Raw genomic sequence first — 57671 nt, 5'->3', positions numbered from 1 at the left:
CTGGGTCAGATAGCATTGCCCCGATAGGGTGCTGGACAAAAGCTCATCCTCGAACCGAAGAACTTGGGCTCAACCGATATCAATGCGCGGGGATCAGATTCCTTTGAACGGCGTTGGCGTGCCAATACGATATAGAGGGATATGCAGGGAAGTTTGTTTCTGGATAGTAATGGCAATAAAACACGTTCGTTCGCGCCCAATATTGACTGTTGTTTGCAGCAGCTTATACTACTCAGTAGTATACATGAGGCATGATATGAGCGTTAAAGCATCAATATCCCTGACTGAGTCACAAGACGCCTACGCGCGGAATCTTGTCGCCCAGGGTCATTACGCTAGCCTGTCTGCCGTGCTTCAGCATGGGCTTGAACTGATGCGTGAGCAATCGCAAAACACTGATGCACTGCGAGAACTGCTGGATCAGCGTCGAAACGGAACCTTCATTACTCTCGAAGAAGGCAAAGAGCGCACCGAAGACATGATCGCACGCAAGCGGGCTGCGCGTGGTCTATAAAGTCGTTCGCGCCGAAGAAGTCACCTCAGATCTCGATCTCATATTTGACTATCTTGTTGAAACCGCTGAGCACTTTGGTGAAGATCTGGAAACCGCTTTTCTGCGCGCTGAGAAGCGCGTCATAGAGATTCAGGAGAGCCTCGAAAGCCTGGCGAACGTTCCACATCAAGGCACCCTTAGACCACATCTCGGCAATAGCATTCGGAACGTAACCAAGAACAAAACGATCATCTATTTCGAAGTCGACGATGACGAACTGATCGTACGCGTACTCGCCATCTTCTATAGTGGTCAAAACCACGATGCGCATATTCTGCTGCGCCTATTGTCCTGAACCCAACGCGTCCATTGGACGTACGATCGGCCGGCAGTTCTCATAAGTCAGCTACCTTTTTTTGATAGTCGAACAGTACTGAATCTCAAATGTTTCTTTACCGATCCGTTGTGTTTTTGAGCGATGCCATCAGGTTGTGGAACTTCTCGCCTTGCACGGCGACGTGGGAACGAAGGGCGTTGGCAGTATCGTCCGCCAAGCCTTCCTCAAGAGCATGAACGATGTCCTGATGTTCGGACATAGACTGCGCCATACGGCCACGAAATCGAAGCTGTTGCCGTCGGAAAGGTTTGAGGCGCCGATGCAGCTTGGAGGCCTCTTGTTCCAGAAACGAATTCCCGGATTGCTTATAGATAATTCGATGAAACCGTTCATTTTCGAGGTAGTACGTATCTGGATCACCGTCATCGACGGCCTGCTGACATCTCGCATTGGCGTCCGTCAGATCTTTCAAGGCCTCTTCGGAAATGCGCATAGCGGCAAGTCGGCCGCATACAGCTTCGAGTTCGGCCATGACCTCGAACATCTCCATCAGTTCTACCGGACCCGGCTGTCGCACAAAAGCACCACGGCGCGGGATAAGGTCGACTAGGCCTGACAGCGCAAGTCGTTGAAATGCTTCCCTAAGCGGCGTTCTTGAGACTCCAAACTGTTCGGCCAGTTTGACCTCATCCAGACGGTCGCCGTTAGAGAATGTACCGTCAAAGATCAACTCTTCCAGTTCCTGGGCGATATTATCGGCAAGTCGTAAGTCCATAGGATTATGTATAGGACTCAATTTGAAAAAAATTCAAGAGCATTGGTCTTGTATACAAAAAAGTTGACTAAAAAACAGAACCGGCTTAAGCATACCCTGACCCCGGTGCGCCGGGTCGAACCAGGGAGGAAATAATGAAAACCATTTTTAAGACAGCCGTTGCTGTCGCAGCGCTTGTATCTGCTGGCACACTTGTATCCGCAAAAGAGCTGCGCCTGTCGCACCAGTGGTCCAACAAGGACATCCGTCACCAGGTCGCCCAGATCGTGGCCGATGAGGTTGCCGCCGCCGATGTTGATCTTGAGATTAAGATTTTCGGCTCAAAATCGCTATTCAAACCGCGCGAGCAATACAAGCCGCTCAGCCGAGGTCAGCTGGACATGACCGTTCTGCCGCTCAGTTATGCCGGTGGTCAGCAGCCCGCCTATAACCTGACTTTGATGCCCGGTCTGGTGAAAAACCACGATCACGCAGCGCGTCTCTCCGAGTCTCCCTTTATGGAGGCGCTGGAAGAGAAGATGGCCGAGGATGATGTGATGGTTTTGGTCCATGGCTATCTGGCCGGCGGTTTTGCCGGAAAGGACAAGTGCATCACCAAGCCCGAAGATATCGCAGGCTTGCAGACCCGCGCAGCAGGTAAATCCTTTGAGCAGATGCTGGCCGGGGCCGATGCCTCGATCGCCTCGATGGCGTCATCGGAGATCTACAACGCAATGCAGACTGGTGTATTGCAGGCCGCCAACACTTCGTCATCGTCGTTCGTCAGCTATCGCATCTACGAACAGGTCAGCTGCTACACGCCAGCGGGCGACGTTGCGTTGTGGTTCATGTACCAGCCACTGCTGATGAACAAATCCACCTTTGAAGGGCTGAATGAAGATCAGCAGGCCGCATTGCTGGCCGCGTCTGAAAAGGCACAGACCTACTATCTTGAAGAAGCCAAGAAACAGGACGCAAACTCAGCCAAAGTCTTCGCCGAAGCGGGCGTCGAGATCGCTGAAATGACCGCGGAAGACTTCGAAGCATGGCGCGCTCTGGCACAGGAAACATCCTATAAGGCGTTCGTAGAAGAAGTGCCGGACGGGCAGGAGTTGCTGGACAAGGCTCTGGCGGTCGACTGACCCTTTCTCGCCCGGGCGGCCCCGCTGCCGCCCGGCACTGATCTCAGTTCTGATTTTCAGACTTAATTGCATCTCAATCATCAGGAGACGCAAATGGCTGGCCATAGCTCTGCCGTTGCTTCCCATACCGGGAACAATCCCTTCCTTCGCCTTGTCGCTGCACTTTCAACTCTGGCCGGATGGTGTTCCGCAGCTATGATCGTTGCCGCCGTCGCCATCACCTGCCAAATGATCGTCGTGCGCTTTGTCCTGAATGGCTCGACCATCTGGCAAACCGAAGCGGTCATCTATCTTGTCATCGCTGCGACACTGGTCGGTCTGCCTTATGTGCAGCGCCTGCGTGGGCATGTGAACGTCGACCTGATCCCGATTTCGCTGGCCCCGCGCCCCCGCTTTTTGATGGCGATCCTCACGTCGGTTCTGTCCATCGCCATCGTCTCGGTCATGCTGTTCTACGGCTACGAGTATTGGCACTTTGCATGGGAGCGTGGCTGGAAATCCGACACCGTATGGGGTGTACGACTTTGGATCCCCTACCTGTCTATCCCGGTCGGCTTTGGACTGCTGCTACTGCAGCTAATCGCCGACCTCGTCGCCGTCCTGCTTGGCATCGATAAACCCTTTGGTCTGGAGTAAAGCCGATGGATCCCCTCCTACTCGGCGCCGTTGTCGCCATTGCCACTATCCTTGTTCTGTTTTCGGGCGTGTCGGTCGCCATCGGTCTGCTGATTGTTTCAGCCGGTTTTCTGATTGTCTTCGACGGCCCGCGTTCGCTGGAACTGATGCCTGAGATTCTGTTTGGAAAGCTGGATAACTTTGCCCTTCTGTCGATCCCGATGTTCATCATCATGGGGGCCTCGATTGCCTCGACCAGGGCAGGGGCCGACCTTTATGAGGCGCTAGAGCGCTGGCTGACCCGTGTTCCGGGCGGTCTGGTTGTCTCGAATCTTGGTGCCTGCGCTTTGTTCGCAGCCATGTCCGGTTCGTCGCCCGCCACCTGTGCCGCCATCGGCAAGATGGGCATCCCCGAGATGCGTAAGCGCGGTTATCCTGATGGCGTTGCTGCTGGTTCGATCGCCGCAGGCGGTACGCTGGGCATCCTGATCCCGCCGTCGGTCACCATGATCGTCTACGGTATCGCCACCGAGACCTCGATTGGCCGTCTGTTCCTGGCCGGTGTGATTCCGGGCCTGATGCTGGTTGGTTTGTTCATGGCCTGGTCGCTCTATTCAACTTGGAAATCCGGCGACGCTACCCTTCTGGGGTCTGGCAGCTACACCTGGCGTGAACGTTTCGAGATTCTGCCGCGCGTGCTGCCCTTCCTCGGCATCATTCTGGGTGTGCTTTACGCTATGTATGGCGGTATTGCCACACCATCGGAAACCGCTGCCGTTGGTGCCCTGCTCTGCCTACTGATCGCAATGATCATTTACAAACTGTGGAACCCCAAGGACATCTGGATCGTTCTGCGCGACAGCACCAAGGAAAGCGTGATGATCCTGTTCATCATCGCTGCTGCCGGTGTGTTCTCGTACATGCTCAGCTCTCTGTTCATCACACAGGCGATTGCCGAATGGATCGGTACGCTGGATGTGAACCGCTGGGTGCTGATGGGTGCGGTCAACGTGTTCTTGCTGATCGCCGGGTTCTTCCTGCCGCCCGTGGCAGTGATCCTGATGGCGGCACCGATCCTGCTGCCGATCATCACTACCGCTGGCTTCGATCCGATCTGGTTTGCGGTTGTACTCACCATCAATATGGAGATTGGCCTGATCTCACCACCTGTCGGTTTGAACCTCTATGTGATCAACGGCATCGCGCCCGACATCTCGCTGAAAACCATCCTGACAGGCTCTCTCCCCTTCGTGGCCTGCATGGTGATTGCGATTGTCCTGCTGTGTCTGTTCCCCGGTCTGGCCACATGGCTGCCTGACTTGGTGATGGGAGCAGCGGTATGACCCTGCTGGCGGATCTTCTGTCCACCGTGTTTGAGCGACGCTATCACCGCTCGGGCGCGGCGGCCCTCGATGGCCGCCCGCTGACCGAACTGGCCGATGCGCTTGTTGGATCAGCGGGCGAGACCTCGGGGTTGGCGCTGGCCGAGGAAATCTTGACCCGGTTCGACGCTTTGGGTGACGAGGAAAAACTGGAGTTCTTCCGCTATATCGCCTCGGCCATGAATATCGACCCCGAGGCGGTGCGGTCGTCGCTGGATGAATACGAACGCGACCCCTCGAAAGCGTCCTATCGCAGCTTTGCGGTTGCGGTGGAACCTGCCCGGCAGGAAATGATCCGCCGGTTGAACCGGGTGCCCGGAGCCACCGGCGCACTGGTACAGATGCGCGCCGATTTGCTGCGACTGGGTGGCAAGGAGCCAGAACTGCAGGCGCTGGATCTGGATTTCCGCCACCTGTTTGCCAGTTGGTTCAACCGCGGCTTTCTGGTCCTGCGCCCGATCAACTGGGAAAGCCCTGCGCATATTCTGGAAAAGATCATCGCTTATGAGGCAGTCCACGCCATCGACAGCTGGGATGACCTGCGCCGCAGGCTGGAGCCCGCCGACCGGCGCTGTTTCGCCTTCTTCCACCCCGCAATGCCCGATGAGCCATTGATCTTTGTCGAAGTGGCGCTGAACCAGGGCATCCCGGGCTCGGTTCAGGCGCTGCTCGCCGAAGACCGCGATCCGCTGCCGCAAGATCAGGCGGATACGGCTGTGTTTTACTCGATCTCGAATTGTCAGGCCGGGTTGGCCAGCATCTCGTTCGGCAACTCGCTGATCAAGCAGGTGGCCTCGGATCTGGCGGTGGAATTGTCGGGGCTGAAGACCTTTGTCACCCTGTCTCCCGTTCCTGGCCTGAGCCAGTGGCTGACGCAGGAAAAAATCGAATGGGACATCGAAAAGCCCGATCAGATGAAGGCACTGGCGGCGCATTACCTGCTAAACGCCAAGGGCCGGGGCAACATGCCGTTCGATCCGGTGGCGCGGTTCCATCTTGGCAACGGTGCGCTGGTTCATGCGGTTCATGCCGATGCAGACACCTCAGACAAGGGTCGGGCACAGTCCGGGGGCACCATGGTCAACTATCTCTATGACCTCAGCCGCGTGGCGCAGAACCACGAACAATTTGCCAATACCCGCGAGGTGATCGCCTCGACCGAGGTCAAATCGCTTGCCGCGTCCGCCTCTCTCACATCGACACAGGAAAGGTAATCCCTATGGCCAATCCTCTCTATGACGGTTTGTTCGGCGCTCATGCCGATAAAGACACGCCTTTTTTACATCTGCTCGACGGTTCGGTGATCACGCATAGGGACTTTTTAAGCACCGCGGCGCAGATTGCGCATCTGACAACGCAACTGGGCTTGAAACCCGGCGACCGGGTTGCGGCGCAGATCGAAAAATCACCCGAAGCGCTGGCCCTCTATGCCGCCTGCGCGCAGGCCGGCCTTGTGTTTCTACCCTTGAACACCGCCTATACCGTCGATGAGTTGACCTACTTTATTGAAAACAGCGGTGCCTCGCTGATTGTCTGTGACGCCAAAAGTGAAGAGAACCTTGTACCCATTGGCGCGCAATTGAGCGCGCGCATAGAGACCCTGAACGCGGATGGCAGCGGCAGCCTGATGGGAAAGGCATCGGGAATGCCTGTCGGTTTCGGCACTGTCGATCGGGACGGTGAAGATTTGGCGGCGTTCCTCTACACATCGGGCACCACGGGTCGGTCCAAAGGCGCGATGCTGACCCAGAACAACCTGTTGTCGAATGCCGAAACGCTCGTCGATGAATGGCGTTTCACATCCGACGATGTGCTGCTGCACGCGCTGCCGATCTTTCACACTCACGGACTGTTTGTGGCAACCAATGTGTCACTGGCTGCGGGCAGCAGCATCATTTTCATGCCCAAGTTTGATCTGGACGAGATTATCCGTCGGATGCCTCAGGCCACGACGATGATGGGCGTGCCCACTTTCTACACACGCCTGTTGGATGACCATCGGTTCACAAAGGAACTGACCGAACACATGCGCCTGTTTGTTTCCGGTTCCGCGCCTTTGCTGGCGGAAACGCATGTGCAGTTTGAACACAGAACTGGTCATCGCATACTCGAACGCTACGGAATGACTGAAACTAACATGAATACGTCAAACCCCTATGAAGGTGAGCGCCGCGCAGGCACCGTTGGCGTCCCACTGCCCGGAGTTGAGCTGAAAATCTGCGACTCTGATGGTAATGCCCTGCCCCATGGCGAGATCGGAGAGATTGAGGTTCGCGGACCAAACGTATTCAAGGGCTATTGGCAAATGCCAGAAAAAACCGCGGCGGAATTGCGCGAGAACGGCTTTTTCATCACCGGCGATCTGGGCCGGATCGATGAAGAGGGCTATGTCCAGATCGTAGGCCGAAACAAGGACCTGATCATCTCAGGCGGCTACAATATCTACCCCAAGGAGATTGAACTGGTGCTGGATGACCAACCCGGCGTGCTTGAAAGCGCCGTCATCGGCGTACCCCACCCAGACTTCGGAGAAACGGTTCTTGGTGTGATTGTCGCGGCACCGGGCGAGACCCCCAACCTTGAACAGGTGCAGGCCGCGGTGTGCAACAGCCTCGCGCGGTTCAAACACCCTCGGAAGTTGATCCTGATGGATGAGCTTCCCCGCAACACCATGGGCAAGGTTCAAAAGAACATCCTGCGCGACCAGTACAAAGATATGTTCGTGGCGGCATGAGATGAAACTCTCCGATCGGGTAGCCGTCTTTTTTGGAGTTTCCTGCAGATTTGAATTGCAAGGTGCTGGCGTCAGACAGGTTGAACCTGCCGCAGGACTACATGGTCAGCTCGGAGTGGTGCTTGCCGCCGCAATTCGAAAACGTTCTCGTGCCAGAGGACCTGCATTGAAATTGGAGATGACGCGCAAGCACTGCGGTTCGAAGTTCGTGATCACGGTGTGGGAATGCCGGAATCTGCAGCGGCAGTGCTAGTGCAACCGTATCAGAAAGCGGTAGCTCGGGACACCGACGGCGGCGGCTCGGGGCTCGGGGCTCGGGTTGGCCATATCGCACTATCTGGTGGAAGCAATGGGCGGCCGCATCGGATACGAAAACCGGCCGCGTGGCACGTCGGTCTGGTTCGAAATTCCACTGGAGCCAGTCGCTGCCGAATCCCAGATTGCCGTGCTAGACGCAAACGATCCAACGCCGCGAGGAGGGCTAGCGCGCCTTTGCCTTCTTGTCGATGACGACCCGGTCGGATCAATCGTAACCACACACCAGCTTGAACACCTTGGCCTCGTTGTCACTCGGGCTGCATCGGTAGAAGAGGCTGTTGCCTTCGCTGCGGCGGCCAAATTCGATGTCTTTGTCGTGGACTACCTGCTGCCGGATGGGGAGGGTCCCTGCCTTGTGAGAGCGCTGAAGCCCGATCAACCGGCGTTGGCAAAGTTCCCGGCGTTGACCGCGAATGTCGAAGCGCTGGCGGATGGGGCGAAGGACTTTGATCAGGTGCTTGCCAAGCCCGCAGGTCAGGTCGGACTGGCGTCGGCGATTTTTGGTTCGGCTAACCCGCTTCAGCCAAAGACCGATAAAACGTGCGCTCATTTCGAAGGGCTATAAGGACTGGCGCCAGAAACTGTCTTGGCGATGATCGCGACATTCGAATCCGCCTGGGACACACTTCGGACCGAATTTCACGATCTACGTGCTGCACCGAAAGAGGCAGAACTGGCCGTAACCGCCCATCGACTTGCGGGCAGTTGCGCTGTTCTGGGGCTGGTCGTATTGGATCGGAGGCTACCTGACAGCGACGGGTTGCTATTGATACAAAGCATCAGAGACAGCAACAACTGCCCCGTAATCATCCTAAGCGCGATGGATGACGTAAGAGACAAGCTATTGGGCATTGGTCTCGGCGCGGCGGAGTATGTGACGAAACCCTTCAATCCACTCGAACTTACCAGCCGGATACGGCAACTGTTACACACCCGCGCAGAGCCCGACGCAGACAACGACGTTTTCGAAATCGCAAACCTTGTTTTTAATCCGCGATCACGACAATTGGACATCGGCGGCCAACCTGCCATTTATTGCACCGGCGGAATCGAGATTGCTTCAGGCCCTCTTGGCAAACGCAGGTGAAGTGCAAACCAGGGACCAACTCTCCCGCGCCGCAAGTGGTCGGGAGTGGACCCCGGGCGACCGCACCGTCGACGTTCTGATAAACCGCTTGCGGCGCCACCTAAGGAAATCACATGTCAAGATCAAGACGGTTCACAGGACCGGATACATGATTTGCTGAAGCGAAGAACGCCGCCCGAACGATAGCCGACAAGTAAAAACAAGCCGCAGACATTGGGGGCCAGTTCGATTCCTCAATCCATGCGCCCCAAAAAAACTGAATCAAGATTAGTGCACGAAGCCGACTATGAACGAAAGATCTGCGTTCATTTATCTTCTCCTGTTGCCACCGAGCCCCTAATTTCCGGTCGCAGATACATTCTGGTGCGTTTACCCTGATCACGTACTCCTAATTCTCGGAAACTCACAGGCCAGCGGCGGCTTTTCTCGAGGGTGCGATCAGCACATCGGAGCAACTCCGCACGGCCCGCTCTTACACCGAGTTGTTAGATTGTTCTTTTCGCCAACGTCAGAAAATCGGGTTGCATTGTGTTGTCAGGTTTTCGCGCCAGAAACCGGGCCTTCTGAGCTTTGCTATCATTTGTTTCGCAGATCGACGAACCGCCTGAAAGGTGAAAGAGCTGATCCAATAAAATTGCGTTACCAAGATATGCCCCGCGTCGTCTATCGCCTGTGGTAGGATCACGACGCATCGCAATAGATACAGCCACTTACGGTAGCGTCATCAATAAATGAACAACAGCGAGTTTAGCATACCGGTCATGGTGAGATTTGGGGCAGTGCCCTCCGTGAGTTTCCGATTCTGCCAAACAGTTGCCTGGCAAGCACTTGTCAAGATGTCCGTTAGGGCCGCAATCGGTATTTGGTACCGACTCGGGCAGAAGGGTTTGTGATACGATCCCGCACCGAACCGGAATCCACACCTGTATCTTCGGTGGACCGTTGCAGCAGTAATTTATTGATGTTCCCACCAAATCACCCAATTCTGATTACAAGGCAGACCTCCGCGGCCAGTGCAGCCGCAAGCCCATCCGGCCCGGACCTCACAAAAAGTACATCGGTGCGTTGAATAATCGGAATTTGCCGTTCCGATTTAGTGACCAGGTCCGTCGTGCTCTCAGAGAAAAGGCAACTCGCAAAGCGTTCCGCCAACCGGTCCAGCGACACGTTTTACCATGACCCTGTCGCCGGGTTCGGCATCGACCGAGACCAGAGCAAAGCCGATATTCTTTTTCATCCGGAAAGACCAGGCGCACGTCGTCAAATCACCAATTTTTACCCCCCCTTTCTCTATGTCGTTCCAAGTGAATTCTGGATTTGCAGGACTGCCAGCGTCCAGCACAACCCCCAACTGATGCCGTTTCGGCCCCTCATCCGCAATACGGCGCAGCGCATCGATCCCAATCGTGTCGTCAGGCACATGCAAGTCCACATATTTGCCCATGCGGACTTCGTAGGGATTGGTCTGTCCATCGGTGTCGCCTCCATAGGAAACGAGACCGCTCTCGACTCGCTCACTCCAGTTGGGGTTCCCTGGACCAATACCGTGTGGCTGGCCGGCCTCTTTGACGATGTTCCAGAGTGCAGTGCCTTTGGCACTATCCATCAGGTAAATCTCGAACCCACCTTGTTTGGACCAGCCCGACCGGGCGACGGCGACCGGAATACCGTCAATTTCGGTTTCCCGGAACCAGAAGTATTTCAGGTCTCGCACCCAATCACCAAAGATCGAGGCAACCACAGTTTCCGCCTTGGGACCCTGCACGGCCAGAGGTGAGACATCAGGCTCACTGACTTCCACATCCAATCCGCGCTCTCGTGCGACGGCTTCGGCCCAGAACCAGATATTGCTGTCCGCGATAGACAGCCAGTAGCGGTCTTGGTCCAGCTTCAGTAGGATTGGATCGTTGATAAGCACGCCATGGTGGTTGCAAAGTGGAACATACTTGCCTTGGCCCATCTTGCATTTTGACAGGTCTCGCGGCGCAAGGATTTGCGCCAGACGCCCGGCATCTGGGCCCTTTAGCTGCACTTGCCGCTCTACCGCAACATCCCACATCGAGACATCGTTGATGATGCGCCAGTACTCCTCCTCTGGGCTGCCATAGGAGGTCGGCATCAACATGTGATTGTAAGTTGTCATGGCACACACACCATCGGCCAAGGTGGCCTCATAGAAGGGTGATGTGCGCAGACGCGTGGACGGAGAAATAGAGAACATGGCTTGATCGCGATTTAAGGGAGACAAGAGAAGGCCGCCGGTCCGGGTGGAACCGGCGACCCAAGGTCAGTTGACTGGTGCCACTGACGGGGAGAAAGCAGCCTTAGGTAAGCCAGATATTACGTAGAGTCTGACCAAACCCACCAAGAGTTCCAACCGGATGGGGTGTGTACCCCATGACGTTTTGTGCTGTTGCCTCAAGTTGGTTCTGGAACACGGCGTTCACAAAGCCGCCATCGTCGTTCATCATATGCAACATGTCGCAATACATCTGCGCGCGTTTTGCCTCATCCAATTCGGCGCGGGCCGCCAGGATCATGGAATCGAATTCGTCAGATCCCCACATGGTCTCGTTCCAACTGCCACCCTTCATGTGAGCGATGGTCAGGAAGGCATCGACAGTAGGTCGAGCGTTCCAGCCCGACATGGTCATTGGTTTCTGCATCCAGGTGTGGGTCCAGTACCCGTCCGATGGGGTTTTTATCACATTTACATCTACCGCTCCCTTTGCAGATTGCTGGAAAGTCAAGGCAATGTCGTTTGCCGAATTCCCAGCAGTCTCGGACGTATGGAGGTCGAAGCCCGAAACCCCTGCCTTGTCGAAGTAGAACTTTGCCTTGTCGGGATCGTATTCGGCAGGCTTTACGTCCGGGCACCAGTACTTGTAGGTCGGGCCAATCGGTGTGTCTGCTGAAATAGTACCTATTCCCTTGAACACCTGGTTCAAAACAAGTTCACGGTCCAACGCGTGTTTGACACCTTTTCGGAAATTCGCGTCATTTGTCGGAGCGCGGTCCACCATCATCACCATGTTGGTAAACGAACCAGTCGGTGTATTGTGAAGCGTCACAGCGTCGTTGGAGTTGAGCTGATCAACAGCGAAGGCCGGAACGTCGTATACGGAGTCTACATCCCCCGCTAACAACGCGCTCAACATTGCGTTTGCGTCCGGAACAGGGATGAAATCCAAGCCATCTAGGTAAGGCTTACCGTCCTCATAGTAGTTTTCGAAACGTTCGAAAACCACTCGCTCGCCGGGAATGAATTCCATCACCTTGAACGGGCCGGAGCCAATTGCATTCGTGAAATCGCTGTGCCCGGCTGGATGGATGGACAGATGGTAGTCTGACATGATCACCGGCAGGTCTGCATTGCCCGAGGACAAGGTGATCTTTACGGTCATAGCATCGGGTGCATCGATTGCAGTGACTGTCGAAAGCAGAGCCTTGGCAGGCGATTCCGAACCCTCGGCAATGTGGCGCGACAGGCTTTCGACTACATCGGCTGAGGTGACGTTCTGACCGTTGTGGAAAACTAGGCCATCGCGCAACTTGAATGTCCATTCGGTAGCTGCATCGTTGACACTCCATTCCTCTGCAGCGTCGCCTTCGACCTCAAGCGAGGGTAGCAAACGAGTCAATCGCTGGTAGACGCAATTGCCGTAGACTGCATCCGAAGTATCCGTCATCCTGACGGGCTCTAGGGTATCATCGGTGTTGCCCTGCGCGATCCGCAGCCAACCACCGCGTGTTGGCGACTGAGCGTATGCGGGACCTGCCTGGGCAAGAATGCCGCTGGCTGTGGGCACCAATAAACCAAAAGCGCCTGCGCGTTTGAAAAAACCGCGACGACTGAGCGATCCCGCCTTATATTGGCGTACCAAGCTATCGATGTCGGACATTTTTTCCTCCCAGATGACCGATGCGGGTTGCACCCGCTGTTCATCGAAGTTTGAGCGGACGGCACCCGGTACACAAACAACCGATTCCATGACATTGCCATAACTGAGGTTATGGAAATGTCAGCAGACTTCGAAAAGCCCGGCTGCACCCATACCACCGCCGACGCACATGGTGACGACAACATACCGAACCCCGCGCCGCTTCGCCTCAATCAACGCGTGGCCAACCAACCGGGAGCCAGTCATTCCATAGGGGTGACCGACGGAAATCGCGCCGCCATTCACGTTTAGCCTTTCGGGGTCAATACCCAGCTGATCCCGGCAGGGAATGGCCTGGGCTGCGAATGCCTCGTTCAATTCCCAAAGACCAACGTCATCCACTTTCAATCCGGCACGCTCCAGTAGCTTCGGAACAGCATAAACTGGTCCCATGCCCATCTCCTCCGGAGCGCAACCTGCCACAGCAAGGCCCCGGTATACGCCTAGTGGAGCGAAGCCGCGCCGTTCGGCCATACGGGCCGACATCAGCACACAGGCCGATGCCCCGTCGGACAATTGGCTCGCGTTTCCTGCGGTCACGACACCGGCTTCAACAACCGGCTTCAGCCCCGCAAGCGTTTCGATTGTCGTTCCCGGCCGGTTGCCTTCGTCTTGCCTAATCGTAACGGTTTCTTCGGTAATTTCGCCAGATTCGCGGTTTTTGACCAGCTTGGTCGCTGTTACAGGTACGATTTCATCGTCGAATGCCCCTGCAGCCTGGGCGGCGACAGTGCGCGTTTGCGACAGTGCCGCGAATTCATCCTGTGCCTCACGAGTTACCCCGTGCAGTCGCGCTACATTTTCGGCGGTTACAAGCATCGGCATATACGCGTGCTCTGAGGCTTGGACTACGGCTGGGTCTTTTTCGTCCATGACCCAGTCGAAATACCTGGCCTGCACCGCGGAAATATTCTCTTGTCCTCCCGCCACGACAATGCCCATTCCGTCGACCGAAATCTGTTTTGCCGCTGTGGCAATGGCCATCAGGCCCGAGGCACATTGACGATCGAGAGTCTGGGCTGCCGCCGTTGCCGGGAGACCACCTGCAAGCGCTGCCAGGCGGGCGATGTTCAGGCCGGCAGTCCCAGCGGTCAGGACCGATCCCAGCACCACATCTTCTACCTCTGCTGGATCGATACCGGCCCGACTGACGGCGGCTCGTATGGCGTATCCAGCGAGTGTCGGCGACTTCGAGTTATTGAAGGCACCCTTGAATGCCGACCCTATGGGTGTTCGAGCGGTTGATACGACAACGACATCTTTCATATCACGAACCTTCCTATTAGATGAACCGGGCCCTAAGGGCCTTCTTGTCCAGCTTGCCAACCGACGTTCTTGGCAAGCTGTCGGTAAACTCAATCCGGTCTGGGATCGCCCATTTCGAAATCGCCCCTTGGTCTACCGCCACATCGAACGCCATACGAAGACGGTCGTAGGTTTTTTCGGTTTCATCACAGCAGGTAACAATCAGCATAGGGCGTTCCCCCCATTTCGTGTCTGGAACGCCAATGGCGGCCGCTTCACTCACACCTTCAACGGTGCTCGCGAGGTTTTCCAATTCAAGCGAAGACACCCATTCGCCTCCGGTCTTGATCACATCTTTAACCCGGTCGGTGATCCGCAACGTGCCCGTTTCGTCGATGAACCCGACATCTCCAGTATGCAGCCAGCCGCCTTGCCAAAGTGCCCCCGTCCCGGCCTCGTTTTTCAGATAACCTTGAGTTAGCCAGGGCGCGCGCGCCACAATTTCTCCCGTCGTCCTTCCATCGCGAGGGGCATCGTTCATATCCCCATCAACCACACGGATTTGCACAAATGGCGCGGGTTTTCCTGTTGCAATCCGAGCACTCAGCGGTGTTTGCGGGTCCCGCGTGGCCATCATGTCCGCCACTGTCAGGAACGGACAGGTCTCTGACATGCCATAGGCAGCGTGCACGTCAACTCCGTGCTCTAATGCCTGCCTTGCCAGACCTTCGGACAGAGCAGAACCGCCTATGATGACCTTCCAGTTGCTGAGATCTGTTTGCGCGACTTCAGGTGCATTCAGAAGCATCGCAAGTATCGTCGGTACACAATGCGAGAACGTAACACCGTGCTTTTCGATTAGCCCCAACAGGCGGGCGGGATCGTAACGACCAGGATAGACTTGTTTAAGGCCCATCAATGTGGCGACATAGGGTATGCCCCAACCATGCACATGAAACAGCGGGGTTATCGGCATGTAGACATCGCTTCGGTTCAGCCCGCCGCCTGGTACCGGGCCTAATCCGGCCGCGACCGCCATTGTGTGCAAAACCAGTTGGCGCTGGGAGTAGCTGACCCCCTTGGGATCACCTGTGGTACCGGTCGTGTAGAAAAGCGTCGCTCGGATATTCTCGTCAAAATCCGGGAATTCTTGCTCCGGTTCGCACTGCTGCAGCAGGGCCTCGTACTCGCCTTCCGAGGACTCCACCTCGGGGAACACCCCATCGTCGCTGAGGATTACCAACCGCCAAGGCCGCTCGATCCGCTCAGAGATCTCGAGTAGAAGTGGCAAAAAGTCGACGTGGCACAGGATTACGTCGTCCTCTGCATGGTTGATCGTGTAGAGGATCTGATCCGGCGACAATCGGATGTTCACGGTATGCAGCGTGGCCCCGATCATCGGAATAGCAAAGAAACACTCGAGATACCGATGGCTGTCCCAATCCAGAACGGCCACAACGCTACCCTCACCCACGCCAAGTGAGCGCAACGCCCCTGCAGCCTGGCCGACGCGCCTGGCAAAAGTGCGGTAGTCATACCGCTTCGTATCGGCGTGTACGATCTCCTGATCTGGCGTGTTTGCCAGCGGCGTGGCGAGGATTTGCTTGATCAACAATGGGTAGGAATAGGCAGTCATGGGCATCTCCGATCGCCCCAGTCTTTGCGTTCTCCAGCCCTGCGGAACAAACAACAAAATCTCGGTCTTTGCCCAAACAAAAGAATACACATGCCTTTGCTATAACCAAAACGACCCCAATCTGGTCGCTATGGTTGTTTGTCTCGCTTCAAGCTTGCGCCGAATATGCCGGAAGCCTTGAAGGGAGGACCAAGGTGTACCGAATTATTCTGACCCGCCTGGCTCAGGGTTTACTAACCTTGCTCCTTGCTTCCATCATTATCTTCGGCGCGACGGAAATCCTTCCGGGCGACGTTGCTGAAGCCATTCTAGGACAAAGCCGCACCGAAGAATCGCTTGCCGCGCTTCGCGAAGAGATGGGACTCAACCGCCCTGCAGTAGTGCGTTATCTCGATTGGCTGGGCGGTATGATTCAAGGGGATCTGGGGACATCATTGGCCACCAAGCGACCTGTGGCTGACATGATAGAAAGCCGTATGTGGAACACTCTGCGGCTTGCGCTTTTGGCAGCGGCAATCTCGGTTCCGATGTCTTTGGCTCTTGGCCTTTGGTCCGCGATGCGCGCCGGTGGCCGGATCGACAAAACTCTTGCCATGACCACACTTGCGTTGATTGCAGTGCCTGAATTCTTCATTGGTCTCATTCTGATGAAAGTTTTTGCAGTCGAACTAAAGTGGCTCTCCGCGTCAGCCAACACGCGGCCCTACTTTGATTTCTGGCAGAATTTCCGGGCCTTGGCTCTCCCCGTAGCCACCCTCAGTTTTGCCGTTCTGGCGCACATGATGCGGATGACACGTTCGTCCGTCATCAACATCTTCACCTCCCCATACTTGGAGATGGCAGCACTCAAGGGCTTGCCCAAGCGTAGGCTGGTTTTGCGCCACGCGCTGCCTAACGCGCTGTCGCCGATCTTCACGGTTATTGCACTTAATCTGAGTTACATGGTGTCCGGTGTCATTATCGTTGAAACCGTGTTTGGCGTACCCGGCTTAACGCGGCTTCTGGTCGACGGTGTCACTCTGAGGGACATTCCACTCATCCAGGCCTGTGCAATGATTTTTGGCACTGTCTATATCCTTCTGAATCTACTGGCCGACGTCCTGTCCATCATGGCGAACCCGCGCTTAAGGTACCCAAAATGAGCGAAGCAACCGATATCCCCACTCCCCGGGCCTCCGTCTTTGCGGGCCTGCGCCTGACCTGGACTGCAGGTATTGCCGGCGCGGTGCTGCTGTTCTGGCTCATCCTTGCGTTTTTTGGGCCATGGATCGCACCCCATGGTGAAGCCGAAATCATCTCAGGCCAGACCTTTGCACCGATAGGCGAAGGCGGTTTGCTGGGTACTGACAAGCTGGGACGAGATGTATTGTCCCGCCTGATCTATGGAGTACGTACAACGCTGTTGCTGGCACTTGTCACCACCATGATCTCTTTTTTATTCGGCGTCGCACTCGGTTTTGCCGCCGCGATTCTGAGAGGCTGGTTCGATATCGTAGTAAGCCGCGTTGTCGAGGCATTCATGGCTTTCCCCTCCACCCTATTGGCTTTGGTTGTCATAGGCGCCTTCGGTACTTCTATCACAGTGCTTGTTCTGACTGTTGGGTTGGTCCTCTCGACCAGCGTATTCCGTGTCTCTCGAGCACTTGGCTATGACATCGGCGTTATGGATTTTGTCGAGGCTGCCCGTGCGCGGGGCGAAGGCACCTGGTGGATTCTGACACGTGAGATCTTACCCAATTCCATGGCCCCCTTGATTGCCGAGTTTGGCCTTCGATTCACCTTTTCGATCCTGTTCCTTTCGGGCCTGTCGTTTCTTGGCCTAGGAGTGCAAGAACCTGCGGCCGACTGGGGGCTCATGGTGCAGGAAAACGTGGGGGGGCTGTTCCTCGGTTCGTCCGCAGCGCTTATACCAGCTGCATGCATTGCCTCCTTGACCGTTTCCATGAACCTGCTTGTTGACTGGTTCCAACAGCGCCAGCAAGGCGAAACTGTTCTGGAGAAGATCGACCAATGACCGACATTCTGACCATCAAGGACCTGCGCGTCGAGGGACGCCCCCCAGGCGGTAACTATGTGCCAATTGTCAAGGGCGTGTCCATGAGCGTCGCCGAGGGCGAAGTGTTGGCACTCATTGGCGAAAGCGGCTCGGGCAAATCTACAATCTCTCTGGCATCAATGGGTTTTGCCCGCCCCGGATGTCGCATCTCAGGGGGTGAAGTCTGGCTGAACGGACGGGACATTATGAAATTGCCCCCACGCGACCGCCACAGCTTGCGCGGGGACGAAGTGTCTTACGTGGCACAATCGGCGGCAGCCAGCTTCAACCCTGCGCTTAGGATCGGCAAGCAAGTTATCGAGGCACCTCTTTGGCATGGCACCGGAGATGCCGAAACTCTGACCGCGAATGCAATAGAGCTTTACCGCAAACTTGACTTGCCCGCCGCGGAAACCGTCGGCGACAAGTTTCCACATCAGGTTTCGGGCGGTCAGTTGCAGCGCTTGATGGCTGCAATGGCCATGTCCTGTGGACCCGACCTTCTGATACTCGACGAACCCACCACTGCGCTTGACGTAACGACCCAGATCGAGGTGCTGAAAGCCTTTAAGGACATTATCCGCGATCAGGGTACCGCCGCGATTTATGTCACACATGATCTCGCCGTAGTCTCGCAGGTGGCTGACCGAATTCTAGTGCTAAAAAACGGCGAGATGGTCGAGGAAGGCACAACGGATCAGATCTTGCATCACCCACAGCACGAGTACACTCGCACACTGATGGAGGCTGTCCGTCCTGCTCCACACTTGGTGGATCACGTGGAGACAGATCTGGCTCAGAGGCCGGTGATTTCGGCACGGAACGTGACTGCGGGTTATGGCGCTCTGACCATTCTCTCTGATGTATCCGTCGATGTACCTGCCGCTTCGGTCGTGGGCGTAATTGGCGAAAGTGGTTGTGGAAAAAGCACACTTGCCCGAGTTGTTGCGGGCCTCACACCGTTAAAGGGCGGAGAAGTCCAACTCGATGGCAATACCGCCGCTCCAGCAGTGAAGGATCGGTCGATTGAAACGCTCAAGGATTGCCAGATCGTCTTTCAAATGGCTGACACGGCGCTAAATCCTCGGCAACGGATCAGCGATATCCTGGGCCGTCCGCTGGAATTCTATCTGAACCTCAAAGGGCGCGCACGCGCGCAGAAGGTCGGCGACCTCTTGGAACTGGTCGATCTTCCTCGCGATTTCGCCTCCCGATATCCCGGAGAGCTGTCTGGTGGGCAAAAGCAACGCATTAATCTCGCTCGCGCGCTTGCCGCCGAGCCCAAGGTGATCCTTTGTGACGAGGTGACTTCGGCGCTGGACACCGTGGTGGCCGCAGGTGTGATCGAACTCCTGAAATCGCTGAAGGACAAACTGGGCGTCGCCTACATGTTCATCAGTCACGATCTTTCCACCGTAGCTTCTTTCGCCGATGAGGTGGTTGTACTGTATGCCGGACGTGTCGTCGAAAAGGGACCATCAAAAGCGGTTTTTCGCCCGCCTTTTCACCCCTACACAAAGCTGTTGCTATCTTCGGTGCCCGAGATGCGCCAAGGCTGGCTGGAAGGCGTGGCAGATACAAGCGAGGCAAAGGCGGCTAGTGCTGGCAGCGTCGAAATCGGTGCGCGGGGCTGCCCCTTCGCCAACCGCTGCACCCATATCATTGCGGGAACATGTGATACTCGGACTCCACCTTTGCATGACCTACCCGGTGGATTGAGCATCGCTTGCCATTTGACCCAGACGAACCTGCCCCTAGGCTGACGTCGCCTCAGTCCACCAGCGCCTGGTAACTCAGAACTCTCAGCTCACGGCGCAGAGTATAGGCGCTCGAAGGAATTAGCTGCGTCATAAGTATCACAGTCATCTCCTCGATCGGGTCCACCCAAAAGGCGGTCGAGGCCATACCGCCCCAGGCAAATTCACCGGGTGAGCCGATGATCTTGGCCCGCGCCGGGTCTAACATCACCGACACACCGAGTCCGAAGCCAACCCCCTCAAAGGTAGTTTCGCTGAAATGAGCCTGTCCCCGGCTCGCCAAATCGCCGCCCATGTGATTGCATACCATTAGATCAAAAGCCTTGCGCCCCAATAACCTGCCTCCGTCACATCTGCCGCGCCGAAGAAGCATCGTTGCAAAACGCTGGTAGTCGTCCATTGTGGAGAGCAGCCCACCGCCCCCGCTTTCCAAGGTAACCGGCGCAATGAAACCTTGCTGATCATCAGAAGCAACAAAGCCGCCTGGCGCGCGGTCATAGAGCGTGGCCAAGCGGCCAGACTTATCGGCCGATACGGCGAAGCCTGTGTCCACCATTCCGAGCGGATCAAAGATCCGTGTCTTAAGAAATTCGCCGAGAGTCTGACCACTGATAACCTCGATCAAATGGCCGAGAACATCCGTCGAAAGGCCATAAAACCAACGGTCACCCGGCTGAAAGGCCAAGGGAAAACTGGCTAGCACTTCAACAGCTTCCGCCATCGTCGTAAGACCTCTGTCAAAATCGAGACCGCTATCCGAAAGGGCACGCTCCAGCTCGTTTCCCTGCGGATCACCATAGACGATCCCCGCCTGGTGTGTGAGAAGATCATGGATTGTAATACCCCGGTCAGCTGGCTCGGTCTCGTTCAGAGCGTGACCAGGACCCTTCCAGACCTGCGGGTTTGAGAAACCTGGGAGAAAGTCGCAAACGGGCTGATCCAGTTGAAACGCCCCTTCTTCGTAGAGCATAAGCAGGGCGAGCGAGGTCACAGGTTTGGTCATCGAATAAATGCGCCAAATAGTATCAGGTAATACAGGCCGCTTCGACTTTGCATCGGCAAATCCCGCACGCTCCGAAAAACATATCTTTCCCCGGCGAGATATTTGCACAGCCAGACCAGAAAGGCGTCCGTCATGCACATGGGCGTTCATCCAATTGGTGATGCGCGACAGCTTAATCGGGTCTAATCCCAAGGTATCTTCTGGTTGCAAGTCGTCAGCTCCATATTGTCTCAACGTCAATCTGCACCGAGATTCTCTTGGCGTTCAAGCGATGGATAATCTATCTATAACCTAACTGAAATTATGCTTGAGTTGGCCATGAGCACACGGCGACTTCCCCACCTGACCTGGCTGCGCGCATTCGAAGCGTCGGCCAGGCATCTGAGCTTTACCCATGCGGCGCAGGAACTGAACCTGACACAAGCAGCGATCAGCAAACAAGTGAAATTGCTGGAGCATTACTTGCGCGAGCCGCTCTTTGAGCGCAAACCCAGAAGTCTGGTCCTGACCAAAGTGGGCGCCGCCTATCTACCGAAGGTCAGAGACGGCTTTGAACGCCTGGCCGCGGGAACCGAGGAAGTGTTTGGCCTGCGGCGCTCCGAAGTCCTGACCGTGCGGGCGCCGGTCGGGTATTCAGTTAACTGGATCGCGCCGCGACTTCAGGGATTCTTTGACCGCCACCCGGACACTGAAGTGCGTCTGGTCTCAAGTGTATGGGGAGATCAGTTCGACAATGAGCGGTTTGATCTCGATATCCAATACGGCACAGGGAAGTGGCCAGGATACAAAGCCGACCGGTTAACTTGGGAGGTGATCAAACCGGTTTGCTCTCCAATTTTGCTTGAGGGTTCCAAAGCGATCCGCAAACCAGATGATCTTGCCCACCATCGCCTGCTACACGTGCTCGGTTACGAGGAGGGTTGGGCTGACTGGTTGCGTTATGCAAAGGCAAGCGGTGTCAACTCGGGACAGGGGTTACAGTTCGACACCTCGCTGCTTGCTTTCGAGTTTGCCTCTCGTGGTGGCGGTGTAGCTTTAGCACGGTCCTCAATGTGCGGCGTCGAGATCGAGCGCGGACGACTTGTTGAACCCTTCGAGCTCGAAGCGCCCCTGCAGGAGGCTTTCTACTTGATCGCACCGGAAGCGGATCGCGACCATCCTGATGCCCAAAATTTTCGCGAGTGGCTGATCGAGACGTCAGAAAACGACCTCGAAAACAAGCGCATTCGAGAGACCTATCCGGCTTGAAGCCGCACGCCTGCGTCAAGACGAATGGTCTCGCCGTTCAGCATTGGGGTTTGGATGATGTTAACGGCAAGGCGCCCAAATTCCGCGGGCTCGCCAAACCTGTTTGGAAACATCCGGCCATCTAGCATCCCGTCGATTACCTCCTGCGGAATATGATCAGCGATCGGAGTGCGAAATAATCCGGGCGCAATTGTCATGACCCGCACTCCGCGGGGCATGAATTCACGGGCGGCCTGCAATGTCAGACTGGCAATCGCGCCCTTTGAAGCCACATAAGCCCCCTGCCCAATTTGACCCTCGATTGAAGTAATCGAGCCTGTGTTGATGATAATCCCGCGCTCGCCATCTTGATTGAGCGGCTCCTGCTGCATCATCCGGGCTGCGCATTTCGTCATGACGCTGACGGTTCCCATCAGGTTGACGTTGATCACCCTCGCGAAAGCTTCCATATCAACTGGACCGTCCCGTCCGACAAGTCGCATACCGCCGGGGATGCCCGCACAGTTGACAACTATGCGAATTGGTCCGCTCCGGTCTTCGGCCAGATCCAAAGCGGCCTCGACCGCAGAACTGTTGATAACATCACAACCTATGCCAAGCGCGCCGATTTCCGCTGCCGCGTTTTTTACCCGAACTTCATCGAGGTCCAGCAAGGTAACTCGTGCTCCGGCTTTGCTGAGCGCCTGTGCAGTAGCAAGCCCCAGTCCTGATCCTGCCCCGGTCACGATCGCAGATAGTCCTTCAATATCCATGCGTGATAATCTCCGTTTGTTCAAAACTTCTTAACCCAGAACCAGAAGTTAAACATCGAAGTTCTATTTACCCTTTGGCCAACCAAAAATCATTTTGCCTCCGCGTGCAGTGCAATATGTCGGGACGGACGGGTCACAAACCTGCGCTGTTGTTTGGAACAATTGCTCCGCGATAAGCGACTTCAGGCGGGTTGAGTCACACCCGCGACATGCCTTGTTGACAACTTCGGCAGGATATCCCGACAGACGTAAATGCCGCGCTGAGAAGAAGTTCAGTTTAGGTGATCGAAACTGGATGATCGAAGAGTGGGTCGGATCACTCTAAAAGATTCGGCCCAGGTCAAGGACTGCAAAGCGGCCAATCCGTGCCTTCCCCGCTGACACCTAGCTCGGCAACTGCAAACCCGTCAAATGACAGAAAGGCAGACGTCTCGAAGCGTTGTGGCCAGCTCTCCCATATAGGTGTCATCGTAACCCGAGTCATTCTCCAGCACACTTAAGAATGCACAGCTGGTGCCGGTGACCATATCCACCATGAGGAACTGCCCTCCATAGCCAGCATGACCGATTAATCGACCGTCGGTCATGGTCTGGTTTGAGTACTTGAGCCAATTCTTGGGTGGTGTCATCGCTGGCGCGCGGCGGATCAGAGTTTTTTGCAGGAAACCGGTGTTGGCCATAGGTCGACCGTGCAGGTCGCGGCCTTCCCGCGCCAGTAGCAACCCGAACCGCGCGAGGTCGCGCACGCTTAGGCAACCGCCACCGGAAAACGCTGGGTGCCCGTCCTTGCTGAGGCTGATGTGAAACGCGCCCTCGTATCCTGCGGCATCAGCAATCTCTTCGATTTGCTCAGCCATTGGAATGGGCGAAACCTTGGCCGCTATCAGGGTCAGGACATCCGTGTTCGCGGATTTATAATCGGCTTGTCGCACCCCCGAGTTTGCCCTGAAACCAGTAATCGAGGCCGCAAATTCCGCAAGCGTGATTTCCTTTTCACCCACGCCGGGCAAGCGCCAACCCAAGGCGACCTCTTCAGTATAGCAGTCGGCATCGGGGTCAGCATAATCCTCGGTGAAGTCGTTATCGACGTTCATATCGAGCAGAGATTGAATGCTGGCCTCGGCATACCCGCTGCCGATACCCGGCAGATAGTCGCGGACCTGCGCGTCCAATGACAACAGCCCCTGTGCAAGCAGACGACCTATGATTAAGTGGATGTGTAGCTTTGTCACTGACTGGATGGAATGCGGCGCTGAGGTCGAAAAATCATCTGCGGCTTTTTCCAGAATGATCTGGTCATTCTTTAAACAGCAGAACGCAGAGAAAGCCGGATGGGCAAGCATTTGTGCCAGTTCAGGCACTCGGGCGCACAGATTCTGCTCGGCGGCTTCCAGCTGCAAAACCTCTCTGGAACGCACCATGAGACATCGGCGGAACAGCCGATATGCATTGTGGAACCCATGCCGGCGAAATTCCGGCTGGTTCCACCGCTGCTTGTTGTCGTCTCCAACAGCCAGATCGGGATTGGGTATGATCCTATTCCTGCTCATGACCGGGGCACCTGGATCAGGGCATCAACGGCGACGATGTGATCTGGGTAGACAAACATAGGGTTGATCTCGATTTCTGCGACCTCGCCGCGCGCCTTTAGGAATTCAGTGCACAACCGGTGTAGCGCATCCGCAATTCGTGGAATGTCCGCCTGTCGACTGCCCCGGTACCCCTCTAACAAGCGAGCTACACGGAGCGAACACAATGCGCGCTCGATCTCGTCTTTTGAGGCAGGCAACAACACAGTGCGCGCATCTCGGACCAATTCGGTCAAAACACCGCCGCTACCGATGACCAAACTGGGACCAAATTGCGGATCAGCACGCAGCGTGACGATCAGCTCTGCAAGCGGCTTGGGCGACATGGCTTCGATCAGGAAGCGATCCGTCACCGCCGCGCGGTCATACGCCGCAACCGATGCCGTCATTGCCTTGATCGCCGAAGACAGCCCCTCTGCATCCTTGATCCCCAAAGCGACCGCGCCCGCTTCGGTCTTGTGAGGCAAGCTTGGTGACATCATTTTCAGTGCGACCGGATAGCCGATATCCTGCGCAACGCCAGCTGCCTCGGCCGCATTGCAGACATGTCCGTTTGGCACAGCAACAGCCATTTGCCTGAGCCAGGATTTACCTTTGTCTTCGGTCAATACCATTGGGTTCTGTATAGTTGCACCGGGTCGCAAGGCAGCAGGCCGGTCAATCCTTGTCCGCGCCCTTGCTTCGGACCACCAAATAGCATCACGCATGGCATTCAACGTCTCGTGAATACCCTGCATAGGCGCAACCCCCAGTTCAATGAGATGTCTGCGGGTCCCACGATCAAGATTTTCAGGTAGGGTCGCGCAGATCGCTGCCGGGACGGAGTGTTCCTGAGCGGCCTGCGCAAAAGCTGCAGCATCGTTCTGGTAGTAGATCTTGGACGCGTCCAACCCTTCTGCCGGGTAGTCCTGCACCAGAACAGCCAGATCCGCGTTGAGGGCCGATAGCGCCGTGGCAAAAACCGGGTAAGTCTTATCGCCCTGTCCCCAGATCGGGGTCGTATAATCCAGCGGGTTGGAAACCGTCGCGATCTCAGGCAGCAAACTGGTCAGGCTTTCCTGCCCTGCAGAGCCCACTTTGGGAAAGCACACACCAATCCTTTCCGAGTGATCTGCGAGCATCGTCGCCCCGCCCCCAGAACAGGTAAAGCCAGCGACACGCCTGCCTTGCGGCGCGCCTGCTACGCAGAGGTACTTCAGCGTTTCCAGAAACTGCGAAGGGCTGGTGACGTCGATCACCCCGGTGCGATCAAACAGTGCCTGATAAAGCTCGCTCGAACCGGACAGAGAGCCGGTGTGACTGACCGTCAGAGTCGCCCCAATGGCGGAATTGCCGGTCTTCAGTGCGACAACCGGAACCCCCCGATCCAGGGCTTTCAGCGCGGCGCGTTCAAAAGCAGCAATGTCACGCAACCCTTCGATGTGCAATCCAATGGCGCGCACAGCCGGGTCTTCAGCAAAGGCATCCAGGAATTCCTCAATCCCCAAGACCGCCTGATTGCCTGCAGAAACCATGTAGGCCATTGGCAATGAACGCGCGCTCATGGTGATGTCGGATGAGAACATACCGGACTGGGTAATGATCGCCGCACCGTATCCCGGCGACCAGCCGCCATGTTCAAATGACCAAAGAGCGGCATTGTCGATATAGTTGATCATGCCATAGCAGTTTGGGCCGATCAGAGCCATATCTCCGGCGACTTCGATCAGATCTCGTTCCGATTGTATGTCGCCAGTTTCCTTGAAGCCCGCGGAAAAACAAACGACGCCACCTGCACCCATCTGCTCCAATTCTCTCAGGGCATCAGTCACCCCGGCCGCAGGGATAGCGAGATAGACGGCATCAGGTGGCTCCGGCAGGTCCGAGATGCTGGGAACACAGCCCACGCCATCCAGATCGGCGCGTTTGGGATTAACGGCCCACATTTGCCCTTGAAATCCACGCCGGCGGGCTTCGCGCACGGCAATGGTCGCATCACGTCCACCAATAAACGCGATGTGGCGCGGCTTTAAGAGACGCTCAAGATTTTCGCGCCGCGCCGGCGTCATGCGCCAAGTGGCCTCAGGATGGACCTGGTGATGATGTGGCGTTGGATTTCGCTGGTGCCGTCCCATATCCGCTCCAATCGGCTATCGCGCCAGAACCGTTGGATCGGCATTTCCTCCATCAATCCCATGCCACCAAAAATCTGAACGGCATCATCGGCGATCTTGTTTAGCATCTCTGAGCAATAAACCTTGACCATTGCTGCATCTGCATCACCCATGACACCCGCTTCGGCACGTGCAACGGCGTCTTGCACCATCAAATCGGCCGCGCGCAACGTCATCGCACCGTCCGCCAAACGGAAGCCGGTGGCCTGAAACGTACCGATCGGTTTACCGAATTGCTTGCGCATTGCGGCCCACTCGGTCGCCAGGTCAAGGATGCGTTCGGCCTTACCGCAGCAGGTCGCGCCGACCCAGATACGCCCCATGCCGAGCCACTTTCCCGACAGCTCAAGCCCGTGACCCTCTTCGCCCAGGATCTGGTCCGGACCAAGACGCACATTTTCGAAACTCAATTCAAAAGTCTTATAACCGCGATAGCTCACGCAATGCGTCCCTTCGCGGCAGTCGAACCCCGGAAGGCCCACATCGACCAGAAAAGCCGTCACCCGTTTGCGTGGGCCGCGTGGTGTTTCATCTGTACCAGTTGCAGCAAATACAATCGCGAAATCCGGCATGCAGGGACCGGAGATAAAGTGCTTGGATCCATTCAGGATCCAGTCATCCCCGTCGCGTATCGCATTGGTCTTCATCCCCATTACATCCGAACCTGCGTCAGGCTCTGTCAAGGCAAAGAGCTCACGCTTTTCACCGCGCACGGCAGGAAGCAAATATCGCTCACGCTGGTCTCCTTCGCAGGCCATCAGCAATTCCGTCGGGCGCGCCGCCCAGCTTTGCAGCGCATGGCTTGTACGGCCGTATTCCCTCTCGATCAGGGACATGGGCCCATATCCCAGCCCTCCGCCACCGACCTCTTCGGGCAGGTTGCAGGCGAAGAGGCCCAATTCATGCGACCTCGCCTCAATCTGGCGGCCGATCTCCTCGGGCACATAGCCTAAGCGGTCCACCTCTTCTTCATGCGGATACATCTCTGTTTCGACAAATCGGCGAACAGTGCTAACCAGAAGCTCTGTTTCGTGACTGGTTTCCAGATTCATGGCAACCTCATTCATTCTGCCTGAGCCCGCGCGTTTCGCCGCGACAGAACGGCAGAAACGGCAAAGGCAATCAGGGTGATGGCAATCAGGATCACGGCAGCGGCAGCCACTGTCGGATCGGTGTTTTCACGGATGCCGTTCCACATGCGGCGCGGCAGCGTGTAGACGCTGTATTTCGAGATGAACAAGGTCACCACGATTTCATCCCAGCTGAGGATAAAGGCAAAGAGCGCCCCGGCAAAAACCCCCGGCCTGATCGAAGGCAGGATCACCCGGCGCATGGTGGTCCAGTTGGAGGCCCCGAGATTCTTGGAGGCTTGTTCAAGCTTGGGATCAAACGTTGCCAAAGACGCGCTGACCGTGATCAGCACCATTGGGGCTGCCAGGATTGTATGCGCAAGGATCAAACCGGCGTAGCTGTCCAATAGACCCAGAGGGATCCACAACCGATAGAACGCCATGGCGGAAATAATCTGCGGTATGATCAAAGGCAGCAGCAGAAAGGCGCGAACCAATTCGCTGTACCGCGATGACACCCGCCATAGACCGATCGCACAAAGCGTGCCTAAAAGCGTCGCTAATGCGGAGCAGGACAGGGCAATCACGCCACTTTGGAAAAAACTCGACAGCCATTCCTCACTGGTGAACAGCTTTTGGAAATGACGCAAAGAATACTCGCGCTGCGGCATGGACAAAAAGCGTTTCGGCGTCAGTGAGACAGGGATGGCAATCAGGGCCGGGGTCACCAGAAACAACAGCAGCACCCAGGCCCCCACGCGGTTGAAAAATGAGAACAGGCCCGGCTTCATCGCGCTGCCCCCCCGAACACCGTGCTCAGCTTCATGAACCGCGACATGATCCAAAGCATCGCCAGAACGCCAAACAGCATGATGGCCGCCAGCATCGCCGCCGTGCCCCACTTCAAGGTTACCAGTAACTGAACCGAGATGTATTCCGCCACCATCAGCACCTTGCCGCCGCCCAATACGGCCGGTGTGACATAAAACCCGAGGCTGAGGATGAAGACCAACAGGGTCGAAGCCACAAGCCCCGGCATGGTCATCGGCAGGTAGACCCGCCAGAAGGTCTGGCTTCCGCTGGCCCCCAGGTTGCGCGAGGCGTCCATCACCCTCTGATCAATGGATTGCATTGAGACCAGCAATGGCAACACCGCATAGGGGATCATGTAGTGCACCATTCCAATCAGAACGCCCAACTCGTTGCGCATGAAGGCGATGGGTTCAGCAACCAGGCCGATGTCTTCCAATGTGACATTGACCAGCCCCTTGCGTCCCAGCAACATGAGCCAGGCGAAAGTGCGTACGAGAATGGAGATCCAGAACGACACCAATAGCAGGGTCAGCATGTAAGTCTTCTGGCGTTGATGGCAGTGTACCATCGCATAGGCGATGGAGTAGCCGAAAATGACGCTGAAGACCGTCGTGATGATGCAGATGCGTACCGTGGTCCAGACAATGCGGATCAGGGCGTCACCTTCCGTCAGCTTGGCATAGTTGCCGAACCCGGGCTCGGGGTCTGTCACGCTTAGCCAAAGGATATTCAGGATCGGCCCCAGATAGAGCGCGACCACCATCAGCAGCAAAGGCGCGATAATCAGCCATCCTGGGTGGATATGACGGTTTAAGGCTTGCATTCAGAGCTTTCGGAAAGGGTTTGGCAACCCGACCCTTAGGATCGGGTGACCATAAGCTAAAGCGATCAGCTGATCGCTTCGAGGAAGGCATTCACCGCGTCGCCGCCGTTGTTGCCCCACCATTCCGGATCGTTGTAGACGATCTTGTCGATGTTCATGGCCGAGGTTATCGCATAAGGCTGTTGGTCCTCGGGAATCTGGTCAAAGGCCTCGGGATTTGACGGGGTCATGCCAAGGCAATCCAATAGCGCCAACTGCGCTGGTATGTCCTGCGCCGTGGCGATGAAATCCATGACTGCGGCACCAGCCGGGTTGCCCTTGGGCACAATATAGGCCCCCGGCATCGCCATCGCCTGATTGTTCACCAACTTGTACTGGCCATCAGTGTCGTTTTCGATGTTGCGACCTCGGTTCTGCCAGATGATCGCCATCGAGACCTCGTTGTTGACCACCATCGAGTGAACTTCCGATCCCGAGCCCCAGTAAAGGCTGTCATCTTTGATCGACTGGATTTTGTTCAAAGCGCGGTCCATATCAAGCGGGTAGAGATCGCTGCCAGCGACGCCATCGGCCATCAATGCGGCCTCGAGCGACCCATTTGCCCATTTGTAAAGCGCACGGGTCCCGGGGAATTTCTCGGTATCAAAGAAATCGGCCCAGTTTTGCGGTGGATTATCGCCATAGGCTTCAGTGTCATACACAAAGGCATACCCGTAGAGGATGATCGACACCCCATATTCCAGCGCATAGCCGGGCAGCGTTTTATCCTTGGACACCACGGAATAGTCAATCGGCTCCAGATGCCCGGTTGGTCCAAGTGACACGGCGTTGAATAAGTCCGCATCCGCCACATCGGCAGTCACATTGCCACTGTCGACCATTTCCTTGATCTTGCCTTCCAGCGGACCAGAGGTATCAAACTTCAAACCTTTGCCGGTTTTAGCGGTAAAGGCCTCACCGATGGCCGAGCCATGGCATTCTTCGGATTGGCCGCCCCAGTTCCACATCACGACATGGTCTGCCGCCGCTTCGGCGTCGCCCGCCAGTACCGCATTCATTGCAACACCCGAGGCACCGCAAAGCGCAAGAAACGTGCGCCGGTCCATACGGCCAGCCCTAAACGCCTGGGCACTTTCGGCAAGCATTTCCTTTTTGAATTGTTTATCGTGCATTTTCTTCCTCCCATTTGATCCGAGATTTGACCCGGCTTTCGGTCATGACGCCTCTGGGCGTTCTGTGTTGGGGTGCCTAGCCCGTTTGTAGCTCCACTGCTGCTGAGTCCTTCCAAAGCAAATCCACCCGCACCCCCTCTGTCAGATCAGAGGCGTTGCGCCAGACGTCGATATCTACCTCAATCTCGGCCCCTTCGTCGGTGTCCACGATGATCCGCTGCATCGAGCCGAAATAGGTGATGCTGCGAATGGCGCCCCTCATCCGGGCCTCGGTGTTTTCGTTGCCAGGCATCAGATCAATTTTTTCTGGGCGCAGGGCAAAGACCTTTCCGTTTTGATGAATAAAGTTCGATTTCCCGAGGAAACTGGCGGTGAACTGATTGATCGGGCGCTCGTACAGCTCTTTTGGCGTTCCGACCTGCTCGATCGCGCCGTCGCGCATGATCACGATGCGGTCAGACATCGACAGTGCCTCTTCCTGATCATGGGTGACATAGATGAAGGTGGTGCCAACGCGGCGATGAATGTCCTTGAGCTGCTCCTGCACTTCGACACGCAGCTTTTTGTCCAGCGCTCCCAGCGGTTCGTCCAGCAACAGCACAGGCGGCGCAAAACACAAGGCACGTGCAAGGGCCACACGTTGTTGCTGACCACCAGACAACTGCCCCGGTTTGCGATCTGCAAACTCCTGAAGCTGAACCAGCTCCAGCATCTCGTCGACACGGTTCCGAATTTCGTCGGCGGGGCGTTTACGCACGCTTAGCGCATAACCTACGTTGTCGCGAACAGTCATATGGGGGAACAAAGCATATCCTTGAAACACCATGCCGAAGTTGCGCTTTTCGGCGGGCACATTCGAGATGGACGCACCGTCCAGCGCAATCTCTCCTTTCGATATGTCGAGAAACCCGGCGATCATCATCAACAAGGTGGTTTTGCCCGATCCCGACGGGCCTAACAGCGTCAGGAACTCTCCATTTCGGATATCCAGGCAGATGTCGTTGACAGCACGGAACTGACCAAAAAACTTGGAGACATTGCGAATTTGCAAGCTACCGGTTTGGGTTGGATCAGCCATCCGCCCCCCTCAGGTTCAGCTTGTTGCGCGACTCTTGCGGTGTCAGGATCCGCCCACCCATCCGTTCGATAATCTCTCGGGCGCGGGTGACAAGCTGGCCGTTTGTCGCCAGAACCCCGCGATCAAGGTAGATGTTGTCCTCAAGACCGACACGCACATTCCCGCCAAGCGCGACAGCTGCGGCTGCCATCGGCATCTGCCCCCGCCCAATCCCAAAACTGGCCCAGCTGGCGCCTACGGGCAGTTGCGCCTTCATGGCCGCCATGGTTTCCACCGTTTGATCGGCCCCCCATGGAATTCCAAGGCACAACTGGAACATCGGCGGAGCATCAATCAGCCCCTCCTCCACCATCGCCTTGGCAAATCGGATATGGCCGAGATCAAAGACCTCAAGCTCGGGCTTCACACCCCATTCCTGAACCAGTGCCGCCATCCGACGCAGTGTCGGTGGCGTGGAAATATAGATCATGTCCGTGTCGGAAAAATTCAGCGTGCCACAATCGAGAGAGCAGATTTCAGGCAGGCATTCCTTGATATGGGCCAGCCGTTCTTCTGGTCCGATCATGTCGGTGCCCGGACCGGGCATGGCGGGATTGGACGGGTCTGAAATCCAATCGCCCCCCATACCTGCCGTAACATTGATGACCACATCCGTATCGCTTTCGCGTATTCGATCCACGATTTCCTTGAAGAGCGCCGGATCGCGCGAGCCCTGCCCCGTTTCAGGATCACGCGCATGCACATGCGCGGCAGAGGCCCCTGCCCTGGCGGCTTCGATTGCCGCATCAGCAATTTCTTTCGGGGTCACCGGCACGTGAGAGCTCTTGCCGGTCGTATCTCCCGCACCGGTAACTGCGCAGGTCAGCACAACTTCGTAGGTCATATCCGAGCCCCCCTTTTTACCTAGATTGCCGCGCGATTGACGGATAAAGATGTCGATTATCCGCCACAGATTAGGTTAGAATGGCGAAAAATCTGACCTAAAGCTTCTTGGTAAAACCAATGCATGTCGACATCACAACGCATATGGCTCGGGCTAAACGGCATGCCGTATTTGTCGTTGTCCCGCGTTTCAACCTGACCACGCTGATCACCATGATCGAAACCATGCGGATCGCAAATTACCTGGCGCCAGAACCGATGTTTTCCTGGGACATCGTCTCGTTCGACGGTCCTGAGATTGTTGCCAGCAATGGCATGACGACCGCAGTTGACACCGACTACGGGAGCCTCACTCCGGCAGGTTTTGTGTTTGTGTTGGGCAGTTGGGGTACTGAACACTACGAAAACACCGCTTTACTCACCTGGTTGCGAAAACGCGCACGCGCAGGCGAAACTGTTTGCGGCGTTGAATTGGGCAGCTACATCGTCGCACGTGCAGGCCTGTTGGACGGCAAACCTGCGACTATTCACTGGTCGTGGTTGAGCGGGTTCCGGGAATCCTTTGATCGGGTCGATGTCCATGAGTGTCTGTTCACTATTGACGGCAAGGTAATGACGTGCGCGGGCGGGTTGGCTGGGGTCGATCTGATGCTAAGGCTGATTGAATCCATCAGCGACAGCGGCTTTTCGGGGGAGATTGCAGACCAGATGCTGCATCACCCCATTCGCGACGCCGCCTCACCCCAGCGCAGCACCATGGGCCGGAGCACGGAAACCATGCTTCCGTTGATCCGAGAAGCGATGACCCTGATCGAAGAAAACATAGAAGAGCCGCTCAAAGTGCCCCAAATCGCTGATGTTCTAGGTGTTTCTCAGCGTCAACTGGAACGCCAATTCAAGAAACACGTGGGCTGTACCGTGGTGCAATTCGGCTTATTGCGCCGATTGCAGAATGCTCGCCTACTGTTGATTTCGACCGACCTCAGTGTACGCGAGATTGCCACCGCATCAGGATTCAATACACTGTCACATTTTGCCTATTCATTCGGTAAATTCTTCGGCCGGCGCCCATCCGAATACCGTGAGGCATGGCCGAAAAGCGAGCCGGCACCCAGCTGGCCCGGCTCTCTCTCGGATTTCTTGTCCATTCTGAACAACGTGCCCGCTCAAGGTTATCCCCCGCGGGAGTGACGCAGAGCATTCAGCACTGCAACTATTTCGCGATCTCGTTGGGCTGCCATGTCCTCGAAATCTCGGTCGCCGGCGACAGCGTTGCAGCCATCGACCATGCGATCGCGCAATTCCTTCGTCAGCTCAGGTGCCTCCAAACGGGTCCAGGGCAGTTTAAGAGCCGGGCCGAACTGATCCAGGTTGGTGGCCATGCCTCCGGCACCACAGGCCACGTGAAAAGCCATACACTGACCCTGCGAGACCATACGAGGCGCCGGGCCGTTCATGAGTGCGATGTCGATGTCTTCCGGCGTTGCCTCTCCATTGGCGACCATATGCAGGGCCTCTCGCCAAAGCGCCTCTTGCAGTCGGGTCGCGACAAAGCCGGGGATCTCTTTTTTCATCATCAAGGGGGCCTTGCCCGCGATTTCGTAGAATTTCCCGGCCCAAGCCACCGCCTCTGGTGATGTCTGTTCGCCGCCCACGATTTCGACCAGTGGTAGCAAATAGGGTGGATTGAAGGGATGGCCGATCACACAGCGTTCCGGTGTCGCGCAAGTCGCTTGGATGTCGGTCATCATCAAGCCGGACGTGGAAGAGCCAATCACGACTTCTGTTGGCAAAATGAGCCCGAGTCGTTGATAAAGTGCCTGCTTGATCTCAAGACGCTCGGGCGCGCTTTCCTGCACAAATTCGGCGCCGTCCAGTGCAGCCTCCAAATCTGTAACGATGCGCAAGCGGTCAAGCGACGCACCGGCGGCAAGCCCCAAATCCGTCAAGCTCTTCCAAGCAGTTCGTAAGATTGCGTGAAAGGCATCGGATTCGCTCGCGTCATGCAAATAGGCGGTCACATCATAACCACGCGCAAGAAAATGCGCTGCCCAGCCGCCGCCGATGGGGCCGGCTCCAATGCTGGTGATGCGGGTGATCGATGAGGGGTCAGGATACATCACTCACCCTTGAATTTGGGTTCACGCTTTTCGACAAAAGCCGCGACACCTTCTGCCGCGTCGTCAGATTTCAGCATCTTGCGGTAGATCGGCATCGGATCGGTTCGCATCTTGTGAAAGGCCTGTTCCAGCGGCACGCACTCGATCTCACGCTGCACTTCTTTGACAGATTGCATCGCAAGAGGCGCTGACCAGGCAATCGAGGCCGCCCATTCCCGGGCCGCAGTCATCAAGTGATCCTTTGGGACCACCTTGTTGACCAACCCGTAATGCGCCGCCTCGGTCGCGGTCATGCGACGGCCTAACAGAAACATCTCCATGGCGATATTGTGCGGTATTCTCCGAGGCAGGCGTTGCAGTGCCCCCGCATCTGGAACGATGCCCAAAGGCATTTCAGGCAAGCCAAATTCCACATGTTCCGCCGCAATCAGCAGATCACAGGCCATGGCCATTTCAAACCCGCCGCCGATGGCCAGACCGTTGATGGCCGCGATAACCGGCTTGTTGAGCGCCCAATTCTCGGTCAGACCCGTGAACCCGCCGAACCCGTAGTCATCACTCTCCCACCAGTTGTCGAGCTGCATCTCACCCTCATTCAGGGCCTTCAAATCCCAACCGGCCGAGAAAATCCGATCTCCTCCCCCGGTCAGGATCGCGCAACGCAAGTCTTTGTTCTCGTGCAACTCCTGAAACGCCGCGGCCAAGGCCTGACTGGTGGGAACGTCGATGGCGTTTACTTTGCCCCGCTCTAGTGTGATTTCCAGAACGTGGCCGTCGCGGTGTGTTTTGACCCCTTCTGCCATTGCTTCAGTCCTCCTTGAATTCCGGCATGACCTCGTTGCAGAACATGCGCAAGGATCGCTGCTGCGCCGCGTGATCCAGCCCCATCGAGGCATAGTAGATGAACTCGTTTACACCGAGCCCCTGATATTTCTTGAGCTTTCCAATCACACGCTCAGGTGAACCGAACATTAGGTTTTCTTCCAGCATCAAGGGATCATACTGTTCCCGGCCCTCCAACTGATCCAGCGGAATGGAAGCAGGAAAACCATCTTTGACATCGCCCAAATTGCGATAGAGGTTTTCGAACTGGCTCAGCAATCGTCGCACCGCCTTCATCGCGTTTTCGCCATCGGCCGCATTGTCGTAAACGCAGGAATGGCGCATCAGCGCAAAACGTGGCACCCAGCCATTATCCGCTTTTTCAATCGCCTCATCGAGTTGCTTTTTGTACAGCTCGGCCTCAGCGAACGGGCGGGTGAAAGGCCAGCAATTCACGTGGCAGCGTTCACGCATGGCGTAGTCATAGGTGATCGGCGAGCGCGCCGCGACCCAAACCGGAACCTCGGCTTGCAATGGTTTGGGTACCGAGGTTGATGTCGGGAATTGCCAATATTCGCCTTCATGCGCATAATCGCCCTTCCACAACTCGCGCACCGTGGGCAGCATCTCTTGCATATAGCGCCACGCATCAGATTGCTTGAGGCCCGGCTTCATGCGATCGAACTCGCGCTGATAGGCACCTGACCCGATACCAAACTCCAACCGACCGCCGCTTAAAAGATCCAGCATCGCGGCTTCACCAGCCAGGTTAATCGGGTGCCAGTACGCAGCGGTCGCCACCGCCGTACCAAGCCGGATCCGGCTGGTCTCGGATGACCACCAAGTCAGCAGTTGGAACGGGTTGGGCGCAATCGTCATTTCCAGCGCGTGATGCTCAGCAGCCCAAACGATATCGAAACCGCCATCCTCGGCGATTTGCACCATCTCCAATGTGTGGCGCGCGACGTCTTTCATATCCAGACTGTTGTCGATCCGCTCCATGTTTACGGCAAGTTGGAATTTCATGCTCACCTCCCTCAGCGCATTACAAACGGGTTCGCCAACGGCTCATCCGATGTGTTCATCCAGACCGTCTTGGGCCGGGTGTAGTCGTAGATCGCCTGGAACCCGCTTTCGCGGCCATAGCCGGATCCTTTGACGCCACCAAACTCGGCTATCGGGGATACAACGCGGTAGGTGTTGACCCAGACGATCCCTGCACGCACCGCGTTCGCCATGCGCAAGGATCGGGCACCGTCGGCGGTAAAAATACCCGCCGCGAGCCCGTGTTCGGTATCATTGGCCAGTTCCAGCACCTCAGCCTCGGTCTTGAAGCGCTGAACGCACAGAACAGGGCCAAAAAGCTCTGTATCGACGATCCGCAGGTCCTGCCGTGGGCAGTCGATGATGGTTGGCTCGAAATAGAGCCCTGATTTGTCTTCCGGCTGCTTGCCCCCCACCAAAACCTTGCCGCCCTCTTCCTGAGCGAAGGCGACCTCGCGTTGGATGTGGTCCAACTGTCCGGCGGTGCAAAGCGGCCCCATCTGAGTTTCTTCGGCCAGTGGATCGCCAATGAGGATCTGCTGCGCCTGCGCCACCATCCTGTCGAGAAACTCATCCGCGATGTCCTCTTGCAAATAGAGGCGCGATCCGGCAACACAGCTTTGCCCTGTCGCACCAAAGATACCGGCAATTGAGGCATTGACTGCACTTTCGATATTGGCGTCATCAAAAACAATAAAGGGCGACTTGCCGCCCAGTTCCAATGAGACCTCGGCAAAGTTGCGTTTGACGTTTTCCAATACATGGCGCGCAGCGTTTGGACCTCCGGTAAATGAGACGCGCGCCACCAGTGGATGCCCGGTCAAAGCCCGTCCACAAGGTTCTCCATGACCCGTCACGATGTTGACAACACCAGGCGGGATACCGGCCATCTCGACAAGTCGCCCAAATTCCAACATCGCCGCGCTGGCATGTTCAGATGCTTTCAGAACAACCGTATTCCCGGCAGCCAATGCCGGACCGATCTTGACCGCCACAAGGAACAATTGCGAATTCCATGGCACCACAGCGGCAACCACACCGAGGGGTTCGCGCTTGGTGAAGACAAACATGTCAGGTTTGTCGATGGGCAGGGTCTCGCCGCTTACCTTGTCCGCACACCCAGCAAAAAAGTGGAAAAACTCGGCAATATATTTGGCTTGCCACCGCGTCTCCTTGAGCATCTTGCCAGTGTCGATGGATTCAGTTCGTCCCAGCTCTTCGGAATGATCCGCCAGAAGATCGCCCAGCTTGCGCAGGCATTTGCCGCGCTCGGTCGGTGTCATCCGCGCCCAGGGGCCGCCGACAAAAGCAGTGTGTGCTGCCGTGACCGCTCGGTTGATATCATCCTCGGTCGCCTCTGGAACACGGCTCCAGACCTCACCATTGGCGGGGTTGATACTGTCGAAAGTACCGCCATCCGCGGCGTCGACCCAGTCACCGTCAATCAGCATCTGATAGTTTTTGACATCAGCCATGGCGTGCCTCCCCCCTGATTGCTGTCTTCCTATTCATGTCTGCTTTCGCGTCTCAGGGTTATGAAAATACGACGCAGCCTGTCGAAAAATCCGAGTCTTGCGCCCGATCATGGGTGCAGGCTGTTCCAAAGGGAGGCTTGGAAATGGGTAACAAAAAGCAGGTTATCGGAGGTCCACTGGAAATTGGCGGGCGGGTTCTGTCGCTTTCCCGCGCCATCCGGGCAGGCGATTTCGTTTTTCTGACAGGGCAAATTCCGATGCGAGACGGCATTCCCATGACCGATGGCACCGTCGAAGAGCAGACCCGCGCAGTTTTGGACGACATCACCAAGACACTGGCCGAGGCAGGCTGCACCCGCGAAGATGTCATCAAGGCCATGGTCTGGCTGCGGGAGCGCGACGATTTCCCTGGATTTAACGCCGTCTACGCCGACTATTTTCCAGTTGAGCCTCCAACCCGGTCGGCTGTGGTCAGCGATCTTCTGGTGGATGCCCGCGTTGAGGTCGAAGTTGTGGCCTATCGTCCGCTTGAGGACCAATCCTGATGGGCATAACACCAGACGGAACCCATTTCAAAATGACAGGACCAGAAGATGCGCCTGTTGTGGTGATGATCCATGGGCTGGGCCTGAACCAGGATTGCTGGCAATGGACGATCCCTGCACTGCCTGATCGCTTTCGCGTTCTCACCTATGATTTATTTGGACATGGGCAAAGTGCCCCACCGCCCGAATGCCCCAGCCTTTCAATGTTTTCACGCCAGCTAGAGAGCTTGCTGGACCACTGCGCCATCCAAAACGCGGTTATCGCAGGGTTCTCATTGGGGGGCATGATCGCGCGTCGGTTTGCCCAGGATGTGCCGCAACGGGTTTCAGCTCTGGTGATCCTGCATTCCCCTCACAAACGAACCGACGCCGCACAAAAGGCAATCTTGAAACGGGTGGAACAGGCACGGCTGGACGGACCAAAGGCAACAGTCGAAGCCGCGCTGGACCGATGGTTCACCGATGCGTTCCGCCAATCCAACCCTCGTATGATGAACACGGTTCGTGACTGGGTCATGGCCAATGACAAAGCAATTTACCACACCATCTATCGCGTGCTGGTCGATGGTATCGACGAAATTGTTGCGCCAAGCCCGCCGATTTCTTGCCCTGCGCTGGTGATTACGGGTGATGAGGATTTCGGCAACGGGCCAGAGATGGCGAATGCCATCGCAAGCGAGATTGCGGGGGGCAGTGCACTTATCCTCCCGGGACTGCGGCATATGGCACTTGCCGAAGACCCGGACGCTGTGAACAAGCCACTCCGCAGCTTTCTCAACAATCTGGATCTGAAGCCATGAGCACCCAAATCCTCAAAGGCCTGCGTGTGTTGGATTTGAGCCGGATGCTTTCAGGTCCCTATTGTACAATGCATCTGGCGGATCACGGTGCCGAGGTGATCAAGATCGAAGGCAAACATGGCGACACCAGCCGCGGCAACGGACCGTTCCGTCAAGACGACCCGGATCATGCCTGGGCCGGCTACTTTGTAAGCCTGAACCGCGGCAAGAAAAGCGTGCAGCTTGATCTGAAATCGCCCGAGGGCTGTAGGGCTTTTCGAGATCTTGCGGCAACGGCGGATGTCATGGTCGAGAATTTCCGCCCGGGCGTGATGGATCGCCTTGGCCTGTCTTATGAAAGCCTTGCTGCCGACAACCCCCGGCTCGTCTATGCCGCGATCCGAGGCTTTGGCGACCCGCGCTCAGGCCAAAGCCCCTATGCCAACTGGCCTTCGTACGATGTGGTTGCGCAGGCCATGGGCGGTCTGATGTCCGTCACCGGTCCGAATTCTGACACACCCACCAAGACCGGACCCGGGGTAGGTGACATATTCACCGGCATGATGATGGCTTTCGGCATCATGGCTGCCCTGCGCGAGGCCGAAGCGACTGGCAAAGGGCAGTTTGTGGATGTGGCCATGTATGATGCCATGATCTCGCTTTGCGAACGAATGGTGTATTTGCATGACGTGACAGGAAAGGTGCCCGGACCTGAAGGCAACGGGCATCCCTTCCTTTCCCCGTTTGGCCTCTACCCGGCAGCCGATGGCCACATCGCGCTTGGAATTGTCGACGATGCGTTTTGGCAGCTTTTGACACGGCTGATGGGGCAACCGTCGCTTGGACAAGATGACCGCTTCTCCACAAGGGCGGCCCGGGCCAACCATGCGTCCGAAGTCAACAAAATCGTAAGCGATTGGACCCGACAACGGACTAAGGAGCAATTGACGGCAACACTGGGTGGCCAGGTCCCGTTCGGCCCGATGAACACTATCTCGGACATCACGGCCGACCCTCATGTAGCCAGCCGCGGCATGCTGGCGAAGGTTCCGCATCCGGATGCGGGACATGAACCTTGGACCGTGGCAGCAAACCCGTTGCGGTTCAGTCGGCACCGCCAAGGTGCACTGACGACCCCTCCTGCGCTAGGTGAGCACAATAGCATTCTGGAAGGATTGACCCCACCGGAGTCGACGGAACCCTTAATCGGGAAGGCGCTGCGCGACGCCTTCGGGCGCTTTGCCACCGGTGTGACAGTGGTCACTACCCGGCAGCCGGACGGGACCCCGCGCGGGTTCACGGCGAACTCATTTACCTCCGTTTCTCTCGACCCACCTCTACTCCTGGTTTGTGTCGGTAAGCAGGCCTTGTCCTTTGAAACCTTCCTGCAGGCGGATCATTTCACGGTCAACGTCCTGTCGGACGACCAAAAAGAAATCTCGGGCCTTTTCGCGTCTCAATCAGCCAAAAAATTCGACATTGCAGCCTGGCAACCTGACGCGCGGAACATGCCCACGATAGACGGTGCGCTCGCCCGGTTCAGCTGTGCCCGACACCGTTTGGTCGATGCTGGTGACCATCTGATCCTGATCGGCCGCGTGGAGGATTTCGAAACGCGCGAGGGACATCCGCTGGGCTACTTTCGCGGTGCCTATTTCGATTTGGGGCTCAACAGTGCCCTGACAGAGGCCGCCACTGCAGGTGGTGTGACCGTCGGAGCAGTACTGGCCAACGAAGATCGGGTCCTACTCTCCGTTGACAAAAGCGGGCACATTTCAGTGCCGGTTGCTCCTGCAAATAACAATTCTACAGATGGGCTGATCACTGATCTGTCAAACCGAGATTTGATTGTAGAGCTGGCGCATCCTTATGCGGTTTATCGAATATCCAAAAGCGGGACGCAGCGGATCATCTACCACGGAAGCGTTCATGGGCAGCCCCCTGACGGCATGCAATACTTTGATCTCGGCGACTTGCCGCTGGAACGCGTACGCGACGGGGCTGAAAATTCGATGTTGCGCCGTTACGCAAAGGAAAACAGCCACGGTACATTTGGTTTCTACCACGGAACTGAAGTCGAAGGCGTCGTACACACACCGACCGGGCACCACAGCTATCACGTTTGACAGGAGAAGCAATATGATCCCCGAATTGCGCAAGGTAGTCACCTTTGATGAGGATATTCACACAGAAGGAGGCCGACCTTCGGAACCCGTGTTGCGCATGATCGGCGTGGCAGCGGTGGTCAGAAACCCTTGGGCAGGACGTGGCTTTGTCGATGATCTTTCACCAGAGATTCAGCGCATGGCGCCAGTTCTGGGAGAGATGCTCACCAACAGACTGATCGCTCTGGCGGGATCAGGCGATGCGATAGAAGCCTACGGAAAAGCCTGTATCGCCGGGACAAGTTGTGAGATTGAACATGCCTCCGCGCTTATTCACACCCTGCAGTACGGAAATTATTATCGTGAGGCAGTGGGTGCAAAAAGCTATCTCGGTTTCACAAACACGCGAGGGCCCGCGAACACCCAAATTCAGATCCCGCTGATGGACAAACATGATACCGGGCGGCGGTCGCACTACCTGACCGTCCAGTTTTCAATCTACGACGCGCCGGATGTGGATGAACTTGTTGTGGCTCTGGGGGCATCAACCCGTGGTCGCCCGCACCACCGGATCGGCGACCGATACTCAGACCTCGCTGCCTTGGGAAGGGATGTGGAGAACCCGGCTGGGGTCTAGTTTGTTACGATGATGATGCGTATCAGGTAATTGGCTTGAGGCAAGTTGTTGTCTTCGATGCAGACCAACTCAGCACGAGAGCTGACAATCAACAAATAAGGATTGGGCGCAAAATAGCCAACGACCGCCGCCTCCTTGATGGGGTATTCTGGGTCGGCTAAACCGGAGTCACTTCGCGTTCAGCCGGAAGCGTTTAGAAATGCTCAGACACTCATCATCAGGCAGCGAGCGCCAAACATCGAGTTCGCTCAGGGACACCAACCTCATAAAAAGCGGCTTTACAACTACTACCCACCTCCCTTTTTCTAGTGCGTCTAGCTCATTTGGACAGAAATAACAGCAAGGAAGTTTGTTCCATGCAACTGTGTCAGCCACAGACAAAGCTCTCATTCGCAGCGGCTACATGAAAGCCTTAATCAAAACCTGTTGCGGACATCCTGTGTTTAGTCTGATAGGTCGTCTGTTGATGTGTGATCGCCGGAGCCGGAAAGACTGAAATGCTTGTTACAGTTGCTGTCGCCGGTTATCGATCTCTCCGAAATCTGGTTCTGCCACTTGCTCCCCTGACGGTAATTACCGGTGGCAATGGGGTCGGAAAGTCGTCGCTGTATCGCGCGCTTCGAATGTTGAGCGAGGTGTCACAAGGTAGTGTCATCTCTACACTCGCGTCTGAAGGAGGGTTGGGCTCCACAATGTGGGCGGGGCCTGAAGTGCTGTCTCGAGGGATGAAAACGGGTGAAGTACCCATCACCGGAACGACTCGGAGCAAACCAGTCGGCCTAAAGCTTGGCTTTGCGTCCGAAGACTACGGGTACGCAGTCGAGCTTGGATTGCCAGCAGAAACCTCAGCCTTTTCTAATGATCCTGAGATCAAGTCCGAAGCATTGTGGATCGGCGAGACATTGAGCCGACACAACGCGCTTGCAGAGCGCCGTGGCCCGTGTGTACGGGTACGGTCGGAGTACGGTTCTTGGAACCAGGCGGCCACTACCCTTCCACCGTTTGACAGTATGATGACCCACGCAGCCGATCCGAATAACGCATTAGAGCTGCTGCATTTACGAGACCGTATGCGGAATTGGCGGTTCTATGATCAACTTCGGACTGATCGTGAGGCCCCGGCCAGAAGGCAACAGGTCGGCACCCGAACTCCAATTCTTGCAAGTGACGGCTCGGACCTGGCGGCAGCTATTGAGACAATTCGGGAAATCGGCGATGTGGCAACACTTGAAAAGACCGTCATGGACGCATTTCCGGGAAGTTCAATTGAGGTTCATGCGAAAGATGGGTTATTCAGCCTCACAATGAAACAGCACGGGTTGCTGCGCCCGCTCAGCACTGCGGAATTGTCGGATGGGACCCTGCGATACCTGCTCCTCGTGGCGGCCTTACTGACGCCACGACCTCCTAGCCTGATGGTCCTAAATGAGCCCGAAACAAGCCTGCATCCTGACTTAATCCCACCTCTAGCTCGGTTGATCAAAGAAGCCTCCGCGCGAAGTCAGATCATCGTCGTTTCTCACAACCGAGCGTTAGCCAAAGCTTTGAGCAAGGGTAATGCGCTCACGCATCACCTCGGCAAAGCCACTGGGGAAACCTTTGTCGAAGCGGCGGAACCCATACCTTGGTCGTGGCCCAAACGATAGCCTTTAGGGAAGTGCTAACAACGCGCGCGATTGAGTTGTGCGTTACACGGAATCGCCTTGACCCACACTGACCTCGCGCGCGATATAACCGCATGGTTTCCAAATCTACGGTACAACTTGCCACTATCTTTTATGGCTTGAGTTCATCGATTGTAGTGGCCGAAAAGGTGCATTTTTCTGGACTCTATGTCCCGGAAGGTCTTTCGTGCGCGGAAGGCGCGCGGATTTCGGAGGAATATGGGGACCTTCGTGCCGGATACGTCATCTATGACGACGAGGGGCGCAAATCGGACGACGGGTCTTGTGCTTACGCTCAAGTTCAGGCTCTTCGCGGAACCGCGGTGCAAATCGTTGATCTGGCCTGCTCATTTGACGGTGCAACCTATTCTTACCGCCAGCTCTTAACCCCGCTTGAGAAAAATAGGCTGCTGGTTGTAAACTCACCAGACGAAGAAACCTCCACTTACCAGATCTACACTTTATGCGGATGGGTTCCTGAGAGCTGAATGCGGTAGCGCTCTCCCGGCGACTTCGTGAACTAGTCTTAAAGGAAACTCATCAGGCGGTTGGCCACACTAGATTTAGCAAAAGAATAACGACTGCAAAGGCGACCGCAAGTGTCAGCCGCTGTCTTCCCTTGCTCTTTCCGTCAAGGACACCGGTAAGCTGCATTTACCAATAGGTGGCGTAAAGTAAGGCACCAGAAGCAAGCGCGTGCGCGACATCATAGTTCATAGGTTTTCCGTCATTTGATGATTCCATAAATCTCAATGATGAGTGCAGATTCCCGTTATTTCCATGGCTAAGATGATCTCCGGGCCGTATTCTGCATAACCTAAATCGGTGCAAGGTTAGTTACATCTGGGTCGCCCGTTGAAAAGCCCCTCTATGGCCCACTTATATCCCTGCGGCGTCGCAATCAAAGAATAAGGGCAACGATACTAATAGGGCTCGAACGTAGTAGATGACGTATTCGCTAGGGTAGAACATAAAATGTCGTTTTCTACATTCGTCGTTGCGTTGGTTACAATCGGTTGCGTGCCTGTGAATTCGACAATCCACTAGTATGCTCGCCGACCATCGTTGAGCCGCTCGATATTGCTGGGCGGACCCTGATCCAAAACCACCGACAGGGTGTCCTGTCACGCGCCGCCTTGCCGGACGGAATCTGCACATCCCGCCAGAAGCAGAAAGCTGAAGATCAAGGCTGCGGCAGAGAGTGCTATCTAAGTTTTTCGACAATAGATTTTCCTCTAGCAGACCCGCACAATTGTTCTATTTCGATGCAGGAAGCTGCGCTAGCTGAGTCATTGGTATTCACGCACCGCGAGATCGGCGGCCTCCTTGGGAAGGATGAGGTTCCATCGCCTGTTCGCGATCTCCTCTCTGACCGTCACGGCGCTAACCATCCTGTTCCCAACTCGCAGCTCAAGGTCCTTTCCGATCTTCGCTCTTGTCAGGCCCGCCACGGCGAAAGCAGCGTCTTTGTTTAGCTCGAGCCGAAGGATCACTTGCTCATTGCCGGTCTCTTCGGTGCTCATTTCGCGGACAGCAGCAGGCATTAGAGCAATCGGGCCGATGGAAATCCAGTCAGGAAATCGCTCTACCACGCATACCGGGTAGTCCCCTGGATGTCTTCCACCGCCGAGGTCCAGGCAGTTGTCCTCCTGTACGGCCAGCTGTACACGCGCGCCCGCCCAGAACGCGGCAGTCACCAGCACTACCATCGCCGCGACTAAGGCGAAGAGCCGCATTAACGGTTCCAAAAATAGAGAAACAGCGACGTCAGAAGCATCGCCACTCCACCTAAGGTGAATATCCATCCAAGGCCGAGAAGGAAAAACGCTTCGTGCAGCACTCCGTCCTCGTCAATCTGCACACCTTGCACCCAATAGAGGACCCATAAAGCCGCACCAATGGTCAAAGAGAACAGCGCCGAGATCAGGGTCACTTTCGCGGCGCCCCTAGTTGCACTGATCATATCGATAGTCTCCGAATTCGATCCAACGCTCTGAACCATCTTCAAAAACGAGAAACTCGGAACGGTCCTGGCCCAAGAGAGCGACGATAAAGCCACGCGGCGGCTCTGCATTGCCGAAGTAGCTGTAGGACGTCATTGCGTCCATCGTTTCACCGTTGACTGTAACACGCGCGTCCCAGTCGCTGCCGGTGTCGACAATGGCATATTCGATCTGTCGCTGAGTGCCGCCCCCGCCGCAATAGACTACGCCTTCAGGTGCTTCCGGACGGGAACCTGAACCCGACGAGGCGAGGTTACTACAACTGCGTTTCAACGAACGGATGGCCGCCGAAGACCCCTTCAATTCGAGGATCGCATACGAAATGTCCTGATCGGTCATAGAGAGATTGAGCGTCGCGTTAGCGGCAATCTGATCCAGAACAAACACGTAGTCATTGGCGTCATTGAACTCAATTTCGACGGGGTAATTGTCCACAACCCGGAAGGAACTGTTGGCCCGCTCGGCCTGAAACGCACCGACTTCAGCTGTGCCGTTGCTCATGAAACGAAACGAAAGCCCCTGCTTGTTCACGATGTCTTGGCTGTCTTCATAGCCTGCTGGAGCAAACCGTATGCGGTCGCATTGCAGTTCTAAAGTGATATTGTTCGCCTGAATGAATGCATTAGGGCTTGGGCCTGAACTAAACTGCCAATCTGCCATTGCCGACAATGGAGCAGCGAGCAAAAAGGACGTAAATAATGTGGAAAGCCAGTTCATTTGTGACCTCATTATTGTAGAGAGCGAAACCGGCGGCTGCCGGTGTTCAAATTCGTGAGAGCCGGTTGACTCATCAACCTAGTGCCCAAAGCCACACCCGCTTCACATCTTTTTTCCTCTTGGAATAGGCGGCTCTTTAGACCGCCCGCTTCAAAGAGCTTATCCCTCACCCATGAAGAACACGGACGTGACAGCGCCGGACGGAGTCGTCTCGCAGACCCAGAAATTTTGCGCGCCGGGTACGTTCATGAGCAGGCTAAAGCCATCTTCAAGGCGAGTAACGTCGTTCACTGACGAACCGGTGACACCGACGGTAGAGTTGACATCTGCGACGCAATTGGCGCGCGCGACGGCCTCACCGTCACCAGAGCCGGGTTGCGTCGTCTCGACACAGCCTGCGACAGCCGTTGCAACGAAGACTGCAAGGCCAATTTTTGAATAGTTAGACACTTATTCCCCCCCAAATTTGATTCTGTTGGTTGTTGACAGTCGGAATAGCGAGACCCGTGCAGGCAAACCGTAGATTCTTCCTTAGTATTCTCCCAAACAACTTTACTACGTCCCCGCAAAACCTCTGACCAAGTCTGCGTCATAGCGTCAAACTGGAGCGGGACCGTATGCATTATCGCCTTCTTGTGACGGTCGACTCAGCCACCAGATCATGAGCACTGAGAGTATGAGTTGCAGAATACCGACAACCATCAACCCGGTGACACCGAGGAAAGCCGCTGGACCCCTCAGAGTTTCAGGATCATTCGCGCCTTGCTCGAGCGCAGAGAACACTGCGATGCCACTGAACAGCATGAGCACAGTCGCGATGCTTAGTGCTGCAGGCAAAAGCAAATACCAGCCCGGTCGTCCTGTGTCGTGCAGTCGACGCCATCCAGCAGCCAGCATGGGTATTAGAACGGCAAGCTGAAAAATTGGGGTCAGGACTTGGATGCCTTGTCCGGTTTCGGGATCCGTCCCAAAGATTGATGCGTCGACGATTGCAAAGACGAGGCTTACGAGAACAACAAACAGCACAAACCACCAGTACTCAGACCTCACTGCACGCCCGGAAAAAACAAAGTACTTTCCAAAGCACGTTTTGGTTGCTTGAACAAATCCCATATTTCCGAACTCCTTAGAGCGGCGGCCCGATCTCTCTGAAATCATGGACCCTACTCCACGGCTTAGTCAATCGCCTTGGCACTGCTCCCTCAAAACCGGTGAGTGTCCAAATTCGCCACCTTAGAATCTTCTCTGAAGCAGCGCTCGGTTTCCCTGCTGCGGTAGTACAAAATGCACCTGGTAATCCCGACCCATATCGTGGCCTCCGTGTCACCTCATCATGCTTTTTGAGTGAAGCACGCTTCTGGGGTAAACCAGACGCGAAGACGCACGCACTCTTTCTCGGGCGTCGATACTAAACTGTCAGGTGGGGTCGGCCGGTCAAAATGTGGGCGCGCGCCGCCATTCGGGATCGAGAGCCCGCAACTCTTGCAGGGTCCCCGCGCCATGCGCTGCGCCATAGAGGACAACGACGTTACCCGGAGCGGCATCGATCACGGCTGCCAAGTGCCTGTTACGTGCGTCAATTGTGATCTGCGTGACCCGCGCGGGGTCCGCAGTCGGCAGAACGAAGTCTCTCATGGGCGTCGACAGGTTCTCTTCGCTGATTTCGAGTGGTCCAATCAGCATTTCATAGGCGTCTGCGATTTGTGCTGGTGTCAGATCCACGTTCACATCCTGACCACCGGGGAAGCCAAGGAAAGCCTCGTTGTCCTGTGCAACAAGACCGTCCGACACGTTCTCGGCATAGAAGGCCGGCGAGGGAAGCATGCCCAGCATTGCGCGTATCCTTAGTTTGTCGGCGACGCTGGCCGTGTCGAAGTCGATAAACTCGTAATAGAGGTCCGCTCCATTTAGCTTGAGGCGTTCGACCTCAGCGGCAATACGATCATAGAAAGGCTGCTCGGCGATATGGATCATGGGGATGAAATACAGGCTTCGCTCGCCATTGGTGAAGGTAAAGCGTTTTGCGCCACCTGCAGATCCATCGACAATGAAGTCTTCCTCGGTCAAGGTGCCAATGTCGCCAGGTGGACCCTCGGGTATAGGATCCCCCGCAGCGTTGTTCCCGATCACAGCTGCAGCCAATAGTGAGATGGCAAACGATGTTGACAACTTTTCTCTGAAAGATTCCGTTGCACTCCTCGCAGTGGCCGTGATTCTTGTAATGGTTGCCATTGTTGTGGGGACGCAAGAAAAAATGAATTGGGACGCGGACATGGATGTTTCTTACCTTCGCGGTACGCTGAAAAATGTGTAGCTGTTCGTCTGGGTCAGGATTGGCACACCAGTCTGTGCCATGAGTTCATCCATATCCGTCGAACCGGTTGAACACGCTACAAGATCGGCAGCGTCGTCTAGGAAATCGAGGGTAAAAGCGCTTTCGCCAACGAGGCGGCAATCATCAGCAGCGCTTCTGTAGCCGCGGACGAAGATCAATTCCGGATCAGGTTCGCTTATGGCAACCTCAGGAGTAGTTTCAATGCACCCCGAAACAGCCAGCACCGATGCGATAGTGCCGATATTGAGCATAATCATTTCGAGGTGTCGTTTCAAATACGCTACTCCCACTCTGCGCGCGTGCTGCGCCACACCTTTTCTTCTGCATCCCATACGCTGGCTACGATGCAGGGCGTTGGGTTGATACCTTCACACTGCGAGCCATGCACATCCGCCAGAAGCACCCGGAACGGGCCGATGTTCGCCATCTCCCAACCCTGATTGAGAAGCGAAAACGCACGATCCTCGATCAGGAAATGGGACATGCAACCGCCTGTACCACAATAGAGTGATGCAGCGGTCGAACACGAGAATCCACTTTCGTCCAGCCCCCAGTCCCGCTGGAGGTCTCCGTCCAGATCCACGCGGCGAACCGCACCGAACTCCAGGGCGAACTGTCCGTTCTCGAATTCAGAACAAGCCCTTTGGGCGGCTTCGACCTTTTCGGCCAACCGCGCCGGCAGCGCAGACCAATCTTGTGCAATTGCTGGACCAGTGTTGAATGCCGTCAAGATTGCACAGAGAAAGAACGCCCATTTCCGGGCATCGTCGCGGTTGCTCTTTCTGGCTATCTTAGTCTCCATTTTCGATTCTCCATCATGTACCTAAGGTTCCGCTGCATGGTTCGCCGGTGTTGTCACCGAATTCGATTTAGTTTCGTCACCATCACTGAAGACAAGGAATTTCGACCGTTCTTCGCCAAACAGCCCGAACTGGAACCCTGTCGGCGGCTGTGATCGAAAAAGCTGTGCGACGTCATCGCGCGAATGGTATCGCCATCAAAAGCAACGCTTACACTCCAAGGGTCGTCTGGCTCTCTCACGAAAGCGTTGTCGATGACCTTCTCTGCGGCACCATTTCCGCAGCAGACTATGCCTTCAGACGCTTCCATGATCCGAGATTTCGACACGCCGGAGTTGCAGGCTAAGCGCTGGGAATTGACCGCCGTGGACGAGCCTTTGAGCGTGGCGAAACCGATATCCAGTCCAACTTTCCGCACTTCCACCTTGGGGCTCCTTTCCCTGCAGAAGAGTACATCTGCAGTTCGCCGCGACGCGTGACAGTTGGGAGCAAACATCATCCGCGCAATCCATAATTCGAACACTGGCATTCGACAACTCGCTGCACTTTGCTTGAACGGCCGCTTTAAGCGCTTCGTCGCAGCAGACGGACGTAACTGGTGTGCTTTCTGCATGCGCGAATACTCCGGGCAGAGTTCTTGCAGTTTCGTGAGTAAATTCTATCGCGAGGCGAATAATCTTCAAGCGGCACTGTTGCACCGCGGCCCCCCATCAAAAACCATTTGCCATAGCGGTCTTTCATTCGAATATTTTTTTGTGCTCAAATATTCTCCGGATGATCGCAAAAGGTTGTGGCCGCGTTTGTGAAGTTAGTGGGGAGAGCTTATGGAAACAAAGGATCGAGTTCAGGCAAGCGTAGCGCCGTACGTTGATCGCGCACTTTTCACTAAGCTCACACTCGGAGCCTTGGCGTACTTCTTACTGCCCGGCATTGCCCAGGCCCAAAGTTCGCAATCTTGCGTCGAAGTTGGTGCTCCCCGTGACGAATACACTGCTGGAACAGAGACCATTCTTAGCGGGCAGACGATATCTTCTACTGTGAAAACCTGCCTGCCAATTCCAAACGGACCCATCACGGCGCTTCTGATTGGTAATTCTTCCATAACGCCTTCTGGGGAAATTGAGCTTTATGTCCCGGGGCAGAGTCAAAATCCAGACAGAGCATCGGTACTGACTTTGTTGAACGTCGATGTAGCGGCTGGGAGCGGCGACTTTGTTTCACGGGAGGCCTTGACGACGCAAATCAACGGCACACTACGAGTCAATATTGTAGGGACTTCGATTGGATCAGGACGATCCATGACATTTGCACCTGCAAACGGTGGCGATGTTGATCCTACAGAGGTTTACTTCCAGTCAGATACTCCATTGACCTACGATGATTTGACAGTCACTAACGCGACAGAAATCGCTTTTGGTGTGCTCAATATTCAGACAAGAGTTGCTGAAGCGTCTGATTTTACTCTGACCAACAGTTCGATGTCGGCCACTAGCGATATGGTGATAGGTGGCGGCACAACGCTACGACTCGATGCATCCAGCAGTCTGACCACGGTCGATTTTGATAACTTTGGTACTCTGGCCGGCAACGGCACCGTGAACGCATTCAATTTCAACGTGAGAAATGGCGCTGTTCTTTCACCGGGCTCCTCGATTGGGACGTTGAATATTAATAGTGCAATTTCCTTCGCTGCGGGGTCGACGATTTTGTCGGAAGTCGACCCCGCAGCGGCACAAAAAGCGGATCTGGTTTCGTCAACAGACGCAGTCACTGGTATCAACAACGCCACCATACAAGTCGAAGCCGCTCGTCCAGGCTTGACTGCGCAGGACTATGCTGCTGGCAACGACTACACGGTTTTTCAAGCCTCGCGTTTCGATGGAAACTCCCCAACTCTTGTTGCCGGAGGATCTCTGCCCGCCCTATCCAGTCTGAGTATCTCAAACACGCCAACCGCAGACGGTAGAATTGATATTGCGTTTTCGACCCTCCCCGTTTCGAGTTTACCGCAACATCCATCAGTTGTTGGATCTCCCAATGCAAGCAACCTTGCTGGTGCGGTGGCCAACACCACAAACACGTCTCCAGGAACCAACCTGACCAACGGCACAACCTTGGGCAATGCCGTTAACACGCTTACCAATTCAGGTTTGGCTGGGTTTAATAGTGTGCACGCAGAACCATATTCCTCCAATTTGACCGTTGGTCTGGAGCAACTTGACCTGATAACCAACACCGTGCTGAGCCACGCTGACTGCCGCAAGTATCAAGCGGTCGGCTTCAGCAATGAGGATCAACCTATTGCATCGGGAGACATCGACTCGGCCCAGAGCCCTAGTGGCGCAATAGACTGCTCTGATCGGCGCTGGTGGATCGACACGGCCTATGTGAGCGGGGACGTTGATGGAAGCAACGGCCTTGGGACATTCGACTATTCGCTGGGCACCATTCTGGTCGGAGCGGATGTCGCAAGCACCGATAGAGGTGTGGTCGGCGTGTACGCAGGTTTTGGGACATCCTCCATGGATGAACACGATCAAGTCGATCAGGACTTTTCGACCGACAGCTATCATGTGGGCGTCTATGGGCGTACAACAACAGGAACCTGGGAGTTTTCCGGGCTGATCGGTTACATGTTCGGTGAAACTGACGCCAAACGGACTAACCCTTCTGTTGATGGCTTTACAGGAGGCGAGGCTAAATCGGAATTGGACCAAGAGGGAATCCACGCCGGTATCCAGGCACGGAAGTTGTTTAACCTGGACAGCGGTGCAAGGGTTTCTACGGTTTTTGGATTGAACTACGGGCGTATTCAACAAGGTTCAGGCACAGAGACTGGCGGTGGTGACTTCAACTACTCGATTGAAAAAGCGAATGCAGAGTCTCTGGTCGCTTCCATTGGGTTTGACTACCAACGGGACTTCTTGACAGAGAATGGTTTGCTAACCCCAATCGCCTTTGCTCGTTACGAGTATGACTTCTTTGCCAACAAGGATAGTGAGCACGAAATCACTGTCACGAGCCCGATATTTGGCACGTTCACACAAGTCGGACAAAACCGAGGTGCAAATGGTTTCGTTCTTGGTCTGGGGCTAGGGTATCAGATTTCTGATCTGGCCAGACTGACGGCAGGATATGGTTATTCAGTTCGCTCCAACGGCCAAGAGCACGGCCTCGGTGCAAACTTAAGTGTTCGGTTCTGATTAGGGCGGACCAACGAAGAGGAGTGGTAAGCTAGCAGCAACAACTTGCGGAAGCTATTGTGGCGATGTGAGCTTCATTCCCTAGCGATCAAAATTTGGGGATATTAAAAACATAGAGCCGCGATTTCTTGGCGTCGTCTGTCAGGATGTAGAGAAGCCCTCTGGTCTCATCGAGAGCGATCCCTTCGGGATGTTTAACTTCCTTTTGTTTTCCATCTTCTGTGAACGTCAAACTGATAGACTTCACTGACTTGGATTTTGGATTGTAGACGAAGATCTGACGGCTTTTGTCACTCACAATCCAAAGAGAACGTGAGGACCGGGACCATGCCAGGCCGCTCAAATCCAGTTCATCGTCCCCTACGCGATCAGACATAAAACCAGCCTCGCGATCCAAAGGGATGATTTCCTCAATATCAGTCAGCTCTGGTGACAATACCAACAACAGCCGCGGCTGACCTTCGATAACCACGAATACTCGGCCGGTGTCCGGATCGACGGTGATGCCCTCAGGTCCCTTATTCAATGGATTGCCGACGAGCAATTCAGCGGCGTCCGAGTAGCCTTTGAGAGATGTGAGAGGGATTGTAGTTAGTTGAATGGGGTCTGTCGGGTGAACGACTAGAATTGATCGATCAGTTTCCTGAAGTACTAAAACAGACCCATCTTTTCGTGATGCGACGCCCTCCAGATCTGATCCCGCCAATGAAGGCAGCTTGAAAGAGTTTCCTAACACCCCGTCGGTTCCAAGTAGGTGCAGTCCAGGTTCAGCGTCGCTTACGGACCACAAGAAGCCTTCAGCGTTGGACAAAGACAATCCGGAAGGCTCTGAGAAGCCTTCCGATTTATCTGCCACCTTGAATGAGGCGATGAGAGTCAAACCGGGGTTGTCGGCGTGGGCGAGCTCAATCCAAGCCAGAAATGCAATAGTAGCGCTTGCAAAAGAAGCCAGTGTCCTAAGCTTGGGGAAGCGCCGTGAAAAGCCAATTTTCGACCGAAGCAGCTTGTGTTCTGACATTGGATATTCTCGCGCTTGGACCACATCCCTGTATCAGCGTTCGTACCACAGTCCGGATGCGATGTCCGGAGAATGCACGGTAATCTCTTTACCTGATCGCGCCTGTTGCGATTGAATTGGACAAGATGGCGGAACGCAATCTGCCAGAGCAAGCAGGAAGGAAGTTAAGTTGAACAAGACTTTCCCACTCATGGCCGCGCTATTGATGGTGCTGTTGCCAGGCGCTGCGGTAACACAAATCGACCCCGCGACCATGTTGGCCGGTACTACGGAGTCGGAAATACTTATCGAACGACGTTGGTTACAGTTTCGGGGCAAACAGGAACTGTATTTCTTCACTCTCGACGTCATCGTAACTGTCATACTGACTGGACTAATCGTCTATCACCCCGTGAGGCGGAGAGCCCGCAGAAGTGTCAGTGATATCGTCATGCCGCGACTGTTCTTCCTATACGCGCTTGTTGGCATGGCGGTTGGGTTTCTGGTCGTACAGCACGGATCGATGATCGGGTTCGTGATATTTGGAATAGGAGCTCTGCTGCGGTTCCGGTCAAATATGGATGACCCGGTCGACACGGTGGAAATGATCATAGTCACCGTGCTTGGGCTGGCGGTAGGGCTGGGCTTGCCCTTGATGGCCACGCTGGTGGCGGTTGTTTGTTGGTGTTTCATTTGGCTTGGTGGACGCAACAAGGGTGTTGAAATTTCCCTCAAGGCCTCAGACGAAGAGCACTCATTAAAAGTCAGCGGAGCCATTGAAGCCATGGCCGCAGACGCTGGCTGGAAGCTGGTCAGAAAACACCACGTTCCGGGCAAATCTCGTGTTTCATTGCTTTTCATCACCTCGGGTGGACTTTCGGAAGCCCGGATCGAAGAGATGATAAACGATCTGGTCCCTGAAAAAGTTGAGCTGAAACTCAACTTCTAGTCATTTCACAAGGTCCAAGCGTTTCAATACCGCATTCGGGGATCTGATCTCTTTTGGGAGCGACTTGAAGTTAACCGACCTTTCGAAATCAGGCCCTCGATATACTGCTATCCCAAACTCTCCGTTCGACTGGAACGTAACATGCGTGAAGCTGTGAGGTGATCTGGCGCTATCGCCAATAAGCCGCCGCGGGCCACCGCCCAAACAAGCCTGTGAAACATAAGCCACACCGCCTTTCCAACCCGGATAGAAGGCATGATGGTGGCCTGACAGATGCAGAACAACACCGCTTTCCAGATAGATTTTCTCAAGTGTCGGGTCACCGATGATTTCGCGTTCGCGCTGGATCGCGAAAGGCCAAAGTGGGAGGTGACTGAAAGTGACAATCGGGTCTCCATCTGAACCCAGTTCCTTTAGCCGGTCCTGCTGGTCGCCGGATAGCGGCCCTAGGGTTGTTGCATCCAAAGACGCAAATGTTACACCCTGCATCTCAAATGCGTAGAAGAACGGGTAGTCATCCGAAATCAGGAAATCGACGTCTGGCTTTCTCGGTGTCCATTGCTCTGCATATATTTTTCTTTCACGCTCGAACCCTCGGTAAGCAGAGGCATCGTGGTTCCCAGGCGTGACCGCAAATGGAATTCCGGCGGCCTCTAAAGGATCTGATACGGCTTCGTGAAAGGCATTCCACATCTCCCTGACTTGTTTGTCTGACAAGTTGGGAATGCGCTGTCCCGCGACCATATCGCCCGTCGAAATCACCAAATCGGGATCAATCTCGATTATCCGTTCAATCGCCGTATCGACCCGAGGCGCATACTTTACCGAACCGTAACTGCCGTTCAGGTCCGATATGACGATGACGTCCAATGCCGCCGCTTTGCAGGCGATTAGAGCGGTCCAAATGAACGCCGCAAAAAGCGTAGAAAGCCTACGGGTCATTACAATCCACTGTCTCTACCTCGGTGTTGTTTCTCAAAAAGAATGCGACAGGATCCAAGTCGAACATCAAATCACCATTAGAACAATTGTCCTGGAGAATGGACGTTGCCAACTCGGTGTTTTTTACAACCTGTGCAATCTGCCTATCTGACAACCCAAGGCTTCGCGACAACCAGCCGTAGACGGGACCTTGAGATTGAAGATCATTATTCAAAGCGACCAAGCGCCGGTACGTGCTTGGAGAGAAGTGCCGCATTTTCTCCAGCATTTGAGTGGATTTCGCGAAGTTGGCATACTCGACCCGCCCACCAGCATCGTTGTCGTTTAGATTGCTGCGACGGATCAATAATGCTTCGGCGGGAATATCTCCATCGTTTGGCTCATGGTGTTTGGCTTTCTTGTGCTTCAGCTTTCCGTCTTCGACCCAATACCAATAGGGTGTGAAGTCTATGTTTCCTACGCGGTCCTGCTGGCTAAAGATAAAGTCGAGGAGAACAATCTCGGTCAGTTCTTGCATCCAAAATGCCATCTGTTGGTCACTGACATCGGGACCGAGATCCTTGTTGATCATCCGGTCTTTTCGGCCTTCTTTCACGCCCTCTGCAATGGCCTCTAGCAAGGGTTTTGAAGATCGCAAAGCCAAGAAAGCGGGGGTTTCCTGAAAATCGCGGTTCTGACCTTTCCCCCAACCAGATTTGCGGGTGCCGTTGATTTCCGAGCCGTATCGATGCCCGGGACTGTCAAGCAGTACACCGTAAATTTGCGTTCGATCCGAGGTGAACAGATCATCGGTGGGTTGGTATGAATTTGGGTCGGAATCCGCAGCTGCGAAGACCCGCCAGCCTTCATGGTTCATGCGCCCGCCATGAGAGCCACCAGAAATCGCAAGGCCAGGTTCGGCAACCTCGGAAAAATGCGCCTGGGCGTCCATGCTGCGCCAAACAGCGACTGGAACTTTTACAGTCGTGTCGAAATATCTGGAGAAATGATAGTAAAGCAGCGACGAGGTGGAAAAGGTTCCGCTGGTGCCCTTTTGGTTCATGGTGGATTTGAATTTGGCCACCCTGTCCTTGGCCAGATCTTTCGCCGCCTTCCCCTCTTTGCAAGCGTTTCTCTCGAACTCAGAACGGTTCCCCGCGTAGGGCCCTTCCGAAATATCGTAGACGGCCATTCCTGGGCTGGTGCTCCAGGTTTTTGGGCAAATAGCGATACCGGGTGCATAGAAATCGATCTCGCAATAGGCTGTTTCTTCCTCAAGATCGCTTTTCTTATACTCGCCCGTAGGAGTTTTTTCGATCCGAATACAGCGTTCAGTAACGCCGTTGGGACTCTCAAATGTCGTGGCTTCACCAAGAACATCGTCGTTCGCCCACAAGACGGTGGGTGCAATGAAAGCAAGTGACCCCAGAAGATTGAACTTCATTTGGATAGTCCTTCTGATATCATTTGGGACAAATCGCTGCCTGTTGTTCGGCGGAGATCTTCAAATTGGGGTCAACACTGAAGTTGGCGAATTTTGAGTCAATCCACTGGTCACACCCGCCTGAACACGGGGCCCCGTTTCGGGCATCATTCCAATATTCCTTGGCCCTGCCTTCCGTCCAACCGCAAAACTGAACGAGTGCCATTGCCGACAATGCCCCCGAAGAATGAACGCCCCACATGCAGTGCACCAAGACAGGGCCTTTTCCGGGGTTTTCAATCACCTCGTGTATGGACGCCATGACAGCATCGGGTCGGGAGGATCTGGCACTTTGATAGTCAAAGGATCCGCTTCCACAACTGGTGCGACCGTATTCAGTGTTTTTGCCAAAGTCCGCATAAAACCCGGTTGAAAACCCTTCACTGCACAGAGTTTTGCGTTGACCGTTACTTAGGCCCGTTCGGTCCTTGTCACCGCCTTTGAAACCGGATCGATACAAGACTCCGCTTAAGACTGGTCGAAAGAAAGCGACGCCATCAACACCTCCGTCGCCACCCTTTGAAAGCATTTGACTGTTGCTTGGGCCACCGTTTCGACTGGTTACGTCAGAATTCGCCGCGGTTGCCAGAACACCAATGAATATGAGGGACGTCAAAAACCGCATGCCAGCTCCTTTCTATTTGTCAGCCTGTTATGCTCAAACTCTTCCCACTTGGCGGGGCCAGAACATCCTAAAACAACGCGATGGGATCAAACAGTTAGACATCCAATGTGTGTTCTTTTTCCCAACGCGACAAGTGGTTTGTAAAAGACATCCACTCCTGCTTCTTCATCTTCAGGTAAGCGGCCGAGAATTCCTCGCCCATAGCAGCCTTCAACCCTGCATCCTTGTCATATTCGCGCAGCGCGTCCAGCATGTTCAGCGGCAGCTTGGGCGCATCGGTGACAGTGTGCCCTTCGGCATACATGTCGATAGGTTCTGTCGCAAACTTTTTAGATGGCAAAGCATCAGTGGATTTGGCGAGCAGTTTATCCCGCCATTTGGATGAACT

54 protein-coding genes and 2 pseudogenes are annotated in these 57671 nt (G+C 55.4%); 24 read left to right on the top strand and 32 right to left on the bottom strand.

What is annotated here, in order from left to right; genetic code table 11:
* Window positions 1-256 precede the first annotated feature (256 nt).
* Together AC2FJV_RS19030 and AC2FJV_RS19025 are read left to right on the top strand one after the other, a co-directional pair.
* Complete coding sequence (locus AC2FJV_RS19030; protein ID WP_170740594.1) at window positions 257-514, top strand: type II toxin-antitoxin system ParD family antitoxin; 258 nt, start codon at window positions 257-259, stop codon at window positions 512-514.
* Window positions 504-848 carry a type II toxin-antitoxin system RelE/ParE family toxin gene (locus tag AC2FJV_RS19025; protein WP_496714369.1) on the top strand — a complete coding sequence of 115 codons (345 nt, stop codon included), beginning with the start codon at window positions 504-506 and terminating at the stop codon, window positions 846-848. Before AC2FJV_RS19030 ends, AC2FJV_RS19025 begins: the two co-directional genes overlap by 11 nt.
* 97 nt (window positions 849-945) lie before the next feature.
* Here the strand turns inward: AC2FJV_RS19025 and AC2FJV_RS19020 are convergent, their stop codons facing one another.
* Window positions 946-1605, bottom strand: a complete 660-nt coding sequence (locus tag AC2FJV_RS19020; protein WP_496714368.1) for a GntR family transcriptional regulator — start codon at window positions 1603-1605, stop codon at window positions 946-948.
* 134 nt (window positions 1606-1739) lie between these two features.
* On the opposite strand from AC2FJV_RS19020, the gene dctP reads away from it, so the two are divergent.
* The 9 genes and pseudogenes from dctP to AC2FJV_RS18975 all read left to right on the top strand — a co-directional run bounded on the left by dctP (window position 1740) and on the right by AC2FJV_RS18975 (window position 9022).
* Window positions 1740-2726, top strand: coding sequence for a TRAP transporter substrate-binding protein DctP (gene dctP, locus AC2FJV_RS19015; protein ID WP_496714367.1), 987 nt, complete (start codon window positions 1740-1742; stop codon window positions 2724-2726).
* Window positions 2727-2819: 93 nt separating this feature from the next.
* Window positions 2820-3362: a TRAP transporter small permease gene (locus tag AC2FJV_RS19010; protein WP_496714365.1), complete on the top strand. Its 543-nt coding sequence runs from the start codon at window positions 2820-2822 to the stop codon at window positions 3360-3362.
* Window positions 3363-3367: 5 nt separating this feature from the next.
* Entirely contained in the window at window positions 3368-4684 is a 1317-nt protein-coding gene (locus AC2FJV_RS19005; protein WP_496714364.1) for a TRAP transporter large permease, read from the top strand.
* Window positions 4681-5937: a malonyl-CoA decarboxylase gene (locus tag AC2FJV_RS19000; RefSeq protein ID WP_496714362.1), complete on the top strand. Its 1257-nt coding sequence runs from the start codon at window positions 4681-4683 to the stop codon at window positions 5935-5937. Before AC2FJV_RS19005 ends, AC2FJV_RS19000 begins: the two co-directional genes overlap by 4 nt.
* A gap of 5 nt (window positions 5938-5942) precedes the next feature.
* Window positions 5943-7457: a malonate--CoA ligase gene (locus tag AC2FJV_RS18995; protein ID WP_496714360.1), complete on the top strand. Its 1515-nt coding sequence runs from the start codon at window positions 5943-5945 to the stop codon at window positions 7455-7457.
* A gap of 165 nt (window positions 7458-7622) precedes the next feature.
* Window positions 7623-7718: pseudogene (locus tag AC2FJV_RS18990) on the top strand (hypothetical protein); the annotation flags it as partial.
* Window positions 7719-7797: 79 nt separating this feature from the next.
* Entirely contained in the window at window positions 7798-8340 is a 543-nt protein-coding gene (locus tag AC2FJV_RS18985; RefSeq protein WP_496714371.1) for a response regulator, read from the top strand.
* 27 nt (window positions 8341-8367) lie between these two features.
* Window positions 8368-8862, top strand: a complete 495-nt coding sequence (locus tag AC2FJV_RS18980) for a response regulator transcription factor (protein WP_496714358.1) — start codon at window positions 8368-8370, stop codon at window positions 8860-8862.
* A gap of 1 nt (window position 8863) precedes the next feature.
* Window positions 8864-9022 carry a winged helix-turn-helix domain-containing protein gene (locus AC2FJV_RS18975; RefSeq protein WP_496714357.1) on the top strand — a complete coding sequence of 53 codons (159 nt, stop codon included), beginning with the start codon at window positions 8864-8866 and terminating at the stop codon, window positions 9020-9022.
* 957 nt (window positions 9023-9979) lie between these two features.
* On the opposite strand, the gene AC2FJV_RS18970 is transcribed toward AC2FJV_RS18975, so the two are convergent.
* From AC2FJV_RS18970 to AC2FJV_RS18955, 4 genes are all read right to left on the bottom strand, one after another.
* Window positions 9980-11083, bottom strand: coding sequence for a glycine cleavage T C-terminal barrel domain-containing protein (locus tag AC2FJV_RS18970; RefSeq protein WP_496714355.1), 1104 nt, complete (start codon window positions 11081-11083; stop codon window positions 9980-9982).
* Window positions 11084-11186: 103 nt separating this feature from the next.
* Window positions 11187-12764: an ABC transporter substrate-binding protein gene (locus AC2FJV_RS18965; RefSeq protein ID WP_170418346.1), complete on the bottom strand. Its 1578-nt coding sequence runs from the start codon at window positions 12762-12764 to the stop codon at window positions 11187-11189.
* 120 nt (window positions 12765-12884) lie between these two features.
* Window positions 12885-14069 carry an acetyl-CoA C-acyltransferase gene (locus AC2FJV_RS18960; protein ID WP_170418343.1) on the bottom strand — a complete coding sequence of 395 codons (1185 nt, stop codon included), beginning with the start codon at window positions 14067-14069 and terminating at the stop codon, window positions 12885-12887.
* A gap of 16 nt (window positions 14070-14085) precedes the next feature.
* A complete protein-coding gene (locus AC2FJV_RS18955; RefSeq protein WP_245223335.1) occupies window positions 14086-15684 on the bottom strand; it encodes a fatty acid--CoA ligase in 1599 nt (532 codons plus the stop codon).
* A gap of 194 nt (window positions 15685-15878) precedes the next feature.
* Here AC2FJV_RS18955 and AC2FJV_RS18950 point away from each other — a divergent pair, with 194 nt between their 5' ends.
* The 3 genes from AC2FJV_RS18950 to AC2FJV_RS18940 are packed head-to-tail and all read left to right on the top strand — an operon-like array spanning window position 15879 to window position 19482.
* Entirely contained in the window at window positions 15879-16826 is a 948-nt protein-coding gene (locus AC2FJV_RS18950; protein WP_170568174.1) for an ABC transporter permease, read from the top strand.
* Window positions 16823-17698, top strand: a complete 876-nt coding sequence (locus AC2FJV_RS18945; RefSeq protein WP_142638852.1) for an ABC transporter permease — start codon at window positions 16823-16825, stop codon at window positions 17696-17698. Before AC2FJV_RS18950 ends, AC2FJV_RS18945 begins: the two co-directional genes overlap by 4 nt.
* Window positions 17695-19482, top strand: coding sequence for an ABC transporter ATP-binding protein (locus AC2FJV_RS18940; RefSeq protein ID WP_170485282.1), 1788 nt, complete (start codon window positions 17695-17697; stop codon window positions 19480-19482). The genes AC2FJV_RS18945 and AC2FJV_RS18940 overlap by 4 nt, the downstream gene beginning before the upstream one ends.
* A gap of 7 nt (window positions 19483-19489) precedes the next feature.
* Here AC2FJV_RS18940 and AC2FJV_RS18935 read toward each other — a convergent pair whose 3' ends face one another.
* Window positions 19490-20689 (bottom strand): serine hydrolase domain-containing protein, encoded by a 1200-nt coding sequence (locus AC2FJV_RS18935; RefSeq protein ID WP_254451556.1) that lies wholly within the window; start codon window positions 20687-20689, stop codon window positions 19490-19492.
* Between the two features lie 93 nt (window positions 20690-20782).
* Between AC2FJV_RS18935 and gcvA the strand changes: the two genes are divergently transcribed.
* Window positions 20783-21727, top strand: coding sequence for a transcriptional regulator GcvA (gene gcvA / locus AC2FJV_RS18930; RefSeq protein WP_496714349.1), 945 nt, complete (start codon window positions 20783-20785; stop codon window positions 21725-21727).
* On the opposite strand, the gene AC2FJV_RS18925 is transcribed toward gcvA, so the two are convergent.
* From AC2FJV_RS18925 to AC2FJV_RS18885, 9 genes are all read right to left on the bottom strand, one after another.
* Window positions 21715-22479: an SDR family NAD(P)-dependent oxidoreductase gene (locus tag AC2FJV_RS18925; protein ID WP_170418330.1), complete on the bottom strand. Its 765-nt coding sequence runs from the start codon at window positions 22477-22479 to the stop codon at window positions 21715-21717. The two genes, gcvA and AC2FJV_RS18925, sit on opposite strands and share 13 nt — an antisense overlap.
* 407 nt (window positions 22480-22886) lie before the next feature.
* Window positions 22887-24029, bottom strand: a complete 1143-nt coding sequence (locus AC2FJV_RS18920; RefSeq protein WP_010443828.1) for a serine hydrolase domain-containing protein — start codon at window positions 24027-24029, stop codon at window positions 22887-22889.
* Window positions 24026-26182: an acetate--CoA ligase family protein gene (locus AC2FJV_RS18915; RefSeq protein WP_496714347.1), complete on the bottom strand. Its 2157-nt coding sequence runs from the start codon at window positions 26180-26182 to the stop codon at window positions 24026-24028. The genes AC2FJV_RS18920 and AC2FJV_RS18915 overlap by 4 nt, the downstream gene beginning before the upstream one ends.
* On the bottom strand, window positions 26113-27273 hold the full coding sequence (locus AC2FJV_RS18910) for an acyl-CoA dehydrogenase family protein (protein ID WP_496714345.1): 1161 nt from the start codon (window positions 27271-27273) through the stop codon (window positions 26113-26115). The genes AC2FJV_RS18915 and AC2FJV_RS18910 overlap by 70 nt, the downstream gene beginning before the upstream one ends.
* An 11-nt stretch (window positions 27274-27284) precedes the next feature.
* Window positions 27285-28082, bottom strand: a complete 798-nt coding sequence (locus tag AC2FJV_RS18905; RefSeq protein WP_010443825.1) for an ABC transporter permease — start codon at window positions 28080-28082, stop codon at window positions 27285-27287.
* Window positions 28079-28927: an ABC transporter permease gene (locus AC2FJV_RS18900; RefSeq protein WP_010443824.1), complete on the bottom strand. Its 849-nt coding sequence runs from the start codon at window positions 28925-28927 to the stop codon at window positions 28079-28081. Before AC2FJV_RS18900 ends, AC2FJV_RS18905 begins: the two co-directional genes overlap by 4 nt.
* A 65-nt stretch (window positions 28928-28992) precedes the next feature.
* On the bottom strand, window positions 28993-30099 hold the full coding sequence (locus AC2FJV_RS18895; RefSeq protein WP_010443823.1) for an extracellular solute-binding protein: 1107 nt from the start codon (window positions 30097-30099) through the stop codon (window positions 28993-28995).
* A 76-nt stretch (window positions 30100-30175) separates the two neighbouring features.
* Window positions 30176-31177, bottom strand: coding sequence for an ABC transporter ATP-binding protein (locus AC2FJV_RS18890; protein ID WP_029622289.1), 1002 nt, complete (start codon window positions 31175-31177; stop codon window positions 30176-30178).
* Window positions 31170-32060, bottom strand: a complete 891-nt coding sequence (locus AC2FJV_RS18885) for a beta-keto acid cleavage family enzyme (RefSeq protein ID WP_120981302.1) — start codon at window positions 32058-32060, stop codon at window positions 31170-31172. Before AC2FJV_RS18885 ends, AC2FJV_RS18890 begins: the two co-directional genes overlap by 8 nt.
* Before the next feature lie 119 nt (window positions 32061-32179).
* On the opposite strand from AC2FJV_RS18885, the gene AC2FJV_RS18880 reads away from it, so the two are divergent.
* Window positions 32180-33250: a GlxA family transcriptional regulator gene (locus tag AC2FJV_RS18880; protein ID WP_010443820.1), complete on the top strand. Its 1071-nt coding sequence runs from the start codon at window positions 32180-32182 to the stop codon at window positions 33248-33250.
* Here the strand turns inward: AC2FJV_RS18880 and AC2FJV_RS18875 are convergent.
* Genes AC2FJV_RS18875 through AC2FJV_RS18860 form a run of 4 tightly spaced genes read right to left on the bottom strand, consistent with a single transcriptional unit; the run spans window position 33232 to window position 37520 of the window.
* Complete coding sequence (locus tag AC2FJV_RS18875; protein WP_010443818.1) at window positions 33232-34179, bottom strand: 3-hydroxyacyl-CoA dehydrogenase NAD-binding domain-containing protein; 948 nt, start codon at window positions 34177-34179, stop codon at window positions 33232-33234. The genes AC2FJV_RS18880 and AC2FJV_RS18875 overlap by 19 nt on opposite strands.
* Complete coding sequence (locus tag AC2FJV_RS18870; protein WP_010443816.1) at window positions 34179-34982, bottom strand: carnitinyl-CoA dehydratase; 804 nt, start codon at window positions 34980-34982, stop codon at window positions 34179-34181. Before AC2FJV_RS18870 ends, AC2FJV_RS18875 begins: the two co-directional genes overlap by 1 nt.
* Before the next feature lie 4 nt (window positions 34983-34986).
* The gene (locus AC2FJV_RS18865; RefSeq protein WP_010443814.1) at window positions 34987-36027 is read right to left on the bottom strand and encodes an LLM class flavin-dependent oxidoreductase; all 1041 of its coding nucleotides are present in this window, start codon (window positions 36025-36027) and stop codon (window positions 34987-34989) included.
* An 11-nt stretch (window positions 36028-36038) separates the two neighbouring features.
* Window positions 36039-37520: an aldehyde dehydrogenase gene (locus AC2FJV_RS18860; protein WP_496714341.1), complete on the bottom strand. Its 1482-nt coding sequence runs from the start codon at window positions 37518-37520 to the stop codon at window positions 36039-36041.
* A 143-nt stretch (window positions 37521-37663) separates the two neighbouring features.
* Between AC2FJV_RS18860 and AC2FJV_RS18855 the strand changes: the two genes are divergently transcribed.
* The 6 genes from AC2FJV_RS18855 (at window position 37664) to AC2FJV_RS18830 (ending at window position 43738) form a co-directional block, all read left to right on the top strand.
* Complete coding sequence (locus AC2FJV_RS18855; RefSeq protein ID WP_010443810.1) at window positions 37664-38065, top strand: RidA family protein; 402 nt, start codon at window positions 37664-37666, stop codon at window positions 38063-38065.
* A 32-nt stretch (window positions 38066-38097) separates the two neighbouring features.
* Entirely contained in the window at window positions 38098-38865 is a 768-nt protein-coding gene (locus tag AC2FJV_RS18850; RefSeq protein WP_496714338.1) for an alpha/beta fold hydrolase, read from the top strand.
* The gene (locus tag AC2FJV_RS18845) at window positions 38862-40970 is read left to right on the top strand and encodes a CoA transferase (protein WP_496714336.1); all 2109 of its coding nucleotides are present in this window, start codon (window positions 38862-38864) and stop codon (window positions 40968-40970) included. The genes AC2FJV_RS18850 and AC2FJV_RS18845 overlap by 4 nt, the downstream gene beginning before the upstream one ends.
* A 13-nt stretch (window positions 40971-40983) precedes the next feature.
* On the top strand, window positions 40984-41586 hold the full coding sequence (locus AC2FJV_RS18840; protein ID WP_010443804.1) for an amino acid synthesis family protein: 603 nt from the start codon (window positions 40984-40986) through the stop codon (window positions 41584-41586).
* A 497-nt stretch (window positions 41587-42083) separates the two neighbouring features.
* Window positions 42084-43232, top strand: coding sequence for an AAA family ATPase (locus AC2FJV_RS18835; protein WP_029622285.1), 1149 nt, complete (start codon window positions 42084-42086; stop codon window positions 43230-43232).
* A gap of 92 nt (window positions 43233-43324) precedes the next feature.
* Window positions 43325-43738, top strand: a complete 414-nt coding sequence (locus AC2FJV_RS18830) for a hypothetical protein (protein ID WP_010443801.1) — start codon at window positions 43325-43327, stop codon at window positions 43736-43738.
* 801 nt (window positions 43739-44539) lie between these two features.
* Here the strand turns inward: AC2FJV_RS18830 and AC2FJV_RS18825 are convergent.
* The 9 genes from AC2FJV_RS18825 to AC2FJV_RS18785 form a co-directional block, all read right to left on the bottom strand.
* Window positions 44540-44986: a hypothetical protein gene (locus tag AC2FJV_RS18825; protein ID WP_010443799.1), complete on the bottom strand. Its 447-nt coding sequence runs from the start codon at window positions 44984-44986 to the stop codon at window positions 44540-44542.
* Entirely contained in the window at window positions 44986-45213 is a 228-nt protein-coding gene (locus AC2FJV_RS18820) for a DUF3955 domain-containing protein (RefSeq protein WP_496714333.1), read from the bottom strand. Before AC2FJV_RS18820 ends, AC2FJV_RS18825 begins: the two co-directional genes overlap by 1 nt.
* Complete coding sequence (locus tag AC2FJV_RS18815; RefSeq protein WP_496714331.1) at window positions 45197-45970, bottom strand: hypothetical protein; 774 nt, start codon at window positions 45968-45970, stop codon at window positions 45197-45199. The genes AC2FJV_RS18820 and AC2FJV_RS18815 overlap by 17 nt, the downstream gene beginning before the upstream one ends.
* Before the next feature lie 159 nt (window positions 45971-46129).
* On the bottom strand, window positions 46130-46420 hold the full coding sequence (locus AC2FJV_RS18810) for a hypothetical protein (RefSeq protein ID WP_010443792.1): 291 nt from the start codon (window positions 46418-46420) through the stop codon (window positions 46130-46132).
* Between the two features lie 147 nt (window positions 46421-46567).
* Window positions 46568-47128 carry a DUF805 domain-containing protein gene (locus AC2FJV_RS18805; RefSeq protein WP_010443791.1) on the bottom strand — a complete coding sequence of 187 codons (561 nt, stop codon included), beginning with the start codon at window positions 47126-47128 and terminating at the stop codon, window positions 46568-46570.
* A 276-nt stretch (window positions 47129-47404) separates the two neighbouring features.
* Complete coding sequence (locus AC2FJV_RS18800) at window positions 47405-48139, bottom strand: hypothetical protein (RefSeq protein WP_010443788.1); 735 nt, start codon at window positions 48137-48139, stop codon at window positions 47405-47407.
* Window positions 48140-48253: 114 nt separating this feature from the next.
* Window positions 48254-48562, bottom strand: coding sequence for a hypothetical protein (locus AC2FJV_RS18795; protein WP_010443785.1), 309 nt, complete (start codon window positions 48560-48562; stop codon window positions 48254-48256).
* 23 nt (window positions 48563-48585) lie between these two features.
* Window positions 48586-49107, bottom strand: a complete 522-nt coding sequence (locus tag AC2FJV_RS18790; protein WP_010443783.1) for a hypothetical protein — start codon at window positions 49105-49107, stop codon at window positions 48586-48588.
* Window positions 49108-49160: 53 nt separating this feature from the next.
* Window positions 49161-49718: a hypothetical protein gene (locus AC2FJV_RS18785; RefSeq protein WP_010443781.1), complete on the bottom strand. Its 558-nt coding sequence runs from the start codon at window positions 49716-49718 to the stop codon at window positions 49161-49163.
* A gap of 211 nt (window positions 49719-49929) precedes the next feature.
* Between AC2FJV_RS18785 and AC2FJV_RS18780 the strand changes: the two genes are divergently transcribed.
* A complete protein-coding gene (locus AC2FJV_RS18780) occupies window positions 49930-52308 on the top strand; it encodes an autotransporter family protein (RefSeq protein ID WP_496714328.1) in 2379 nt (792 codons plus the stop codon).
* An 88-nt stretch (window positions 52309-52396) separates the two neighbouring features.
* On the opposite strand, the gene AC2FJV_RS18775 is transcribed toward AC2FJV_RS18780, so the two are convergent.
* Entirely contained in the window at window positions 52397-53326 is a 930-nt protein-coding gene (locus AC2FJV_RS18775; protein ID WP_170621295.1) for an SdiA-regulated domain-containing protein, read from the bottom strand.
* 169 nt (window positions 53327-53495) lie between these two features.
* Here AC2FJV_RS18775 and AC2FJV_RS18770 point away from each other — a divergent pair, with 169 nt between their 5' ends.
* Window positions 53496-54254, top strand: coding sequence for a hypothetical protein (locus AC2FJV_RS18770; protein WP_170418903.1), 759 nt, complete (start codon window positions 53496-53498; stop codon window positions 54252-54254).
* Here AC2FJV_RS18770 and AC2FJV_RS18765 read toward each other — a convergent pair whose 3' ends face one another.
* From AC2FJV_RS18765 to AC2FJV_RS18755, 3 genes and pseudogenes are all read right to left on the bottom strand, one after another.
* On the bottom strand, window positions 54255-55196 hold the full coding sequence (locus tag AC2FJV_RS18765; RefSeq protein ID WP_170621296.1) for a metallophosphoesterase family protein: 942 nt from the start codon (window positions 55194-55196) through the stop codon (window positions 54255-54257).
* Window positions 55186-56619, bottom strand: a complete 1434-nt coding sequence (locus tag AC2FJV_RS18760; protein WP_496714326.1) for a hypothetical protein — start codon at window positions 56617-56619, stop codon at window positions 55186-55188. Before AC2FJV_RS18760 ends, AC2FJV_RS18765 begins: the two co-directional genes overlap by 11 nt.
* Window positions 56620-57377: 758 nt before the next feature.
* A pseudogene (locus AC2FJV_RS18755) lies at window positions 57378-57671 on the bottom strand (hypothetical protein); the annotation flags it as partial.

The sequence above is a fragment of the Ruegeria sp. CDSA241 genome (genome assembly GCF_059611265.1).
This window is presented reverse-complemented; position numbering and strand designations above follow the sequence as displayed.

Coding starts and splice junctions, on each gene's coding strand:
- AC2FJV_RS18945 (WP_142638852.1), top strand. CDS start 16,823: ATGAGCGAAGCAACCGATATCCCCACTCCCCGGGCCTCCGTCTTTGCG.
- AC2FJV_RS18865 (WP_010443814.1), bottom strand. CDS start 36,027: ATGAAATTCCAACTTGCCGTAAACATGGAGCGGATCGACAACAGTCTG.
- AC2FJV_RS18890 (WP_029622289.1), bottom strand. CDS start 31,177: ATGGCTGATCCAACCCAAACCGGTAGCTTGCAAATTCGCAATGTCTCC.
- AC2FJV_RS18925 (WP_170418330.1), bottom strand. CDS start 22,479: ATGGATATTGAAGGACTATCTGCGATCGTGACCGGGGCAGGATCAGGA.
- AC2FJV_RS18760 (WP_496714326.1), bottom strand. CDS start 56,619: ATGAAGTTCAATCTTCTGGGGTCACTTGCTTTCATTGCACCCACCGTC.
- AC2FJV_RS18765 (WP_170621296.1), bottom strand. CDS start 55,196: ATGACCCGTAGGCTTTCTACGCTTTTTGCGGCGTTCATTTGGACCGCT.
- AC2FJV_RS18860 (WP_496714341.1), bottom strand. CDS start 37,520: ATGGCTGATGTCAAAAACTATCAGATGCTGATTGACGGTGACTGGGTC.
- AC2FJV_RS18995 (WP_496714360.1), top strand. CDS start 5,943: ATGGCCAATCCTCTCTATGACGGTTTGTTCGGCGCTCATGCCGATAAA.
- AC2FJV_RS18850 (WP_496714338.1), top strand. CDS start 38,098: ATGACAGGACCAGAAGATGCGCCTGTTGTGGTGATGATCCATGGGCTG.
- AC2FJV_RS18895 (WP_010443823.1), bottom strand. CDS start 30,099: ATGCACGATAAACAATTCAAAAAGGAAATGCTTGCCGAAAGTGCCCAG.
- AC2FJV_RS18840 (WP_010443804.1), top strand. CDS start 40,984: ATGATCCCCGAATTGCGCAAGGTAGTCACCTTTGATGAGGATATTCAC.
- AC2FJV_RS19030 (WP_170740594.1), top strand. CDS start 257: ATGAGCGTTAAAGCATCAATATCCCTGACTGAGTCACAAGACGCCTAC.
- AC2FJV_RS18910 (WP_496714345.1), bottom strand. CDS start 27,273: ATGAATCTGGAAACCAGTCACGAAACAGAGCTTCTGGTTAGCACTGTT.
- AC2FJV_RS18905 (WP_010443825.1), bottom strand. CDS start 28,082: ATGAAGCCGGGCCTGTTCTCATTTTTCAACCGCGTGGGGGCCTGGGTG.
- AC2FJV_RS18775 (WP_170621295.1), bottom strand. CDS start 53,326: ATGTCAGAACACAAGCTGCTTCGGTCGAAAATTGGCTTTTCACGGCGC.
- AC2FJV_RS18805 (WP_010443791.1), bottom strand. CDS start 47,128: ATGATTTCAGAGAGATCGGGCCGCCGCTCTAAGGAGTTCGGAAATATG.
- AC2FJV_RS19010 (WP_496714365.1), top strand. CDS start 2,820: ATGGCTGGCCATAGCTCTGCCGTTGCTTCCCATACCGGGAACAATCCC.
- AC2FJV_RS18970 (WP_496714355.1), bottom strand. CDS start 11,083: ATGTTCTCTATTTCTCCGTCCACGCGTCTGCGCACATCACCCTTCTAT.
- AC2FJV_RS19005 (WP_496714364.1), top strand. CDS start 3,368: ATGGATCCCCTCCTACTCGGCGCCGTTGTCGCCATTGCCACTATCCTT.
- AC2FJV_RS18825 (WP_010443799.1), bottom strand. CDS start 44,986: ATGCGGCTCTTCGCCTTAGTCGCGGCGATGGTAGTGCTGGTGACTGCC.
- AC2FJV_RS18900 (WP_010443824.1), bottom strand. CDS start 28,927: ATGCAAGCCTTAAACCGTCATATCCACCCAGGATGGCTGATTATCGCG.
- AC2FJV_RS18815 (WP_496714331.1), bottom strand. CDS start 45,970: ATGAACTGGCTTTCCACATTATTTACGTCCTTTTTGCTCGCTGCTCCA.
- AC2FJV_RS18870 (WP_010443816.1), bottom strand. CDS start 34,982: ATGGCAGAAGGGGTCAAAACACACCGCGACGGCCACGTTCTGGAAATC.
- AC2FJV_RS18785 (WP_010443781.1), bottom strand. CDS start 49,718: ATGCAGAAAGCACACCAGTTACGTCCGTCTGCTGCGACGAAGCGCTTA.
- AC2FJV_RS18830 (WP_010443801.1), top strand. CDS start 43,325: ATGGTTTCCAAATCTACGGTACAACTTGCCACTATCTTTTATGGCTTG.
- AC2FJV_RS18795 (WP_010443785.1), bottom strand. CDS start 48,562: ATGATTATGCTCAATATCGGCACTATCGCATCGGTGCTGGCTGTTTCG.
- AC2FJV_RS18855 (WP_010443810.1), top strand. CDS start 37,664: ATGGGTAACAAAAAGCAGGTTATCGGAGGTCCACTGGAAATTGGCGGG.
- AC2FJV_RS18915 (WP_496714347.1), bottom strand. CDS start 26,182: ATGGGACGGCACCAGCGAAATCCAACGCCACATCATCACCAGGTCCAT.
- AC2FJV_RS18955 (WP_245223335.1), bottom strand. CDS start 15,684: ATGACTGCCTATTCCTACCCATTGTTGATCAAGCAAATCCTCGCCACG.
- AC2FJV_RS18880 (WP_010443820.1), top strand. CDS start 32,180: ATGCATGTCGACATCACAACGCATATGGCTCGGGCTAAACGGCATGCC.
- dctP (WP_496714367.1), top strand. CDS start 1,740: ATGAAAACCATTTTTAAGACAGCCGTTGCTGTCGCAGCGCTTGTATCT.
- AC2FJV_RS18920 (WP_010443828.1), bottom strand. CDS start 24,029: ATGAGCAGGAATAGGATCATACCCAATCCCGATCTGGCTGTTGGAGAC.
- AC2FJV_RS18965 (WP_170418346.1), bottom strand. CDS start 12,764: ATGTCCGACATCGATAGCTTGGTACGCCAATATAAGGCGGGATCGCTC.
- AC2FJV_RS18885 (WP_120981302.1), bottom strand. CDS start 32,060: ATGACCTACGAAGTTGTGCTGACCTGCGCAGTTACCGGTGCGGGAGAT.
- AC2FJV_RS18835 (WP_029622285.1), top strand. CDS start 42,084: ATGCTTGTTACAGTTGCTGTCGCCGGTTATCGATCTCTCCGAAATCTG.
- AC2FJV_RS18960 (WP_170418343.1), bottom strand. CDS start 14,069: ATGAAAGATGTCGTTGTCGTATCAACCGCTCGAACACCCATAGGGTCG.
- AC2FJV_RS18820 (WP_496714333.1), bottom strand. CDS start 45,213: ATGATCAGTGCAACTAGGGGCGCCGCGAAAGTGACCCTGATCTCGGCG.
- AC2FJV_RS18940 (WP_170485282.1), top strand. CDS start 17,695: ATGACCGACATTCTGACCATCAAGGACCTGCGCGTCGAGGGACGCCCC.
- AC2FJV_RS19020 (WP_496714368.1), bottom strand. CDS start 1,605: ATGGACTTACGACTTGCCGATAATATCGCCCAGGAACTGGAAGAGTTG.
- AC2FJV_RS18780 (WP_496714328.1), top strand. CDS start 49,930: ATGGAAACAAAGGATCGAGTTCAGGCAAGCGTAGCGCCGTACGTTGAT.
- AC2FJV_RS18875 (WP_010443818.1), bottom strand. CDS start 34,179: ATGTATCCTGACCCCTCATCGATCACCCGCATCACCAGCATTGGAGCC.
- AC2FJV_RS18790 (WP_010443783.1), bottom strand. CDS start 49,107: ATGGAGACTAAGATAGCCAGAAAGAGCAACCGCGACGATGCCCGGAAA.
- AC2FJV_RS18845 (WP_496714336.1), top strand. CDS start 38,862: ATGAGCACCCAAATCCTCAAAGGCCTGCGTGTGTTGGATTTGAGCCGG.
- gcvA (WP_496714349.1), top strand. CDS start 20,783: ATGCTTGAGTTGGCCATGAGCACACGGCGACTTCCCCACCTGACCTGG.
- AC2FJV_RS18980 (WP_496714358.1), top strand. CDS start 8,368: ATGATCGCGACATTCGAATCCGCCTGGGACACACTTCGGACCGAATTT.
- AC2FJV_RS19000 (WP_496714362.1), top strand. CDS start 4,681: ATGACCCTGCTGGCGGATCTTCTGTCCACCGTGTTTGAGCGACGCTAT.